The 53,968-nt window shown below is 63.0% G+C and carries 61 protein-coding genes, 1 tRNA gene and 1 pseudogene (1 of these 63 cut by a window edge); 38 read left to right on the plus strand and 25 right to left on the minus strand.

The features are described 5' to 3' along the window. The 3 genes from IVA98_RS33090 to IVA98_RS33100 form a co-directional block, all read right to left on the minus strand. Nucleotides 1-295: hypothetical protein (locus IVA98_RS33090; RefSeq protein WP_247356455.1), on the minus strand; the 295-nt coding region annotated here is incomplete at its 3' end. Between the two features lie 150 nt (nucleotides 296-445). Further along, a complete protein-coding gene (locus IVA98_RS33095; protein WP_247356464.1) occupies nucleotides 446-1,585 on the minus strand; it encodes a DJ-1/PfpI family protein in 1,140 nt (379 codons plus the stop codon). 146 nt (nucleotides 1,586-1,731) lie between these two features. Next, the gene (locus tag IVA98_RS33100) at nucleotides 1,732-2,286 is read right to left on the minus strand and encodes a PAS domain-containing protein (protein WP_247280046.1); all 555 of its coding nucleotides are present in this window, start codon (nucleotides 2,284-2,286) and stop codon (nucleotides 1,732-1,734) included. 453 nt (nucleotides 2,287-2,739) lie between these two features. Here IVA98_RS33100 and IVA98_RS33105 point away from each other — a divergent pair, with 453 nt between their 5' ends. Continuing rightward, the gene (locus IVA98_RS33105; protein ID WP_247356465.1) at nucleotides 2,740-3,558 is read left to right on the plus strand and encodes a rhomboid family intramembrane serine protease; all 819 of its coding nucleotides are present in this window, start codon (nucleotides 2,740-2,742) and stop codon (nucleotides 3,556-3,558) included. A gap of 247 nt (nucleotides 3,559-3,805) precedes the next feature. Then, on the plus strand, nucleotides 3,806-4,234 hold the full coding sequence (locus tag IVA98_RS33110) for a CBS domain-containing protein (protein WP_247298407.1): 429 nt from the start codon (nucleotides 3,806-3,808) through the stop codon (nucleotides 4,232-4,234). Between the two features lie 6 nt (nucleotides 4,235-4,240). Here the strand turns inward: IVA98_RS33110 and IVA98_RS33115 are convergent, their stop codons facing one another. Beyond that, on the minus strand, nucleotides 4,241-5,272 hold the full coding sequence (locus IVA98_RS33115) for a patatin-like phospholipase family protein (RefSeq protein ID WP_247280043.1): 1,032 nt from the start codon (nucleotides 5,270-5,272) through the stop codon (nucleotides 4,241-4,243). A gap of 241 nt (nucleotides 5,273-5,513) precedes the next feature. Between IVA98_RS33115 and IVA98_RS33120 the strand changes: the two genes are divergently transcribed. The 3 genes and pseudogenes from IVA98_RS33120 to IVA98_RS33130 all read left to right on the plus strand — a co-directional run bounded on the left by IVA98_RS33120 (nucleotide 5,514) and on the right by IVA98_RS33130 (nucleotide 10,189). After that, complete coding sequence (locus IVA98_RS33120) at nucleotides 5,514-6,602, plus strand: RgsD C-terminal domain-containing protein (RefSeq protein WP_247298410.1); 1,089 nt, start codon at nucleotides 5,514-5,516, stop codon at nucleotides 6,600-6,602. Nucleotides 6,603-6,739: 137 nt separating this feature from the next. Further along, nucleotides 6,740-7,177: a hypothetical protein gene (locus tag IVA98_RS33125; RefSeq protein ID WP_247298413.1), complete on the plus strand. Its 438-nt coding sequence runs from the start codon at nucleotides 6,740-6,742 to the stop codon at nucleotides 7,175-7,177. A 548-nt stretch (nucleotides 7,178-7,725) separates the two neighbouring features. Next, nucleotides 7,726-10,189, plus strand: a pseudogene (locus tag IVA98_RS33130) (putative bifunctional diguanylate cyclase/phosphodiesterase). On the opposite strand, the gene IVA98_RS33135 reads toward IVA98_RS33130, so the two are convergent. The 3 genes from IVA98_RS33135 to thrS all read right to left on the minus strand — a co-directional run bounded on the left by IVA98_RS33135 (nucleotide 10,175) and on the right by thrS (nucleotide 14,205). Continuing rightward, nucleotides 10,175-11,443 carry a serine hydrolase domain-containing protein gene (locus tag IVA98_RS33135; RefSeq protein WP_247356467.1) on the minus strand — a complete coding sequence of 423 codons (1,269 nt, stop codon included), beginning with the start codon at nucleotides 11,441-11,443 and terminating at the stop codon, nucleotides 10,175-10,177. The pseudogene IVA98_RS33130 and the gene IVA98_RS33135 overlap by 15 nt on opposite strands. A gap of 63 nt (nucleotides 11,444-11,506) precedes the next feature. Next, nucleotides 11,507-12,070 carry a nitroreductase family protein gene (locus IVA98_RS33140; RefSeq protein ID WP_247333380.1) on the minus strand — a complete coding sequence of 188 codons (564 nt, stop codon included), beginning with the start codon at nucleotides 12,068-12,070 and terminating at the stop codon, nucleotides 11,507-11,509. A gap of 92 nt (nucleotides 12,071-12,162) precedes the next feature. Then, entirely contained in the window at nucleotides 12,163-14,205 is a 2,043-nt protein-coding gene (gene thrS / locus IVA98_RS33145; RefSeq protein ID WP_247356469.1) for a threonine--tRNA ligase, read from the minus strand. 186 nt (nucleotides 14,206-14,391) lie between these two features. Here thrS and IVA98_RS33150 point away from each other — a divergent pair, with 186 nt between their 5' ends. Both IVA98_RS33150 and IVA98_RS33155 read left to right on the plus strand, forming a co-directional pair. Next, on the plus strand, nucleotides 14,392-15,567 hold the full coding sequence (locus tag IVA98_RS33150; protein ID WP_247356475.1) for an MFS transporter: 1,176 nt from the start codon (nucleotides 14,392-14,394) through the stop codon (nucleotides 15,565-15,567). A 91-nt stretch (nucleotides 15,568-15,658) separates the two neighbouring features. Further along, nucleotides 15,659-16,036 carry a hypothetical protein gene (locus IVA98_RS33155; protein ID WP_247356477.1) on the plus strand — a complete coding sequence of 126 codons (378 nt, stop codon included), beginning with the start codon at nucleotides 15,659-15,661 and terminating at the stop codon, nucleotides 16,034-16,036. Nucleotides 16,037-16,077: 41 nt separating this feature from the next. Here the strand turns inward: IVA98_RS33155 and IVA98_RS33160 are convergent, their stop codons facing one another. Next, entirely contained in the window at nucleotides 16,078-17,403 is a 1,326-nt protein-coding gene (locus IVA98_RS33160; RefSeq protein WP_247356539.1) for an alpha/beta hydrolase, read from the minus strand. Between the two features lie 316 nt (nucleotides 17,404-17,719). Between IVA98_RS33160 and IVA98_RS33165 the strand changes: the two genes are divergently transcribed. Next, entirely contained in the window at nucleotides 17,720-19,087 is a 1,368-nt protein-coding gene (locus tag IVA98_RS33165) for an APC family permease (protein WP_247356479.1), read from the plus strand. Nucleotides 19,088-19,089: 2 nt separating this feature from the next. Further along, nucleotides 19,090-20,301 (plus strand): hypothetical protein, encoded by a 1,212-nt coding sequence (locus IVA98_RS33170; protein ID WP_247356488.1) that lies wholly within the window; start codon nucleotides 19,090-19,092, stop codon nucleotides 20,299-20,301. On the opposite strand, the gene IVA98_RS33175 is transcribed toward IVA98_RS33170, so the two are convergent. Together IVA98_RS33175 and yidD are read right to left on the minus strand one after the other, a co-directional pair. Beyond that, a complete protein-coding gene (locus IVA98_RS33175; RefSeq protein WP_247356497.1) occupies nucleotides 20,302-20,511 on the minus strand; it encodes a hypothetical protein in 210 nt (69 codons plus the stop codon). A gap of 80 nt (nucleotides 20,512-20,591) precedes the next feature. Further along, nucleotides 20,592-20,930 (minus strand): membrane protein insertion efficiency factor YidD, encoded by a 339-nt coding sequence (gene yidD / locus IVA98_RS33180; protein WP_247356498.1) that lies wholly within the window; start codon nucleotides 20,928-20,930, stop codon nucleotides 20,592-20,594. 249 nt (nucleotides 20,931-21,179) lie between these two features. On the opposite strand from yidD, the gene IVA98_RS33185 reads away from it, so the two are divergent. Continuing rightward, on the plus strand, nucleotides 21,180-22,091 hold the full coding sequence (locus IVA98_RS33185) for a COG3904 family protein (RefSeq protein ID WP_247356541.1): 912 nt from the start codon (nucleotides 21,180-21,182) through the stop codon (nucleotides 22,089-22,091). A 150-nt stretch (nucleotides 22,092-22,241) separates the two neighbouring features. Here the strand turns inward: IVA98_RS33185 and IVA98_RS33190 are convergent, their stop codons facing one another. Further along, complete coding sequence (locus tag IVA98_RS33190) at nucleotides 22,242-22,697, minus strand: iron-sulfur cluster assembly scaffold protein (protein WP_247356500.1); 456 nt, start codon at nucleotides 22,695-22,697, stop codon at nucleotides 22,242-22,244. A 242-nt stretch (nucleotides 22,698-22,939) separates the two neighbouring features. Between IVA98_RS33190 and folE the strand changes: the two genes are divergently transcribed. The 4 genes from folE (at nucleotide 22,940) to IVA98_RS33210 (ending at nucleotide 26,714) form a co-directional block, all read left to right on the plus strand. Beyond that, a complete protein-coding gene (folE, locus tag IVA98_RS33195) occupies nucleotides 22,940-23,632 on the plus strand; it encodes a GTP cyclohydrolase I FolE (RefSeq protein ID WP_247280881.1) in 693 nt (230 codons plus the stop codon). A 29-nt stretch (nucleotides 23,633-23,661) separates the two neighbouring features. Next, nucleotides 23,662-24,084, plus strand: coding sequence for a phosphoribosyl-AMP cyclohydrolase (hisI, locus tag IVA98_RS33200; protein ID WP_247356502.1), 423 nt, complete (start codon nucleotides 23,662-23,664; stop codon nucleotides 24,082-24,084). A gap of 167 nt (nucleotides 24,085-24,251) precedes the next feature. Further along, nucleotides 24,252-25,334 carry a lytic transglycosylase domain-containing protein gene (locus IVA98_RS33205; protein ID WP_247356503.1) on the plus strand — a complete coding sequence of 361 codons (1,083 nt, stop codon included), beginning with the start codon at nucleotides 24,252-24,254 and terminating at the stop codon, nucleotides 25,332-25,334. A 204-nt stretch (nucleotides 25,335-25,538) separates the two neighbouring features. Beyond that, nucleotides 25,539-26,714: a DUF2336 domain-containing protein gene (locus tag IVA98_RS33210; RefSeq protein WP_247356513.1), complete on the plus strand. Its 1,176-nt coding sequence runs from the start codon at nucleotides 25,539-25,541 to the stop codon at nucleotides 26,712-26,714. A 111-nt stretch (nucleotides 26,715-26,825) separates the two neighbouring features. Here the strand turns inward: IVA98_RS33210 and IVA98_RS33215 are convergent, their stop codons facing one another. The 3 genes from IVA98_RS33215 to IVA98_RS33225 form a co-directional block, all read right to left on the minus strand. Next, on the minus strand, nucleotides 26,826-27,404 hold the full coding sequence (locus IVA98_RS33215) for an Hpt domain-containing protein (protein WP_247280884.1): 579 nt from the start codon (nucleotides 27,402-27,404) through the stop codon (nucleotides 26,826-26,828). Between the two features lie 27 nt (nucleotides 27,405-27,431). Beyond that, nucleotides 27,432-27,977 carry a response regulator gene (locus IVA98_RS33220; protein WP_008549760.1) on the minus strand — a complete coding sequence of 182 codons (546 nt, stop codon included), beginning with the start codon at nucleotides 27,975-27,977 and terminating at the stop codon, nucleotides 27,432-27,434. 96 nt (nucleotides 27,978-28,073) lie between these two features. Next, nucleotides 28,074-28,853: an NAD kinase gene (locus tag IVA98_RS33225; RefSeq protein WP_247280885.1), complete on the minus strand. Its 780-nt coding sequence runs from the start codon at nucleotides 28,851-28,853 to the stop codon at nucleotides 28,074-28,076. A gap of 256 nt (nucleotides 28,854-29,109) precedes the next feature. Between IVA98_RS33225 and IVA98_RS33230 the strand changes: the two genes are divergently transcribed. Continuing rightward, on the plus strand, nucleotides 29,110-30,678 hold the full coding sequence (locus tag IVA98_RS33230; RefSeq protein ID WP_247356523.1) for a S10 family peptidase: 1,569 nt from the start codon (nucleotides 29,110-29,112) through the stop codon (nucleotides 30,676-30,678). On the opposite strand, the gene IVA98_RS33235 is transcribed toward IVA98_RS33230, so the two are convergent. Both IVA98_RS33235 and IVA98_RS33240 read right to left on the minus strand, forming a co-directional pair. Next, nucleotides 30,665-32,053: a serine hydrolase domain-containing protein gene (locus IVA98_RS33235; RefSeq protein ID WP_247333368.1), complete on the minus strand. Its 1,389-nt coding sequence runs from the start codon at nucleotides 32,051-32,053 to the stop codon at nucleotides 30,665-30,667. The genes IVA98_RS33230 and IVA98_RS33235 overlap by 14 nt on opposite strands. Before the next feature lie 101 nt (nucleotides 32,054-32,154). Continuing rightward, nucleotides 32,155-32,697, minus strand: a complete 543-nt coding sequence (locus IVA98_RS33240) for a tetratricopeptide repeat protein (protein ID WP_247356524.1) — start codon at nucleotides 32,695-32,697, stop codon at nucleotides 32,155-32,157. Nucleotides 32,698-32,948: 251 nt separating this feature from the next. Here IVA98_RS33240 and IVA98_RS33245 point away from each other — a divergent pair, with 251 nt between their 5' ends. The 4 genes from IVA98_RS33245 to IVA98_RS37380 all read left to right on the plus strand — a co-directional run bounded on the left by IVA98_RS33245 (nucleotide 32,949) and on the right by IVA98_RS37380 (nucleotide 35,461). Then, nucleotides 32,949-33,317, plus strand: a complete 369-nt coding sequence (locus tag IVA98_RS33245) for a His-rich protein BRANT (RefSeq protein WP_247298465.1) — start codon at nucleotides 32,949-32,951, stop codon at nucleotides 33,315-33,317. Nucleotides 33,318-33,605: 288 nt separating this feature from the next. Continuing rightward, nucleotides 33,606-34,001, plus strand: coding sequence for a hypothetical protein (locus tag IVA98_RS33250; RefSeq protein WP_247356526.1), 396 nt, complete (start codon nucleotides 33,606-33,608; stop codon nucleotides 33,999-34,001). A 258-nt stretch (nucleotides 34,002-34,259) separates the two neighbouring features. Further along, a complete protein-coding gene (locus tag IVA98_RS33255) occupies nucleotides 34,260-34,967 on the plus strand; it encodes an outer membrane protein (RefSeq protein WP_247356528.1) in 708 nt (235 codons plus the stop codon). Between the two features lie 251 nt (nucleotides 34,968-35,218). Continuing rightward, on the plus strand, nucleotides 35,219-35,461 hold the full coding sequence (locus IVA98_RS37380) for a hypothetical protein (protein ID WP_346657752.1): 243 nt from the start codon (nucleotides 35,219-35,221) through the stop codon (nucleotides 35,459-35,461). Nucleotides 35,462-35,476: 15 nt separating this feature from the next. On the opposite strand, the gene IVA98_RS33265 is transcribed toward IVA98_RS37380, so the two are convergent. Both IVA98_RS33265 and IVA98_RS33270 read right to left on the minus strand, forming a co-directional pair. Further along, the gene (locus IVA98_RS33265; protein WP_247298468.1) at nucleotides 35,477-35,731 is read right to left on the minus strand and encodes a hypothetical protein; all 255 of its coding nucleotides are present in this window, start codon (nucleotides 35,729-35,731) and stop codon (nucleotides 35,477-35,479) included. A 302-nt stretch (nucleotides 35,732-36,033) separates the two neighbouring features. After that, nucleotides 36,034-36,396, minus strand: a complete 363-nt coding sequence (locus IVA98_RS33270) for a hypothetical protein (RefSeq protein ID WP_247356530.1) — start codon at nucleotides 36,394-36,396, stop codon at nucleotides 36,034-36,036. Nucleotides 36,397-36,497: 101 nt separating this feature from the next. On the opposite strand from IVA98_RS33270, the gene IVA98_RS33275 reads away from it, so the two are divergent. Continuing rightward, entirely contained in the window at nucleotides 36,498-36,662 is a 165-nt protein-coding gene (locus IVA98_RS33275; RefSeq protein WP_247298474.1) for a hypothetical protein, read from the plus strand. A 3-nt stretch (nucleotides 36,663-36,665) separates the two neighbouring features. Here the strand turns inward: IVA98_RS33275 and IVA98_RS33280 are convergent, their stop codons facing one another. Beyond that, on the minus strand, nucleotides 36,666-36,845 hold the full coding sequence (locus tag IVA98_RS33280) for a hypothetical protein (RefSeq protein ID WP_524536445.1): 180 nt from the start codon (nucleotides 36,843-36,845) through the stop codon (nucleotides 36,666-36,668). 192 nt (nucleotides 36,846-37,037) lie between these two features. On the opposite strand from IVA98_RS33280, the gene IVA98_RS33285 reads away from it, so the two are divergent. Then, nucleotides 37,038-37,718: a class I SAM-dependent methyltransferase gene (locus IVA98_RS33285; protein WP_247333359.1), complete on the plus strand. Its 681-nt coding sequence runs from the start codon at nucleotides 37,038-37,040 to the stop codon at nucleotides 37,716-37,718. Nucleotides 37,719-37,749: 31 nt separating this feature from the next. After that, entirely contained in the window at nucleotides 37,750-38,163 is a 414-nt protein-coding gene (locus IVA98_RS33290; protein ID WP_247298479.1) for a GFA family protein, read from the plus strand. Between the two features lie 18 nt (nucleotides 38,164-38,181). Here the strand turns inward: IVA98_RS33290 and IVA98_RS33295 are convergent. The 3 genes from IVA98_RS33295 to IVA98_RS33305 form a co-directional block, all read right to left on the minus strand. Further along, nucleotides 38,182-38,256: transfer RNA gene (locus IVA98_RS33295), tRNA-Thr, on the minus strand. Nucleotides 38,257-38,318: 62 nt separating this feature from the next. Further along, on the minus strand, nucleotides 38,319-39,494 hold the full coding sequence (locus IVA98_RS33300; protein WP_247298137.1) for a tyrosine-type recombinase/integrase: 1,176 nt from the start codon (nucleotides 39,492-39,494) through the stop codon (nucleotides 38,319-38,321). After that, nucleotides 39,491-40,030 (minus strand): hypothetical protein, encoded by a 540-nt coding sequence (locus IVA98_RS33305; RefSeq protein ID WP_247298139.1) that lies wholly within the window; start codon nucleotides 40,028-40,030, stop codon nucleotides 39,491-39,493. Before IVA98_RS33305 ends, IVA98_RS33300 begins: the two co-directional genes overlap by 4 nt. 108 nt (nucleotides 40,031-40,138) lie before the next feature. Here IVA98_RS33305 and IVA98_RS33310 point away from each other — a divergent pair, with 108 nt between their 5' ends. The 13 genes from IVA98_RS33310 (at nucleotide 40,139) to IVA98_RS33370 (ending at nucleotide 49,127) form a co-directional block, all read left to right on the plus strand. After that, nucleotides 40,139-40,411 carry a helix-turn-helix domain-containing protein gene (locus IVA98_RS33310; protein ID WP_247298141.1) on the plus strand — a complete coding sequence of 91 codons (273 nt, stop codon included), beginning with the start codon at nucleotides 40,139-40,141 and terminating at the stop codon, nucleotides 40,409-40,411. Nucleotides 40,412-40,557: 146 nt separating this feature from the next. After that, on the plus strand, nucleotides 40,558-41,298 hold the full coding sequence (locus IVA98_RS33315; protein WP_247298143.1) for a toprim domain-containing protein: 741 nt from the start codon (nucleotides 40,558-40,560) through the stop codon (nucleotides 41,296-41,298). After that, complete coding sequence (locus tag IVA98_RS33320; RefSeq protein WP_247298144.1) at nucleotides 41,295-42,422, plus strand: AAA family ATPase; 1,128 nt, start codon at nucleotides 41,295-41,297, stop codon at nucleotides 42,420-42,422. The genes IVA98_RS33315 and IVA98_RS33320 overlap by 4 nt, the downstream gene beginning before the upstream one ends. 527 nt (nucleotides 42,423-42,949) lie before the next feature. Further along, nucleotides 42,950-43,237: a helix-turn-helix domain-containing protein gene (locus tag IVA98_RS33325; protein ID WP_247298146.1), complete on the plus strand. Its 288-nt coding sequence runs from the start codon at nucleotides 42,950-42,952 to the stop codon at nucleotides 43,235-43,237. After that, complete coding sequence (locus IVA98_RS33330; protein WP_247298148.1) at nucleotides 43,234-43,395, plus strand: ribbon-helix-helix domain-containing protein; 162 nt, start codon at nucleotides 43,234-43,236, stop codon at nucleotides 43,393-43,395. Before IVA98_RS33325 ends, IVA98_RS33330 begins: the two co-directional genes overlap by 4 nt. Nucleotides 43,396-43,493: 98 nt before the next feature. Beyond that, nucleotides 43,494-43,913, plus strand: a complete 420-nt coding sequence (locus IVA98_RS33335) for a hypothetical protein (protein ID WP_247298150.1) — start codon at nucleotides 43,494-43,496, stop codon at nucleotides 43,911-43,913. Then, nucleotides 43,910-44,467, plus strand: coding sequence for a hypothetical protein (locus IVA98_RS33340; protein WP_247298152.1), 558 nt, complete (start codon nucleotides 43,910-43,912; stop codon nucleotides 44,465-44,467). Before IVA98_RS33335 ends, IVA98_RS33340 begins: the two co-directional genes overlap by 4 nt. 262 nt (nucleotides 44,468-44,729) lie before the next feature. Then, on the plus strand, nucleotides 44,730-45,158 hold the full coding sequence (locus IVA98_RS33345) for a hypothetical protein (protein ID WP_247356532.1): 429 nt from the start codon (nucleotides 44,730-44,732) through the stop codon (nucleotides 45,156-45,158). Continuing rightward, nucleotides 45,158-45,487 carry a hypothetical protein gene (locus IVA98_RS33350; RefSeq protein ID WP_247356534.1) on the plus strand — a complete coding sequence of 110 codons (330 nt, stop codon included), beginning with the start codon at nucleotides 45,158-45,160 and terminating at the stop codon, nucleotides 45,485-45,487. Before IVA98_RS33345 ends, IVA98_RS33350 begins: the two co-directional genes overlap by 1 nt. Nucleotides 45,488-45,503: 16 nt before the next feature. Continuing rightward, on the plus strand, nucleotides 45,504-45,725 hold the full coding sequence (locus IVA98_RS33355; protein WP_247298156.1) for a hypothetical protein: 222 nt from the start codon (nucleotides 45,504-45,506) through the stop codon (nucleotides 45,723-45,725). A gap of 82 nt (nucleotides 45,726-45,807) precedes the next feature. Then, on the plus strand, nucleotides 45,808-45,996 hold the full coding sequence (locus tag IVA98_RS33360; protein WP_247298159.1) for a hypothetical protein: 189 nt from the start codon (nucleotides 45,808-45,810) through the stop codon (nucleotides 45,994-45,996). Between the two features lie 121 nt (nucleotides 45,997-46,117). After that, nucleotides 46,118-48,286 (plus strand): hypothetical protein, encoded by a 2,169-nt coding sequence (locus tag IVA98_RS33365; protein ID WP_247298162.1) that lies wholly within the window; start codon nucleotides 46,118-46,120, stop codon nucleotides 48,284-48,286. A gap of 133 nt (nucleotides 48,287-48,419) precedes the next feature. After that, nucleotides 48,420-49,127: a hypothetical protein gene (locus IVA98_RS33370; RefSeq protein ID WP_247298165.1), complete on the plus strand. Its 708-nt coding sequence runs from the start codon at nucleotides 48,420-48,422 to the stop codon at nucleotides 49,125-49,127. 715 nt (nucleotides 49,128-49,842) lie between these two features. Here IVA98_RS33370 and IVA98_RS33375 read toward each other — a convergent pair. Beyond that, nucleotides 49,843-50,250 (minus strand): hypothetical protein, encoded by a 408-nt coding sequence (locus IVA98_RS33375; protein ID WP_247298167.1) that lies wholly within the window; start codon nucleotides 50,248-50,250, stop codon nucleotides 49,843-49,845. A 209-nt stretch (nucleotides 50,251-50,459) separates the two neighbouring features. On the opposite strand from IVA98_RS33375, the gene IVA98_RS33380 reads away from it, so the two are divergent. The 3 genes from IVA98_RS33380 to IVA98_RS33390 all read left to right on the plus strand — a co-directional run bounded on the left by IVA98_RS33380 (nucleotide 50,460) and on the right by IVA98_RS33390 (nucleotide 52,351). Beyond that, nucleotides 50,460-51,377 carry a hypothetical protein gene (locus IVA98_RS33380; protein WP_247298171.1) on the plus strand — a complete coding sequence of 306 codons (918 nt, stop codon included), beginning with the start codon at nucleotides 50,460-50,462 and terminating at the stop codon, nucleotides 51,375-51,377. Between the two features lie 408 nt (nucleotides 51,378-51,785). Continuing rightward, nucleotides 51,786-52,097, plus strand: coding sequence for a hypothetical protein (locus tag IVA98_RS33385; protein WP_247298173.1), 312 nt, complete (start codon nucleotides 51,786-51,788; stop codon nucleotides 52,095-52,097). Next, nucleotides 52,094-52,351, plus strand: coding sequence for a hypothetical protein (locus IVA98_RS33390; RefSeq protein WP_247298175.1), 258 nt, complete (start codon nucleotides 52,094-52,096; stop codon nucleotides 52,349-52,351). The genes IVA98_RS33385 and IVA98_RS33390 overlap by 4 nt, the downstream gene beginning before the upstream one ends. A gap of 737 nt (nucleotides 52,352-53,088) precedes the next feature. On the opposite strand, the gene IVA98_RS37385 is transcribed toward IVA98_RS33390, so the two are convergent. Continuing rightward, complete coding sequence (locus IVA98_RS37385; RefSeq protein ID WP_346657753.1) at nucleotides 53,089-53,463, minus strand: hypothetical protein; 375 nt, start codon at nucleotides 53,461-53,463, stop codon at nucleotides 53,089-53,091. Between the two features lie 486 nt (nucleotides 53,464-53,949). Then, nucleotides 53,950-53,968 carry the 3' end of a hypothetical protein gene (locus IVA98_RS33400; protein ID WP_247298178.1) on the minus strand. It continues 242 nt past the right edge of the window, so only the last 19 of its 261 coding nucleotides appear in the window; its start codon lies off the right edge, out of view — the gene reads right to left on this strand; the stop codon is at nucleotides 53,950-53,952.

Raw genomic sequence — 53,968 nt, forward strand, 5'->3', positions numbered from 1 at the left:
TGCGCTGGAGGCGCCCGTGCTCGATCCCACCGCCGCCGCCGCCACCGCCACCGGCATCACGCATCGCGGAGCTATAGCGAGGATCGCTCTGCTTCATGTAAGTCGGCGAGGTGTCGCGATGGGTGACGACGCGTCGTCCGCCCTGGTTCGGCATCTCGATCAGGCTGCCACAGCCCTCGAACAAGGCGAACTCGCAGCCGTATGTGCGGTACTGCGCGGCGTTGGCGCTGGTCGCGGTGAACGCGGTCGCCGCAACGAAGGCAATCAAAGCAACTTTCGGCAATGTGAGTTTCATGGAAATTCTCCAGCCTCGGTTCGGCGAGACCAGAACGGCCCGCACGGTTCTTCGACGGAGGCTGGTTGAAACCGGTTCGAGCGGGTGGGTTCACGCCCGCGTGAGCCGCGAGCGGGGAGGACGTCACGTTGCAGCGAGATCGCGCTGGGATCAATCCAGCTTCGGATATTCCAGCTGCATCGCCACGAAGTCGGCGGTGCGCGATCCGTAGCGTGCATCGATCGCACGCAGCGTTTCATCCAGCGCCTGTGCCGGCGGCGAGGTGCCGGCTGCCGGCAGCGTCTGCTGCGCAGGCCAATCGTCCGCGATCCGGTCCGGCAGGATGCCAAGGCCTCCGCGGCTCGTGCGCGCCTCTGCCGTGGCGGCGAAGGTGAGGGCGCGTGAGCGATAGGTCCGCGACCATGCATCGGCGACCAGTGCGAGCGAGACCTCGTCGACACCTGGCGTCAGTGCGATACCGAGCTGCTCGCGCTTCCAGAAGGCGAGCGTGTTCGCGATCGACGTCAGTGCGAACGGGCGCGTGAAGCTGAACGCGTCGCTGCGGTGGCGCGCATCCCAGGCCGCAAGGCCGATGTCGCGGGCGACCGCCTCGGCCTTGGCGCGACCGGCAATGGCCTCGATCAAGGTGAGGGCCATCGGCATGGATGCGGTGATGCCGGTGGTCGTTGCGACGCCCCGGTCGACGACCAGCCTGCGGTCCGCCGTATAGCGGATCGTCGAATGCTTCTGCAGATCGCGCACCGAATACCAATGCGTCGTGGCTCTCTTGCCGTCGAGCAGCCCGGTGTTGGCAACGACCGTGGCGCCGACGCAGACCCCGATCACGATCGCGCCCTTGCCGGCCTGGCTCCTGATCCACTGCAGGACGACTGTGTCGTCGTCGCGGCTCATCGCGGGCACGATGACGTAATCGGCGCCGTCGGGATGCGCGGCGTCGAACTCGGCGATGGTCGCATGGGGCTGCACCCTGAGTGCGGGATAGAGCGTGACCGGTCTCGGCTGCGTCGCCAGGGTGAGGACGTCGGCGATGTCCGCCCGCGCGAGGATGCCGTAGGGCATCAGATAGTCGGTGGTCTCGCTCATGTCGTTGATGCCGACGATGGCGATCAGGGGGCGCTGTCGCTTCGGCGGTTTCAGCGCGGCCAGCGTCGCCTCGGCTTCGTCTTTGGAGATCGCAGGCGCGGTTCCCGATGCCGGCGCGCCTGGCAGCAGGAGCAGCCACGTTCCGCCGATCGCCACCAGCAATGCCACGCTGCCAAGGAGGGTCCATGCCAGAATGCGCCAGCTCATGATGATGTCACCCGCTCGTCATCTCACGCGGCGCGGAAACTATCCGGTCGGGACGACTTCGGGAATGACGCAAATCCGGCAAAAACGGTCATGCCGCGCGCGACGATCCATCGCGCGATCGGCACCTGCGCAGGAGCTTTCGAAGTCTACCGCAGCCCCTCATACACCATCAGCCCGCGAGCGATCTGCAATTTGCGGATCGCGCGCGGCAGCAGTTTCTCCGGCTGATGCAGATAGCGCCAGGAGGTGAGGGTGAAGGCACCGAGCACGCCGCATTCATCGTCGAACGGTGCGAGCACGCCGGTCACGCTGACAGGCGTATGCGGGCGGGCATTGAAGGGCAGCAGCAGCAGCTCGAGATGCGCCTTGCTGCCGTTTTCGCGTTGAGCCGTGACACCGGCAATCGCACCCAACGTCTCGTCGGCGACGATCGTGGTGATCTCCTCGATCTCGCCGCGGCTGGCTTGCGTGAACAGCGCCGCAAAGCTCCGGTCCTTGAGATCGCCCCCGGCGAGCGCACAGACGCGCGTGCCGGCGACGCGGAACGGGAAGCCGAGCTTCTGCTCGCAGGACAGCACGAAGATGTCGCCGAGCAGGTCGCGGACGGCGGCCGGATCGATGTCGGCCCGATCGGGGGCCCGTGCTGCGCCGCGCTTGTTGTCCCAATACGCGAAGAACTCGCGGCTCGACGGATGTTTCATGACTGACGCTTATCCGGGGCGCAACCTCCCGGGACAAACCTGTCCCGCTTCAGTGCACCCGCGATCCCTTTCGTTGTTGTGCAGGAGGGGATCTGCAGCGTCCATGCCGCGGCGGTGTTTTCAGCTCCTCGGCGGCAGTCTTTGCGTTGTTAACGTTAAATTAACTATGCGCTTTCCACCGCCAGCCTGCCTGCTAAGGTGATCGCGGTCGCAAGCCTCGCCGCTTTCTCCAGGTTCTCGGCGAGGCTTGTACACAGGGCGTCAAACAGTTTGGTCGCGGGCCGCCGGGAGGGGTGGGGACACACCTTATTCCCGGAAGGTACCGGAAGGCCGACAGCACGGACAGGGAGGGCTTTCCCAGGGCCCTCCCATTTCCTTTTGTGCACTTGCGCAAGGCCGGCAAAGGCGACTATCTCCAAGCACCGCTCCGATCGCGCTGAAAGCGAAGCTGCCTTGGATTCCCCGCAAGATTTTCCGCAAGGTTCTCAACCGAACGTGCCGGCCGCCGTTGAGGAGGCTTCGCGCGAGCCGATCCTGACGCTGCCCGCGGCGCTGACCGGCTATATCGCCCTGCTGGCGCTGATCCATCTGCGGGTGCTGCTGCCGCCGGAGATCGAAAACTGGACCATCGACGTCTTCGGCTTCATCCCGAAGCGCTACGATTCCTCGCTGCTCAATCTGCAGATTCCGGGCGGGGCGGGTGCGAAGGTCTGGACCTTCGTCACCTATTCGCTGCTGCACGCCAATTTGACCCATCTCGGCTTCAACGTGCTGTGGCTGCTGCCGTTCGGCAGCGCGCTGGCGCGGCGCTTTGGCGCCATCAGGTTCTTCGTGTTCATGGCAGTGACGGCGGCGGCCGGCGCGCTCGCCCATCTCGTCACCCATGAGCATGCGGTGGCGCCGATGATCGGCGCGTCGGCCTCGGTGTCGGGGGCGATGGCGGCGGCGATCCGCTTCGCGTTCGCCCGCGGCAGTTTCCTGTCGTTCAGCCGTTCGGACGCCGATACCGCCGCAAAGGTTCCGGCGCTGCCGCTGTCGCGCGCGTTGCGCGACGGACGGGTGGTCGGTTTCCTCAGCGTTTGGTTCGGCGTCAACATCATCTTCGGCGTTGGCGCAATTGGCATCGATGCCGAGACCACGAGCGTGGCCTGGCAGGCCCATATCGGCGGTTTCTTCGCGGGACTGCTGCTGTTTGCGCTGTTCGATCCGGTGCCGCGCATGCGAAGCGATGCTGCGGATGCGTCATCACGGGACGTCTCAGACCGTATTTGAAGCGGCGCTTGCGGCGCGGCCCGAATTCATCCATCATTCCCGAGAAGAATGTTCCGAAGCTGCAAGCTGATCGAGCATGATCCGGAAAAGCGTTAGCGGTTTCCGGCGAGATCATGCTCAGACGGTAATAAGGCAATGCTTCGCAAGGCGCCCGAGCGTGAAACCGGAGCTGAAACTGTTAGTTGAAGACTCGCGAACAAGTTCCGGATCGCCAAAGGGCGGACGGCTCCGATTCAGGGAGGCGACAATGACGGTACGTTCCATTCTCAATACCAAGGGCCACCAGATCGTGAGCGTCGAGCCCGACGCCAAGCTGTCGGCCGCGATCAAGCTGCTCGGTGAGAAGAAGATCGGCGCGGTGCTGGTGATGAACCAGAGCCGGCTCGAAGGCATCCTGTCCGAGCGCGACATCGTGCGCGTGCTCGGCGAACGCGGCGCCGGCGTGCTGGATGAGCCGGTCGCTCAGGTCATGACCCGCAAGGTGGTCACCTGCAAGGAGACCGACACAGTCGCCGAACTCATGGAGATAATGACCACAGGCAAGTTCCGCCATCTGCCCGTGATCGACAATGGCAAGGTGGTGGGCCTGATCTCGATCGGCGACATCGTCAAGCGCCGCGTCCAGGAATACGAGGCCGAGCAAGAAGCCCTGCGCGACTACATCAAGACGGCTTGAGCGGCTTTACTCGCTGATCTTGGGCGCCGCGCCTTCGGGCGGCGGCGCCAGCACGTGGATCGCTTCCTGAATGGAGTCCAACGCACGCTCGGCGGCGCGGGTGCCCAAGGCGATGAGGTCATCGGCACGGTGGAAGTCGAACCAGCCGAAATGGCCGACCCGCGGCGTGATCAGCATATCAGGTGGATCGCCGGCGAGGCGGGCGCGGGTGATGCGGTCCTGCATGATGTTGAAGGCGTCGACCATCACCGACGAAAGGCCGGGGCGGCTGCTGCTTGCGCCGAAAAACTCGCGCTTCACCGTTTTCTCAGGCGAGAAGAATCGCGGGAAGCGCCGTTTTGACGTTGTCTCCTCAGGCACGGGCACGACCGGTTCGGGCATCGCGCCGTGGGAATAGACCGTCGTCGAATAGGTGAAGATATCGCTGGAAAGATTTGCCGCGATAACGATTTCGGCGCCGAGCGCCCGTGCCGCCGAGACCGGTACCGGATTCACCAGCGCGCCGTCGACCAGCCAGCGGTCGCCGATCAGGACGGGAGAGAAGATGCCGGGCAGCGCATAGGAGGCGCGCATCGCGTCGACCACGCGGCCGCGCGTCAGCCAGATCTCGTGGCCGGTGCGGACCTCGGTGGCGACCGCCGCGAACTTGATCGGGAGATCCTCGATCAGGGTCCGACCGCACGCTTCCTCGAGCCGGGTCGCCAGCTTCTCGCCGCCGATCAGGCCTGAGCCGTTGAGGCGGATGTCGAGATAGCCGAGGATGTTGCGCATGCCTTGCAGGCTGCGGCCCCATTCTTCCAGCGTATCGAGCTGGCCGGCCGCATAGAGGCCACCGACCACCGCGCCGATCGAGGTGCCGACCACGACGTCAGGCGCGATGCCGTTGGCGAGCAGAGTCCGGATGATGCCGATATGGGCGAAGCCGCGCGCCGCGCCGCCGCCGAGGGCAAGGCCGATGACCGGCCGGCGGATGCTGCCCAAGCCGACTTTCTCGCTATTCGAGCCGTTCGCACCCCGGCCCTTCAAGATGTCCAGCACTGAAAAACTCCCCTACGCCGGGGCCAGGCCCGTATCACTAGACTAAGCACCGCACTGGCGCTCCGCCAGAACCGGGGCAGAGCATGGTTTATGCCGCTTTGGGAAGGGCACAGGGCAGGAGTATGGCGAGGGACGGTTGCTGCGAGACTAATCACGCAGGCGTCAACCGGGTTCCAAATGACCGTATTCCAGCGGGTTCCTGAGGCTTGAATTTGCCGCGTTTTCAGTGAAAAGCAGGGGCATGACACGCGGGGGTGACGGCATCATCAGATGGCGGCGCAGCGATCGGCTGCTGCCGGCGCTGACCCTTGCGGCGTGCCTTGCGTCCTTCGGCCCGGTCTCGCTTGGCCAAAACGCGGCGCAAGCGCAGCTTTTTTCCGATCGTCCGCCGCCGGTGCCCCCTGCGTCGGTGCCGGACCCCGGCGGCGCCATCAATCTGGCACCGCCCTCGGGGGCAGGCGCCGGGCCGCTGAGCCTGCCGCCGACCCTGATGCAGCCGGCTTCGCCCAGCATGCCGCCGCCCGCGGTCACGACCGTGCCGCCGGCGGCGCCGCTGAATGCCGCCGTGCCCGGCCAGGGCGTGCTGTCGCTGACCGCGAAATACGGCAAGGATGCTCCTCCGATCACCAGCGGCCTGGTCTGGCGCGTATTTGCCGACCGTCCCGACGAGAACGGCACCTTCAAGCTGATCCGCGAGGACCGCAACGCCACGCCCAACATCGTGCTGCCGCCGGGCAATTACGTCGTGCACGTCGCCTTCGGCCTCGTCAGTGCGGTGCGCACCGTCAGCCTGAAAGCGGAGACCGACCGTGAATCCTTCGTGCTGCCGGCCGGGGGCTTGCGCATCGAGGGCCGCGTCGGCACCAGCCGCATTCCGCAGAACCAGATCTCGTTCGCGATCTACAAGGGCAGCCAGTTCGAATCCGGCGAGCGGGCCTCCCTGGTGCCGAACGTCGCCGCCGGCGACGTCGTGCTGATACCGGAGGGCACCTACTACATCGTCTCCAACTATGGCGATGCCAACTCTGTGGTGCGCTCCGACATCCGCGTCCAGGCCGGCAAGCTCACCGACGTCACCATCACCCACCGCGCTGCCGTGATCACGCTCAAGCTCGTCAGCGACAGGGGCGGGGAAGCGCTGGCCAACACCGCCTGGTCGGTGCTGACCCCGGGCGGCGACGTCATCAAGGAATCGATCGGCGCCTTCCCGCGCGTCGTGCTCTCCGAAGGCGAATACCGCGCCATCGCCAAGAACGAGGGCAAGGTCTACGAGCGCGGCTTCAACGTCGTGAACGGCGTCGACGGCGAAGTCGAGGTCGTCGCGCGGTGATGCTGGCGGCGATGCCCCGCCGGTGGTGGTCTGGTCCGGATGCTGGGCTTCGCGCCTCGAAGATCCTCCGCTTCTCACATGGCGCACAAGCGCACCATCTTCCGTTACCTCTGCGATAGGTGAGCAGACGCTCACTGTTGCCGCTCCTGTGTTTTGAATCCATGGGCCTGCGCGGCCAAGCAGCGTCTCGAGGCGCGAAGCAACACCGCCATCAGCGCCTTATTCCCGAAGCGCGAGTTCACCGCACCGGTGGACGATGCTCAATTCCGATCATCAATTTTTATTCTCTTTCCATCCTGCTGGGTTATATGTCGCAGTCGGATGCGCAGATCATCGACGCCTGCGCCATCGGTAATGAGCAGGGGGCCCGGCCCGTCGGCATGTTCGAAGTGGTCCTAACAAGGCGCAAGCGGTTTGGCTGGCGATGGCAAGTGTGCGACCAGTCCGGCAAGATATTTGCGGACGGGTTCGAGCGCACGCGCCCGTCCGCCAAATATCAAGGCGAACGCGCGCTGTTCTTCCTGCTGTCGCAGGCCCATTTGAACGACCGCTCCGCCGCCTCGAGCGAGGACTAGCGGCACACCTGCGCTTTGCACTGAATTCGTAACCGGGTGAGCGGCTTGTCCGCACTAGCTCGGCGAGCGAAGTCGGAAGCGACACTCGGGATGCACGGCAAGATTCCCGGATCTCGCTTCGCTCATTCGGATTACGAGACCTTGCGTTGCCCGCCGGGCGAAACGCCAAGCCGTGGGTCAACGTGCGCCATCCAAAATATGGCGGTCCGTGGGAGCCAACCGGCTCCCGGTCTTCCCTGCGCCCTCTTTCATGAGAGGGCAAGGCATCGAAGCAGAGCTCGGGCGAACAAGCCGCGAGGATGCGAAGGTGTGTCTGCGATTGAGCTGGGCGTTAGAGGTCGCAATGCCGACGTTGATGCAGTTGCGCGACGCCGCGTCCACGTCTCAGCATGCGTAGAAGCGCAACCGTCATAGTCTCTAACGCCCACTAACCAACACCTGACTTAAAACTGTCATAATCACCGAACGGAACCTGCGCCTGTGCGCTCTTTACACGCCGTTAAGCGCACCTGCATTGGATGCGCCCGGATAGTGCGTTGGGGACTGCCATGAGTGCCGCAAAGAAAGTGCCGGGAAAACCGGCCGTCGAAATGTTCGATGACATCCCGGTGCTTCAACGCAAATGGCGTGCCGCGTTGAAGCCGGGCGAACGGCTGCCGCGTTACGAGGACGTGATGCTCGGCAGCCTCGGACGACTCGCCGACCATATCGCGCTGCTGAAAGGTGACGGCGCGCTCGAACTGTCGCGCAGCGGACGTTACGTGCAGAAATGGCTCTGCGAGGAGCGCTGGGGCATTCCCGTCGCGGAGCTGTCGCCCGACTGCGCCACGGCGCTGACGGAAGCGGCCGCGATCGCGCTCGCAACGGGGCGGCCGCATCACGCGAGCGCGCATTGCGTGCGCGACGGCATGGTCAGGACCTACGATCTACTGGCGCTGCCGACCGCCTCGCGCTGGAGCGCGACGCTGGTCGGCACCTACATCAACGAGCGCGGGAGGGCAATATAATCTCCTCGACGCAATTTTTTCCGCGACCGATGACGCGGTCGTCTCGCTGACGACGCTGCGCGACGCAAGCGGCAAGCCGTTCGATCTCCAGATCGTGCACCACAACAAGAGTGCGAGCGCGCTGCTGAAGGCCGCGACCGGAAGCCTGCTATGGGGGCGGGTCAGTGAGGCAGGCACGCTGCTGGCCGCGCCCGAGATTATGGACTTCCTGCTCAAGGCCGTCTCGGGCGGCCGCTGCGAGCAGCTCGAGATCGAGAGCGACGGACGACACCTGCGCCTCGGCACCACCGCCTTCGCCGACGTGGTCTCGTTGACGATCTCCGACGTCACCGCGTTGAAGCGGCGCGACGTCTCGTTCCGACTGCTGTTCGACAACAACCCGATGCCGATGTGGGTGTTCGACGCAAAGACTAAGCAATTCCTTGGCGTCAATGACGCCGCGGTCCAGCATTACGGTTACAGCCGCGCCACCTTCCTGCGCATGAAGCTGCACGAGATCTGGCCCGAGGACGAGTGGAAGAGCCACGCCGAGGCGCTCGAGCGCGTCGGCGATGCCTATCATTCCTCGCGCAACTGGCGGCACTTACGCGCCGACGGCAGCGAGATCGAGGTGCTCACCTTCGGCCGGCGCGTCGCCTTCGACGATCGCGACGGCTATCTGGTCGCGGTGGTCGACATCACCGAACGGCGCAAGGCCGAGGCGCGGATCGCCCACATGGCCCATCACGACGGGCTCACGGACCTGCCGAACCGCGAATATTTCCAGGAGCGGCTGAAGCAGGCGCTCGACCAGGCCGGCGGAAAGCGGGTCGGCGTGCTCTACATCGATCTCGACCTGTTCAAGAACATCAACGATTCCTTCGGGCATCCGGCGGGCGACCGCCTGCTCAAGCAAGTTGCCGAACGCCTGACCAATGCGGTTCGCGGTGCCAATCTCGCGGCGAGGCTCGGTGGTGACGAGTTCGCCGTCATCCTGGCGGCCGACGTCTCGCCGAACGAGGCCAGCGCCTGCGCGACCCTGCTGATCGACATGTTGAAGGCGCCCTATGAGATCGACGGCCAGGAGATGGTGATCGGCGCCAGCATCGGGATCGCGCTGTCACCGGGGGATGGCACGACGTCCGAGGAATTGATGCGCAACGCCGACATGGCCCTGTACCGGGCGAAGTCGGACGGCGGCGGCGTGCACCATTTCTTCGAGCGGGAGATGGACCTTCAGGCGCAGAAGCGCCGCGACATGGAGCTCGACCTGCGCCGCGCCTTTGCCAATGGCGAGTTCGAGCTGCACTACCAGCCGTTGGTGTCGATCGCGTCGGACCGCATCTCCGGTTTCGAGTCGCTGTTGCGCTGGCGGCACCCGGACAAGGGCATGATCTCGCCCGCCGAGTTCATTCCGGTCGCCGAGGACATCGGCCTGATCACCCAGCTTGGCGAATGGGTGTTGCGCGAGGCCTGCGCCGAAGCCGTCAAATGGCCTGGCGACGTCAAAGTCGCGGTCAATCTGTCGCCGGCGCAATTCCGCAGCCGCAACCTGGTTCAGGTCGTGATCTCTGCTCTGGCGCAGTCCGGCCTGTCGCCGAGGCGGCTCGAGCTCGAGATCACCGAGTCGATCTTCCTGGCGGAGACCGAAGCCAACCTCGTCACGCTGCATCAATTGCGCGAGCTCGGCGTCGGCATCTCCATGGACGATTTCGGCACCCGCTATTCCAGCCTCAGCTATCTCCGCAGCTTCCCCTTCGACAAGATCAAGATCGACCGTTCCTTCATCAAGGATCTGGCGCAGCGGCCCGATTGCGGCGCGATCGTGCGCGCGATCTCCGGTCTCGGCCGTAGCCTCAACATCACCACCACGGCGGAAGGCGTCGAGACCGAGGATCAGCTCGACTGGCTGCGCGCCGAGGGCTGCAACGAGGTGCAGGGCTTCCTGTTCAGCGCGGCGCGGCCCGCCGCCGAGATCGCAAAGCTGCTCGCCGATTTCGGCCAGCGCGCCTCACGGGCGGCGTAGATCCGGAGGATAGCAATCGTAGACCAGTACCTTGAAGGCGGGTGTGATGCGGCTGCGCTCGTTCTGGGTCTGCTGCATCATGAGGTAGGCCATGTCGAGCTTGGGATCGACGCCGAAATAGGTGCCGCTGCCACTGTCCCATTTCAACTCGCCGATCGAGCCCGGCGGCGGCGGTTTCGCGTTGCCGGGATCGGTGCGCACCGCAAGACCGTAGCCATAGCCGAAGCCGTCGCCCGGAAAATAGAAATAGTCGCGTCCGACGCCGGACCCTGGTCCGATGTGGTCGGTCGTCATGGCCTTGAACGCAGCCGGGCTCAGATAACGCTTGCCCTCGAACTGGCCGCCGTTGAGCAGCATCTGCGCGAAGCGCTGATAATCGGTGATGGTCGAGAGCAGCCCGCCGCCGCCGGACTGCCATTCGGGATGGTCGAGGCGCTCGCGCTCGGCGGCGAGCAGGATGAAATCGTTCGGCAGTGGCCGCGCCATCCGCGCCAGCTCGTCCTCCGTCGCCAGCGCAAATTTGGTGCTGCTCATGCCGAGCGGATCGAAGATGCGTGCTTTCAGGAATTCGTACAGCGTCTGGCCCGAGATGATCTCGATGACGGCGCCGAGCACGTCGGTGGAATGACCGTAGCGCCACAACGTTCCCGGCTGCCGCGCCAGCGGCAGCTTCGCGATCCGGTCGGCGAATTCCCTGTTGTTGAACTGACCTTCGAAGATATTGGCGGCCTTGTAGGCCTGCTCGACCCATTTGCCGCCAATATAATCGTAGCTGATGCCCGAGGTGTGCCGCAGCAGGTCCTCGATGTTGACGGGACGGACCGGCTGCACGAGATCGAGCTCCAGCTTGCCGTCGGGCTTGGTAATCTCGAGGCCCACCTTGGTATCGGCGAAGAGCGGGACGTATTTCGACACGGGGTCGGTGAGCGCGAGCTTGCCCTCATCGATCAGCATCATCGCGCCGAGGCACGTGATCGGCTTGGTCATCGAGTGGATGGCGAAGATCGTGTCCGGCGTCATGGCAAGGCCGGTCCGGACGTCGCGCACGCCGAACGTCTTGAAATAGACCGGCTTGCCGTGCTGCTGGACCAGGATGACGGCGCCCGGCAGCCGGCCGCTCGTTACCTCGTTGTTGAAATATGCGGTGATGCGATCGAGCCCGTCGGGCGACGGGGAAGGGATGTCGGCGGCGCGACCTCGCGCCATCGAGCCGGCGAGCACCGCGGCTCCGACCAGAAACTCACGCCGTCTCATCCGGGCTTCCTCCCTCGGCGGGATCAAAGCCGCAAGACGCCAAGGGCGTCAACAAGACATCGATTAAAAACGCGTCACGATTTCCGAAAGGAACGGTCGCGGACGGTCTTCGCTCGGCTTGGTCGGCGTGCCGATATGGACGAAGCCGGCGAGCTTTTCGTCCGGCTTGAGGCCGAGGCCGTCCAGCACGTCGCGATCGAAGGCGAACCAGCCGGTCAGCCAGCAGGCGCCGTAGCCGAGGGCGGTTGCGGCCGTGACGATGTTCATGGCGCTGGCGCCCGCCGACAATTCCTGCTCGAAGGCCGGCACCTTCGGATGCGGCTTGGTGAAGCTGACGACGCCGATCACCAGCGGCGCGTCGGTGAGGCGCTTGCGCTCGATCTCGATGTCGGCGGTGGGCGCGCCTGGATTCTTCCGGGCAAAGACTTTTGCGATCACCTCGCCGGCGCGCTGGCGGGCATCGCCCTCGAAAATGATGAAGCGCCAGGGCGCCAGCTTGCCATGATCAGGCACGCGCGCGCCGATGGTGAGGATGGTCTCGAGCTCGGCTGCGGAGGGGCCGGGCTCGGTCATCTCGCGCGGCTTGACCGAGCGGCGGGTCTTCAGGAGTTCGATGGCATCGGGCACTGCGATATCCTCTTCAGCTGGTCGGCGGACGTGCACACCGAGATAGGCATGCACGCCCGCAACCGGAAGCGAATTTAGATCGATTTCAGGGATCAGACGGCGCCACGCGCCCGCTGGACGTCCGGCGGGGTTGCCTCGTGGACCAGTGCGGCGATCGCCTCCTGCGTCGTCATCACGTTCTGGCCGTCGCTGCCGAGCCGGCGGACCGAGACCGAATGCGTCTCGGCTTCCTTCTTGCCGACCACGAGCAGCGCCGGGATCTTGGCCAGCGAGTGCTCGCGGACCTTGTAGTTGATCTTTTCGTTCCGCAGGTCGATCTCGACCCGAAGGCCTGCGCGCCGCGCCTGCTCGACGACCTGCTTGGCATATTCGTCGGCTTCCGAGGTGATGGTGGTGACCACCACTTGGACCGGCGAGAGCCAGAGCGGGAAGCTGCCGGCATAGTGCTCGATCAGGATGCCGATATAGCGTTCCATCGAGCCGCAAATCGCGCGGTGCACCATCACCGGCGGTTTCTTGCCGCCGTCATGGTCGATGTAGAACGCGCCGAACCGCTCGGGCAGGTTGAAGTCGACCTGGGTGGTGCCGCACTGCCAGTCGCGACCGATGGCGTCGCGCAGCACATATTCGAACTTCGGGCCGTAGAAGGCGCCTTCGCCCGGATTGATCTCGGTCTTGATGTGGTTGTTCTGCGACTGGATCTCGCGCAGCACCGTCGCCATCACACGCTCGGCGTGATCCCACATCGCGTCGGTGCCGACGCGTTTCTCCGGCCGGGTCGAGAGCTTCACGGTGAGATCGCCGGTGAAGCCGAAGTCGGCGTAGGTCGACAGGATCAGGTCGTTGATCTTCAGGCATTCCTCGGCGAGCTGGTCCTCGGTGCAGAAGATGTGCGCATCGTCCTGGGTGAAGCCGCGCACGCGCATCAAGCCGTGCATGGCACCGGAGGGCTCATAGCGATGCACCACGCCGAACTCGGCAAGGCGCAAAGGCAGGTCGCGATAGCTTTTCAGGCCGTGCTTGAAGATCTGCACGTGACCGGGGCAGTTCATGGGCTTGAGCGCAAACCAGCGCTTGTCCTCGGCCTCGTCGCCGGCCGACTGCGCCGCGAACATGTTCTCGCGATACCAGCCCCAATGGCCCGAGGTCTCCCACAGCACCTTGTCGAGGATCTGCGGCGCGTTGACCTCGCTGTAGTCGCCGGTCAGGCGTCGCCGCATATAGGCGATGAGCTGCTGGAAGATGGTCCAGCCCTTCGGGTGCCAGAACACGACGCCCGGACCTTCCTCCTGGAAATGGAAAAGGTCGAGCTCGCGTCCGAGCTTGCGATGGTCGCGCTTCTCGGCCTCCTCGATCTGCTTGAGATAGGCGTCGAGGTCCTCCTGCTTGGCGAAAGCGGTGCCGTAAATGCGGGTCAGCATCGGGTTATTGCTGTCGCCGCGCCAATAGGCGCCGGCGACCTTCATCAGCTTGAAGGCATTGCCGACCTTGCCGGTCGAGGTCATATGCGGGCCGCGGCAGAGATCGAACCAGTCGCCCTGGTAGTAGATCTTGATCGGCTCGTTGCCGGGAATGGCGTCGACCAGATCGACCTTGAAGGCTTCGCCCTTGTCGCGGAACACCTGTTTGGTCTTTTCGCGATCCCAAACCTCCTTGGTGAAAGGTTTGTCGCGCGCGATGATCTCGCGCATCTTCTTTTCGATCGCGGCAAAATCTTCCGGGGTGAACGGCTCGTTGCGGAAGAAGTCGTAGTAGAAACCGTTCTCGATCACCGGGCCGATCGTGACCTGGGTGCCCGGCCACAGCGATTGCACGGCTTCCGCCAGCACGTGCGCGCAGTCGTGGCGGATCAATTCGAGCGCGCGGGGATCATCGCGATTGACGAACTCGATCCGGGCGTCGGCCTCAATCGGGTCGTTGAGGTCGGCGAGCGTGCCGTCGAGTGCCATCGCCACAGTGCGCTTGGCCAGCGACGGCGAAATGCCCTTGGCGATATCGAGGCCGGTGATGCCCTTGTCGAACTGACGCTGGGCGCCGTCGGGGAAGATGAGGGTGACTCTGGGGGCGGGGGTCGCGGGCTTCAAATTGGAGAGGCTGTACTGGAAGCCGGACTCGGATTTGGGATGGTCGGTCATTGCTTTACTCCTGAGGCTCACTCCTGCGAACGAGCGCAGGTAAGCGGGAACGAGCGATATATCAGCCGATTCGGCCTGCGCAATCCGGCAATTCCAAGAAAGTGGCGCGCAAAAGCCGGGACGGTGCACCAACTATTTCAGACCATGCCCTTTAACAGACCGCAGCTCTGCTCTACATGCACTTGCATGGAAAGATCGCCTGCTGTCCGCCGCTTCGCGCCAACCGCTCTGATGCTCGGCAACATCGTCACCGGCTGCTCGGTGCTTGCGCCGGCGGGCATGCTGCCGGAATTGGCGACCGGGCTCGACGTCAGCATCCATGCGGCCGGGCTCCTGATCACCTTTGGCGCCATCACGCTGTGCATTGGTTCGCCGCTGACGGCCTGGCTCACCAGTCGCATCGAACGGCGGACGCTGCTCACGACGACGCTGGCCGTGCTTGCCCTCGGCAATCTTGCCTCGGCCTTTGCGCCTGATTATGCGAGCCTCCTTGCGATCCGCTTGGTGATGCTTGCGATCGGCGCTCTCTATACGCCGCAGGCTGCCGGCACGGCGGCGCTGATCGTGCCGGTGGAGCGACGCGGCAGCACCATCGCCTACATCTTCCTCGGCTGGTCGCTCGCTGCCGCCGTCGGCCTGCCGCTGATCACCTTCATCGCCAGCCGCTATGGCTGGCGCGCCGCCTATGGCGAGATCGGCGCTCTCGGCTGCATCAGCTTCCTGTTGCTGCTGCTGCGCCTACCGGCGGGCCTGAAGGGCGCGCCGGTGGACATCAAGACCTGGGCCGAGGTCGCCCGCAGCAGGGCCATCCTGCTCCTGCTCGCGATCACCATGCTGCAAATGTCCGGGCAGTTCGTGGTGTTCACCTTCATGGGCCCGCTGCTCAAGAAGCTCACCGGCGCCGGACCCGATGCCATCGGCATCGTGTTTGCCCTGTACGGGGTCTGCGGCTTCCTCGGCGTCGCCATCGCGACCCGCATCGTCGATACCTGGGGGCCTTATCGCACTTCGCTACTGTTCACCTGCCTGCTGCTTGCGGGGGTCACGGGCTGGGCGCTCGGCGCCGGCACGCTTGTCTTGATGGCGGGCGCGGTCGCAGTCTGGGGCCTTGGCTTTGCCTCCACCAATTCGATGCAGCAGGTGCGGCTGGTCGCGGCCGCGCCATCACTGGCATCGGCGACCGTCGCCCTCAACACGTCCGTCCTCTATATCGGTCAGGCGGTCGGCTCGGCCATCGGCGGATTACTGTTCGCCCGCGAGCTCCTGCACACGCTCGGCTTCGTCGCGGTCGGTTTCGTGGTGCTGGCGCTGCTGCTGGTGGTCCTGACCAGGCCCCGGCCGGCTGCCGCCGCAACAGCCTGAATCTCGCAGCTTCCTGTGTGCAAGGTGCTTGGCAAACCGAGCATGAGGGCGCTAGAACGCCATGCATGGGGACCAAAGAGAGTTGACTGAAATGAGGATGATTCTGGCGGTTGCCGCGGTGCTCTATTCAGCCTCCGCATTTGCGCAAGCCGACAAGCCACCGATGGTGGGGGACAAGCCGCTGATGCAGGTCAAGCCCAAAGGGACCAAAGAGGCTGCGGCCAAACCAGCTGCGGCGGCGAAGGGTAAGCCGCAATCGATCGCGAGCCGGCTCCAGGCCTGCCTCGAGATCGACGACGGCACCAAGGACCGCCTCAACTGCTACGACGCCGTGATCCCGCCGGCGCCGAAGCCGAAGCCGGCGAAGGCCAAGGGCTACGCAGACTGCCGTTTCTTCAAGGAAGAGGACGAGCGGCTGGCCTGCTTCAACGGCTTTGCCGAGAGCATTCCGAAGCTGCCGAAAACCTGACCGAGAGACCGGGCCCCTCGGCGCCTTAGAGTCACGTCCGTTTAGCGGCTCGATGCGGGTGGATTGGTAGAGGCCACGCGCGTGAGCGCGAGCGCGGGCGTCGCCGACATCTTCACCAGCACGTCCTTGAGCGGATCCCGCGTCCAGGCCCTCGTCACGTAGTCGCGATGGGTGATGCCCTCGCCAGTCTCGACGAACACCACGCTGCCGGGCCGCAATGGCCCGTCCATGTCCTCGGAGACGCTGATGCCCTTCTGCCGCAGCAGGCTCATCAGCTCGCGGTCGCGGCGCGCGGTGTAGCGGGTGTAGGCGCTGACGAAGAAGCCGGAGCGGTGGCTCTCGATCCAGGACGCGAACTTGTCCATTTCGCCATAAACGGCATCGAGCAGCACGACGCCGCGCACGCGGTCGCTGATGCCGCCGACCTCCAGACTCCAGGCCGTCGGCAGGAAGCCGCCGCTATAGCCGACGATCACGATCGGCATGTTGGCGAAGGCCCGCGCGCTGTTGGGATCGCCGGTCAGGCGGGCGAGGTGGTTGGCCGATTCCTCCATGAAGCGCTTGAAGCCGCCTGCCTGCCAGAATTTGCCGGCGCTGGAATCGGCGGCATCGACCGCCATCTGCGGCGCAAGCAGGACGGCATTGGCGCCGGAATCGGTGATCTGCTTCGGCACCAGCTGCCGGTCGCGCACATCGCGCTCGAGCGTGGCGCCATTGCCGTGGAAGAACACCACGATCACGCCCGGCTTGCGGACGTCGAAATGCTCAGGGACGTGCACCAGCACGCGGCTGTCGCTGTAGGTTTCGTCCTGCCAGTAGACGCGCCCCGAATAGCTGCGGTGGCCGCGGCGGTCGCCCTTGGAGATGTTGAGGAAGGGTGCGTCGGAGGCGGGGTTGTTGCCGAAATAGGGAAAAGCTGACGACTTCATGCTGACGAGCGTCGTCAGGTCCTCACGGGGCGGGCGCTTGTAGGGGAGTTGCGGCTCGAGCGAAGCGACCTTGTAGGGCGCCTGCTCAGCCTGCGGCTGCTGCTGGACGGCGCGCTTGGGCGAGAAGTCCGACATCTGCCGTTGCAGCAAGCTCTCGCTCGCCGAGGGGAAACGCTCCTTGAACTGCGGGGCCGGGAAGCGATCCTCGAACGTGTCGCCGCTTGCCACCTGCGCATGTGTCTTTGCGACCACCTGCACGTTAGCCTGCGAGTTCGCTGCGAGCGCCGCCGGATTGGGGGCCTTGCCGCATTGAACCAGCGTCAGCCACAGCGGCACCAGGGCTGAAAACAGGCCGACCCGGAGCACACGACCGCGCGCGCCGGACGTCGTCCGATCGGCAGGCGCGTTAGCTCTCAGTTTCGGAACGGCCCCGACCATCCACCCATGACCCCAAGTCACGTCCATCGGCAATTTCAAATCAATTCAGCCGACTGGCGTTTAGGTGACGTTAAGCGTCCAGAGAAATTTCCCCACATCCGGAACCGTCAAAGGGACCATGCAATCGTGTCGTGATTGTGGGGAAGGGAAAAGGGATTCTCGGGGGATGTGCAGCTTTATCGCCCAAGACCGGACGTGAAAGGTGTCAACATACCCGTCACGTCTGCCTCATTTAACCCTTGTTAACCCTGCTTGAATTGACTGGATTCAATCTGCACGATGCCTCCCGATGAGGCGTGACGCCTTGAGAACCCCGATGACGGCATCAGATGCGGGTACCGCGCCCTGGACTGGCCGGCTGACCGAAAGCGGGTCGGGGGTCTCTGTTCTGGTCGCAACCGCCATCGTCATTGCCGACATGATTGGGGTCGGCGTCTTCACCAGCCTCGGCTTTCAGGTCAAGGATATCCCGTCCGGCTTCTCGATCCTGCTGCTCTGGACGGTCGGCGGCATCGTCGCGCTGTGCGGGGTGTTCTCCTACAGCGAATTGGGCGCGATGTTTCCGCGCTCGAGCGGGGAGTACAATTTCCTCGGTCGCGCCTACCATCCCGCCTTCGGCTTTCTCGCCGGCTGGGTCTCGGCGACGGTGGGCTTTGCGGCACCAGTCGCGCTCGCCGCGATGGCGTTCGGTGAATATGCCAAATCGGTCGCGGACGATCTGCCGCCGATTCCACTCGCCATCGGCGTGGTGTGGCTGGTCTCGCTCGTGCAACTGACCGGCGTCAGGCACTCCTCGACGTTCCAATTGATCTCGACGATTTTGAAGGTCGTGCTGATCGTCGCTTTCCTGGTGGCCGGCCTCGTCATCGGCGTGCCGCAGCAGATCGCCTTCACGCCGCAGCCGGGCGATCTCGCCCACATCGTTAGCGCGCCCTTCGCGATCGGGCTCGTCTTCGTGATGTACTCGTTCTCGGGCTGGAATGCCGCGACCTACATCATCGGCGAGATGACCACGCCGCAGCGGAGCCTGCCGCGCGCACTGCTCGTGGGCACGCTGATCGTGCTCGTCCTCTACGTCGCGCTGAACGCGGTGTTCCTCTACTCGACGCCGGTCAGCGCGCTGGCAGGCCAGCTCGACGTTGCCAGCGTAGCCGGCAGCGCCATCTTCGGCGGCCTCGGCGGCCGGATCGTCGGCGCGATGATCTGTGCCGGTCTGATCTCCTCGATCAGCGCGATGATGTGGATCGGCCCGCGGGTGATGATGACGATGGGCGAGGACATTCCGGCGCTGCGCGTGTTCTCGCAGCGATCGGCGAACGGTGCGCCGGCCTATGCCATCCTGTTTCAGCTCGCCGTCGCGACCCTGCTGCTGTTCACGCGCAGCTTCGAGGCGGTGCTCGACTTCATCCAGTTCGCGATGCTGTTCTGCTCGTTCTTCACCGTCGCCGGCGTCATCAAGCTCCGCATCACTGACCCCGATTTGCCGCGGCCCTATCGCGCCTGGGGATACCCGCTCACGCCGCTCGTTTTCCTGCTCGTGACCGCGTTCATGATGTACTACCTCTTGACCGAGCGGCCGGTGCAGTCGCTGTCGGGGATGCTCGTCATGCTCTCGGGTCTGTTGATTTATGTCGTCTTCCGCAGGCGGCCGGTGGCCGCTGCCGCTTCACCACATCGCGAATAGACATGATCCGACCCCTGAGAATTGCGGCCGTCGTTCTTGCCTTGCTGGCTGCGGCCGTCTCGTCCGCACGCGCCGCCGACGTCACCTTCGACGACACTGCGCGCTTCCTTGCGGGCATGCAGCCTTCGGCGGACTCGCCGCTGGTGCCGCTCACGAAGGATCCAGGCTGGCAGCGTCATGCAAAATTCTTTGACGGCGCTTTCGCCCAGCTCGAGCAGCGGCAGCTCTCGAAGATCCGCAATTGGGCCGACGTCAATCTCGCCGCGCCGCGGCCAACCATGTTCTACATGTTCAGCGGCCCGGACTTCCTCTACGCCAATGCCTTCTATGCCAAGGCCAGCACCTACGTGCTTGGCGCGCTGGAGCCGGTGGGAGCGGTGCCCGACCTGACGCGGCTGCCGCGTAGTTCGATCGGCGCTGCGCTCTACAACGTCGAGCGATCGCTCGGCTCGATCCTGAGTTTTTCCTTCTTCATTACCAAGCAGATGAAGGTCGACCTGCACGCCAATCAGGTCAACGGTACGCTGCCGATCCTCTATGTTTTCCTCGCGCGCTCCGGCAAGACCATCCGCAATGTCGAGATGATCGCGCTCGACAACAAGGGCGGGATTCACACGGCCGGCGACAATCCGGGACCCAACGCGACGCATGGCGTTCGCATCACCTTCGCCGGCAGCGACGGGGAAGCGCGCACGCTGTATTATTTCTCGACTGATCTTTCCAATTCCGGTGCGCGCGCGGCCGGCTTCCTGAAATTCTGCGAGACGCTGGGCCCCGGCAACAGCCTGCTCAAGAGCGCGTCCTATCTGCTGCATTCCGGCAATTTCACCCTCGTGCGCGACTGGCTCCTCGCCAACAGCGCCACCATCATCCAGGACGATTCCGGCATTCCGCTCGCGAACTACAATGCACGGCAATGGCGGTTCTTTCCGTTCGGCCGCTATCTCGGTCCGATCGATGAATTCGCAAGCCGCTACCAGGAGCGCTACGCCGAATTGTTCACGCGCGCCCAGCCGATCGATTTCGGCGTGGGCTATCGCTGGCGGACGCACGAGTCGAACTTGCTGCTGTCGGTGAAGGTGCCGGGCGGCGAGATCGCGCCGGCGGAGACCACCTCGTCCGCCGAGCCGTCGTCAAAGCTGCCGAGACCCAAGCGCCTACGCCCGCCGGAGTCGATCCCGCCGCAGTCCGGACGTTTCTTCTGGTTCCGCTAGCTACCAGTGCACATTCTGGCTCGGCACGATGAACGCTGTCGTGCTTGGCGGCGTGGCGAAGCTCGTCGCCAGATACCAGCCGGAGCCGAGCACGAACACCAGTAGGGCGACGATCGCGAGCAGATCGATGATTCTGGGATCGTGATGGCCTCCCCGGCCAGAATTCAGGCCAAGCCCGAAGGGAAAATGACGGCTGATTTTCCAGCGCATTGTTGTTTCCTCCCGATGGGGAGCATCACATCAACGCGAGGCGAGAGTTCGGGTTCCGAGCGGGCACAGCACCGCAGCACTCAGGATGCGTTGACCCCGCGCCAGCGGCCGTAGCGCCAGGGCAAATACCAGCGCGCGTCTTGCGGTGCGGTAAGCGGTACGTTGTCGATGCCCGAGGTGCCGAAAGGATTGCAGCGCAATAGGCGCGCGAGTGTCATCCAGCCGCCGGCCCAGAGTCCGAACCTTTCGATCGCTTCGTCGCCATAGACGGAGCAGGTCGGCAGGTGCCGGCAATTGTAGCCGACCAGGGGCGACAGCGTGTGCCGGTACAGCCAGATCAGCGCGCGGCCGAATCGGCGCGGGAGCCGGAGCGCGCCCGCCCCCGGGCTGGAACAGTGCTCGCAGGCTGAATGCTTCATGTGCGCTTTGCTGTAACGTTAAGCGAAGTATTGCTCAGTTCCGCAGCAGGGAACTGTAAGCTGTTGTTTGCGCGCCATATTTTGCCTGCTTTTTGGGAGCAGTGCAGCAAGTATCTGTGGACGATCTGTATTCGCCCGGATACCATTTTTATGACGCCCGTGTGTAGAAACATACGCCTGTATGATGGACTCAGCGGGCGCTACCGGGGATTGTTTGGGGACCTTTTAGGGCTTGGGGAAGGAACCAGATTGAGACTTCTGAACTCCCTTAATCTTCGCGGCTGGTTGCTGGTGGGAACCGCCGTGTGTGGAGTCGCGCTGGCTGGCGCCGTCGCGACCCTTGGAACGTCAGCGCGAGCCGGTGCTGCGCTCGAAGAGCGCAAGCTGCCGATGAAGTTCAGCTGGGTGGCCTGCGAGCCGAACTGCCGCGGCTGGGTCAGCGCGGTCGGAATCATCACCGCCGATACGCCTAAGGCTTTTGAGGAGTTTTCTCGCGGGCGCCAGCTGGGCGGCGCCACGGTGGTGCTCGATTCCAGCGGCGGTTCGGTCAACGACGCCATCACGCTCGGCCGACGCTTCCGCAACCTCGGACTTCTGACCACGGTCGGCATCAGCGTTCAGAACCGCGGCGGGCAAAGCGCCCGTCCGGCGGTCGCGCCGGGGGCCTATTGCGAATCCATGTGCGTGTTCCTGCTGCTCGCCGGCAAGAAGCGCTATGTGCCGGAAGCTGCCCATGTCCGGGTCCACCAGATCTGGATGGGCGACCGCGCCGACGATGCCAAGGCTGCGAGCTACAGCGCCCAGGACTTGATGATCGTGGAGCGCGACATCGGCCGGCTGGCCAAATACACATTCGACATGGGCGGTGCCGGCGATCTGCTGTCGCTCGCACTCAGCGTGCCGCCGTGGGAAGATTTGCACGAACTCGACGCCGGAGAGCTTAAGCTCACCAATCTCGTGACCACCGATCTCGTGGCCGACGTGTTGCCGCATGTGGATATCTCCGCACCGGCGATGGCGGAGCTTACACCGAAGACGCAGGCCAGGTACGGCGCGGAACCGGAGCAGCCGCAGCAATCTGCTAAGTCGACCAAGACCGCGGAAGCCCTGGTGCCGACGGCCGGCGGCGTGGCGACACCAGCGGCGGCGGCGCAGAAGTAAACGATTTGCTTTGATGGGTCATTCCGTGGCGTGCGTGAGCGCGAGCCCGGAAGATCGGCAATCTCTGGATCCGGGTTCGATGCGGAGCCTGTCGTCGGGCCGGCCAATAGGCCCGGTCCGGTGGCATCGCCCCGGAATGACGGAGAGCAGTCAGCCCTGCGCCGCCGCCGGCTGCTTCGCCTTGGCCTCGATCTGGCCGATGGCATCGACCACCGCATCGAAGGTGAGAAGGGTCGAGGCATGCCGCGCCTTGTAGTCGCGGACCGGCTCGAGGAACTTGATCTCTTCCCATTTTCCTTCAGGAGGCGCACCGTTCTCCTTCAGCATCTTGCGAACGGTTTCGCGCAACTCACGGAGTTCGCTCGCAGTCGACCCCACGATCCGACTTGCCATGATGGATGAAGAGGCCTGTCCCAAGGCGCAGGCCTTCACGTCATGGGCGAAGTCGATGACGGTGTCCCCGTTCATCTTGAGGTCGACCTTCACGGTCGAGCCGCACAGCTTGGAGTGGGCAGTGGCGGAGCCATCGGGGTCCGACAGCCGCCCGAGCCGCGGAATATTCCCGGCCAGTTCGATGATCCGCTTGTTGTAGATGTCGTTCAGCATGTGATGGAGTCCAGCACTTCCGCACCCGATCGGCCTTGGCGGGCGGCGTCCAGGGTCCTATATAGGGTCGGAACTCGCGGAAAAACAGTCCAGCGGCCGACCGGCGGTGATCCACAATGGGGCGGCCGGCGTGGCTACGAGCGGACCTTTTTCGCCGAGACTGTTCTGTTCAGGCGTCCGGCGGCTTGCCGCCCCGTCTGCCGGTGACACTCCGGCCCGCAAGGCCGTCGAACGGAGTCGATATGGACGCTGCAATCAAATCCATCCGCCCCAACAAGCCCTCGGACCGGCAGCCCGAGAGCCGCCCGGCCGAGCTTGATCCCGCTGAATTTCTCGCAGCCGCCGTGCGCGCCGACCAGCCGCGCCCTGCGCGCGCCGAGGCGGAAGCAGCGGTAAAGACACTGCTCGCCTATATCGGCGAGGATACCGAGCGCGAAGGCCTGCTCGACACGCCGCGCCGCGTGGTCGAGGCCTTCGACGAGCTCTATCAGGGCTACCATCAATGCCCGGCGGAGGTCCTGGACCGCACCTTCGGCGAGACGGCGGGCTATGACGATTTCGTCCTGGTGCGGGATATCGAGTTCACCTCGCAATGCGAGCATCACATGATGCCGTTCTACGGCAAGGCGCACATCGCCTATACGCCGGTGGAGCGCGTCGTCGGCCTGTCCAAGCTCGCGCGCCTGACCGATATCTTCGCCCGCCGGCTCCAGACCCAGGAACATCTGACGGCGCAGATCGCGGCCGCCATCGACGAGGTCCTCAAGCCGCGCGGCGTGGCCGTGCTGATCGAGGCCGAGCATACCTGCATGTCCGTGCGCGGTGTCGCCAAGCATGGCGCTTCCACCTTCACCAGCCGCTTCACCGGCATGTTCCGCGATAATCCGGCGGAGCAGGCCCGTTTCCTGTCCCTTGTGCGAGGCCTGCAGCGCTGACCTCGCCAACGTTCTAAGCGAGGACGCTCGTGTCCGCCCACTCCCACGAAGTCGAGGAAGGTCTCGCCTTCCTGCCGAAGTTCGACGCCGCGGGCCTTGTGACCTGCGTGGCAACCGACGTCGTCAATGGCCACGTTCTCATGGTCGCGCACATGAATGACGAGGCGCTGCGCAGGACGATCGCGACCGGCGAAGCCTGGTACTTCAGCCGCTCGCGCAATGCCTTGTGGCGAAAAGGTGAGACATCGGGTCAGACCCAGCGCGTGGTCGAGATCCGCACCGATTGCGACCAGGACGCGGTCTGGATCCGCGTCGAGCAGATCGGCGCGGCCTGCCACACCGGGCGACGTTCGTGCTTCTACCGCAAGGTCGAGGCCGAGGGCGGCGGCGCTAGGCTCGTCTTCGTCGATGCCGAGCGGCTGTTCGATCCGGGCGAGGTCTACAAGAAGTAGCCATCCATCATTCCGGGGCATGCGAAGCACGAGCCCGGAATCGATCGTGCGACATCATGTGCGGTGGAAATGGATTCCGGGGCTCGCAGCTTCGGTGCGCCCCCGAATGACTCGGTTCGGCGGGGCGCGAGCCAAATTTACCCCGCATTAACCATACCTGTTCCACGATGAGACGACAGGGTGCCGAATTGCCGGCGCCGCTCAATGCCGCGCGGGGCGGGCACTTCATCATGTCGGTCGACAAGTTCAGTGCGACGCAGACGGCCGGTCTCGATCCGTCGCGGGCGCGCATCGCCGGCGCGATCAAGCAGGCCTCCAATATCTCCGGCGTCAGCTTCCAGTACATGTTGACCACCGCCAAGATGGAATCGGATTTCAATCCGACGGCGGGTGCCACCACCTCGTCCGCGCACGGGCTCTATCAGTTCATCGATCAGACCTGGCTTGGCACAGTGAAGGAGGCCGGCACTCAACTCGGCTATGGCAGCTATGCCGACGCCATCACGAAGACCGCGTCGGGCAGCTACATCGTCGATGATCCCGTGATGAAGCGGTCGATCATGAAGCTGCGCGACGATCCCGAGGCCGCGTCCAGCATGGCGGCGGCGCTGACGCAGTCGAACAGTTTCAAGCTCACCGGCCTGCTCGGGCGCAGGCCGAGTGACAGCGAACTCTACATGGCGCATTTCATGGGTGTCGGCGGCGCCGCGAAACTGATCGCCAATGCCGAGGACAATCCGCAGGCCGTCGGCGCGCGGCTCTTTCCCAACGCGGCCGCCGCCAACCGCTCGATCTTCTACGCCAATGACGGCCGCGCCCGCAGCGTCTCCGAAGTCTACTCGGTGCTGGACGCGCGCTTTGCCAGTGCGGCGAATTCCAAGATCACCCGCAGTGCGATGGCGATGTATGGCGGCGCGCCCGCGACGACGCAGGTGGCGAGCGCCAACGGCGTACAGCCGGCAGCGCCGGTGATCGACAACGCCGCTTATCTCCAGACCTTCCCCAATACCCGCGCCGTGACGCCCGTCGGTGTGACGTCACCTACGACGCTCGCGGACAATGCGCCGACCACGCCGGCGTTTCGTTCGATCTATCAGCCCGACGACGCCACGCAGCCGGTCTCGACCGCTGTGCAGAAATTGTGGGGCAACAACGCCTCCCTCACCTCGGTGGCCTCAGCAACGCCGGACCTGCGTCCGCCGCAGCCGCTCGATCTCTTCAGCGATCGCAGCGGCACGTTCTCGAGCTAGCATCTGCTCTCCTGCCCGGACGCAGCACTCGCGCGCCGCACCGTGTGCGGGATACAAGAAAAGAGCGGCTTTGTTCCCTTAACAAAACGTCAATAATACCAGCCAGTTATGGTGAACGCTTTGTTAAGCGTCGTGGTTTATTTTGTGTTGCAGGTGACAAGCCGTCACCATTTTTCGTTTTCGTTGCGTAAGCCGGAAGCACCAATGATTGTTCGGCAGTTCATCAATTGGATCAGGACGGCGTCCGCCGGCGAGCGGGCCGAGGCGACGAGGGCGTTGGCCCGGGCCTGGCTGATTTCAGACCTTTCTCATGATGACCGCGTCGCGGCCGAAGGCGCGCTTTTGATGTTGCTCGACGATCCCTCGCCGCTGGTGCGGCAGGCGATGGCCGAGGCCTTTGCGCGCAGCAACGAGGTGCCGGCTGCAATCGTGCAGGCGCTGTCGACGGATCAGCCGACGGTTGCGCTGCCCGTGCTCGAACACTCTCCGCTGCTGATCGATGCCGATCTCGTCGACATCGTCGCCACCGGCAATGACGAGGTGCAGTGCGCGGTCGCCCGGCGTATCGCGCTGCCGGTCTCGGTCTGCGCCGCCATCGCCGAGGTCGGTTGCGCGGCGGCCGCGCTGGAGCTGATCGAAAATCCGCATGCCGAGCTCGCGCCGTTCTCGTGGAATCGTATGGTAGAGCGCCACGGCCACCTCGCCGCGATCCGCGAAGCGATGCTGGTGCTGGAGGATCTGCCGGCCGCAACGCGCGCGGCGCTGGTGGCCAAGCTTTCCGAGACCCTTGCGCAATTCGTCGTGGCCCGGAACTGGCTAAGTGCCGATCGTGCCGAACGCATCACGATCGAGGCGCGCGACCGCTCCACCATCAACATCGCGGCGCGCTCGCGCGGTGAGGACATGCAGGGCCTGGTGCGGCACCTGCGCATCACCGGCCAGCTCACGGCGGGTCTGATCTTGCGCGCGCTGCTGTCGAGCAATCTCGACCTGTTCGACTCGGCGCTCGCCGAACTCGCGGATCTGCCGCTGGCGCGCGTCTCGGCGCTGCTGCACGACCGCGGCGGCAACACCCTGCACGCGCTGCTCCGCCGTGCCGGGCTGCCCGAGGCGACATTTGCGGCATTCCAGGTCGCGCTCGACGCCTGCCACGAGCAGGGTTTTGTCGACACCGATGACAGCGCGGTACGGCTGCGCCGTCGCATGGTGGAGCGCGTGCTAACCCATTGTGAGACCGACCGCGGCGCTACCGAACCGCTGATGGTCCTGCTCCGCCGCTTCGCCACGGAGTCCGCGCGCGAAGAGGCGCGGCTGTTCTGCGACGAGCTCGTCGCCGAGGACGCGGTCGATCCGCTCTATGACGATCTGATCGCGGCGTAGCAGCGAATTCCGTCATTGCGAGCGCAGCGAAGCAAATCCAGAGTCTCACCGCGGAGACAGTTCTGGATTTGCTTCGCTGCGCCCGCAACGACGAGAGGGAAGAGCTGGGCCTTATTCCGCCGGGGCAATGCTTGGCGCCAGGATTACCTCGAGATGTTCGGGGCGATCACGGTTGACGTGGGCGAGATATTCGTCGGCGACCTTGCGCAGGCGCCGGCTGAGCTCGGCGGAGACGCTGATGCTGTCGAGCCTGGTGTTCTCGTGCGCGATGGCGAGGATTGCGTTGATGTGGTGCGTGAACAGCTCGGCCGGCACCTTCGAAAGATCCGGCGCATGCTCGATGATGCGGCACAGGCTCTCGGCGATTCCCGCTGCCGAAGGAAAGCCGAAAGTCGCCGCATCGCCTTTGATGTCGTGTGCGGCGTGGAACAGCTCGTCGCGCAGCTTCCTGGTGAAACCATCCTGCTGCACCTCGGTCCAGGCGGCGGACAGTCTCTCGACCTCGATCCTCATCCAGTCCTTGAATTGGCCGGACAGGCCCGCCAGCGCCTGCTCGGCGCGGGCGACCGGATCGTCCATGTCTTTTGCTTCGACCCGGCGCAGCACTTTTCGCAAGGGATTGGGCTGCGTGATGACGTGATGCGTGGCGAAGGCCTTGACCTCGATGTCCTTTGCGCTGTTCTTCGCCATGATGCCTGCCTCGTGTGAGAAGCTGCGTTAGATGGAGGAGCGGGCCTTGTCGAGCAGCGAGGGCTGCTGGAGCACCTCATGCTTTTCGCCGACGCGACGCTCCGGGCCCATATAGGCAGAGTTGGTGTTACGGCGCCGGTCGGGGCCGAAATAGGTCTTGGTCTTGATGAAGGGGCGGGGATTGGCAACCACGTTGAGGATGCGCTGATAGAGTCCCTTGGCCGAGATCGGCTTGGCCAGGAATTCGGTGACGCCGGCATCGCGCGCGACCGTGACGCGGCGCTTCTCGGAATGGCCGGTCAGCATGATGATCGGCGCGTAGGGGTTGCCCTTGGATTCAGGCTGCCGGATCATCTGCGCGAGCTCGAGCCCGTCGAAGATCGGCATCGCCCAATCGGTGATGACGATGTCGGGCACGTAATGGCTGTACATTTCCAGCGCCGTGGCGCCGTCCTCGGCCTCGTAGACTTCGCGTGCGCCGAACGAATGCAGCAGCGTCCGCAGGATGCGGCGCATGTGCGGATTGTCGTCGCAGACGAGGAAGCGCAGCTTGTTGAAGTCGATACGGAACATGACGCCCGGGCCAAAGCGGTCAACCTTCGTTAACCATATCGTGGCGGGGGTTAACGAAGGGTTGCGATCGGCCTTTTGAGAGGGGCGGCCGGCGGCTCAGTAGCCGAACTGTTCGCGCAGGATCCGCTCTTCCAGGCTGTGGCCGGGGTCGAACAGCATGCGCATCGAGATGGTCTTGTCGGAGAGGACCTCGACACGGCGGACGTCGCGCACCTCGTCATGATCGGCGACCGCCGCCACGGGGCGCTTGTCGCCCTCGAGCACCTCGATCACGACATAGGCCGTGTTGGGCAGCAGCGCGCCGCGCCACCGGCGCGGGCGGAAGGCGCTGATCGGCGTCAGCGCCAGCAGCGCGGCGTTGATCGGCAGGATCGGCCCTTGGGCGGAGAGGTTGTAGGCGGTAGAGCCGGCCGGCGTCGCCACCATGATGCCGTCGGCGATCAGCTCGGCCATGCGCTCGCGCTCGTCGATCAGGATTCTTAAGCGTGCGGCCTGGTAGGTTTGCCGGAACAGTGCGACCTCGTTGATGGCGTGGTGCAGGTGGACGCGGTCGTTGACGTCGGTCGCGCGCATCAAGAGCGGATGGATTTCGGATTCATGCGCCGCCTCGAGCCGCGTGCGCAGATCGTGCGTCGAGTATTCGTTCATCAGGAAGCCGACCGTGCCGCGGTGCATGCCGTAGATCGGCTTTCCTGTGTGCATGTTCCGGTGCAGCGTCTGGAGCATCAAGCCGTCGCCGCCGAGCGCGACGACGACATCGGCTTCCCTGGGGTCGTAATTGCCATAATCCCGGGTGAGCTGGCCGAAGGCGGCCTGCGCCTCGCTGCTCGGGCTGGCGACGAAGGCGATCCGGTCGTATCGCGAGGGCTTGGTCATGGCTTCCCGGGCAGGTGCCGCTGGCTCGAGTAAGTTCCGCCGGGCTCGTCTATACGACCTGGGCCTCGATTGTCGAGGAGGACCGCCTTTCAAGGCAAACGGGCGATTGCCCCATCCCGATTCAGGGCGAAACGGGGGCGCTTTGGGTCCGAACGACCTCTCCAGGCGCCGCCAAACCCATGATCCCCCAAACCGTCGCAATTCCTGGCTATGATCGGTGCGCACCGGCCTTCAGAGCCGGGCACGGAGAACGACCATGGTATTGAGTTTGCCGGCGCTCCGCCACGCGATGCTGGTGATGGCGGTGTCGGCTTTCGCCTTCGCAGGATGGGCGCGCGCGGAAGATCCGCCGCAGCCGCGCTCCGAGACGAGCTCGCCGGCCGGACAGAAAGGCGGGCGTGGCGGTGGCGCGCAAAGCCCTACGCCTGGTTCGCCGGCGGCGGCCGAGCTGCATCGTCTGCCGCCGGATTCCACCACGAAGCAGACGCTCGATCTGCCTGGCCGCACCCTCAACTTCGCCGCGACCGCCGGCTCGATCCGCGTGTTCGACGGCAAGGGCGACCCGCTGGCCGACATCGCCGTCACCTCCTATGAGCTCGACGGTGCCGATCGCGCGACGCGCCCTGTGACGTTCCTGTTCAACGGTGGGCCCGGCGCATCTTCGGCATGGCTCCAGTTTGGCGCCGCGGGGCCATGGCGGCTGCCGCTCGATGGCGAAGCCCTGTCGCCGTCCGCCTCGCCCGAGGTGAAGCCGAACGCGGAGACCTGGCTCGACTTCACCGATCTCGTCTTCATCGATCCCGTCAGCACCGGGTACAGCCGCTTCGTCGCGAGCGGCGAGGACGCGCGCAAGTCTTTCTATTCCGTCGACGGCGACGCCAATTCGATCGCGCTGGTGATCCGCCGCTGGCTCGAGAAGCACGACCGGCTGATCTCGCCGAAATACGTGGCGGGCGAAAGCTATGGCGGGATTCGCGGACCGAAGGTGGTGCGCCAGTTGCAGCTGCAGCATGGAGTCGGCGTCAGGGGATTGATCCTGGTCTCGCCGCTGTTCGACTTCCGCGAGTTCGCCGGCACGAGCTTGCTGCAATATGTCGCGACGCTGCCGAGCTATGTCGCGGTGGCGCGCGAAGCCAAGGCACCGGTCACGCGCGCCGATCTCGCCGACGTCGAGGCCTACGCGCGCGGCGAATTCCTGGCTGACCTCGTCAAGGGCGAGGCGGACAAGGAGGCCACCAACCGGCTGGCCGACAAAGTCGCCGAGCTCACCGGCATCGACCAGGCGGTGAGCCGCAGGCTCGCCGGCCGGCTCGACGTCGGTGAATTCCGCCGCGAGTTTGATCGCAAGAACGGCAAAGTGACGGGACGCTACGACGGCTCCGTGCGCGGCTTTGATCCCTACCCGGATTCCAGCAGCTCGCGCTTCGGCGACCCCTCGGGCGACGCACTCCAGGCGCCGCTGACGAGCGCCGCGGTCGACGTGTTGACACGCAAGCTCAACTGGCGGCCGGACGGCTCCTATGAAGTCCTGAACGGCAGCATCGAGGGACACTGGGATTTCGGCCGCGGCCTCAACCCGCCGCAATCGGTATCGGAGCTGCGCCAGATTCTCGCCACCGATGCAAAGCTGAACGTGCTGGTTGCGCACGGCCTGTTCGATCTCGCCACACCCTATTTCGGATCGAAGCGCGTGCTCGACCAGTTACCGGCCTTCGTCACGCAACGCGTGAAATTCGTCGTCTATCCCGGCGGCCACATGTTCTATTCGCGCGATGATTCGCGGCAATCGATGCGCAGCGAGGTAGAGGCGCTTATCCGGGAGTAGGCCGCCGCTTGCGTGGCGGATACCGGCGCGCGATCTCGCGCGCCACGGCGCTTGCAGGCTTGACGTTGGCACCGGCGATCCAGATGTCGCTCACCTTGCCGCGCTTGTCCCGGACGCGGCGGACCGGCTCGCCATGGCTGGAGTAACCGGCGGCCCAGGCGAGCTTGCCGCTGTCGCGGCCGGTGACCTCGATCTCGGCGGCATCCATGAATGGGTTGTTGAACTGCGGGTTGGCGACGAGCACGCGGTTGCCCGCGGGCACGAGATCTGTGGCTCCCCAGATCGTCCACCAGCGGCCGGTCCAGTCGCGCACGCGCCGGTCGGGCGCGCCGCGTGTCTTGAACGCGCGCAGGATTTGCATCGCGCCGTCCATCCAGAATGGCGCCGCGCCGTCAATGGAATTGCTGAGGATGCTGATCGCGAGCTCGCAAGCGGGGATGGAGCAGGTCCGGGAGATGTAACCCTGGAAGCCGCCGCCATGGCCGAACCAGTCCCAGCCGTCGGTCTTGCCGGCGTTGACGCCTAACCCGTAATAGCCCTCGAAGCTCTGCGGGATGCGCCAATGGTGTCGCGTCATCTCGCGGCGGCTCGCGACCGAGAGAACGCTCTTCTTCGCATTGGGCGCAAGCTGCGCGAAGAAGCGGGCGGTATCGCCGGCGGTCGCGACAAAGCCCGCCGCGGACGCCATGGCGTGCGCGGGATTGTCGCCGGGGATTACGCAGCGCTCGCCGAGCGGCAGCTTTCGGGTATGGCCGCGCGCGAACGGCGTGCCCTTGGCAAGCGGCGCGTCCGGCTCGGTCGCACGCAAGCCCACGGGTTCGACGATTTCGCGCTTGATCCAGATAGGGTAGGGCTCCTTCGTCACGGCTTCGATGACGAGGCCGATCAGGCCAAAGCCATGATTGGAATATTTGAAGCGGGTGCCGGGCTCGATTGCGGCCGGCAGCTTCAATTCCGCGAGCAGCTCGTTCGCGTCGAGATAGGGCCGGCTATCGATGAACTGACCTGAATCGGCGCCGTCACGCGTCAGTCCCGCGCTGTGCGAGAGCACCTGCGCGATCGTCGTCTCTGCCACGCGCGGATGCAGGCCGCCGACGTATTGACCGATCGGATCGTCGAGTCGGAGCTTGCGCTGCTCGCGCAGCTTCATGATGCCGGTGGAGGTGAAGCTCTTCGAGTGCGAGGCAATGCGGAAGCGGTGCCGCGGAGTGAGCTTCTCGCCGGTGTCGAGATTGGCAAGGCCGAATGCGCGCTCGGCGACGACCTCGCCGCGATGGGCAAAGGCGATGATGACGCCGGGCTGTTGGAATGTCCTCTGTTGGAATTCGATCCAGGAGCCGATGTAGTTGATCGCGGATCGCAGCCACGTATCCATTGCACACCAATTGCGAGGGATGGTGCGCGAGGCTAGCCGAGAAAGTGGAACGGGCACAACCCCGAGGTTGTGCGCGCTCGCTTCATTCAAATAGTGATGTCTCAGTAGACCAGCGTCGCGCCGGTAGGCCTGTCGAGCGCGGCGGCGAGCGAGCGATATTCGGAGCTGTCGGTGCCGGCGAGCGAGGCGATCTTGTCCAGGTGGTACTGCGCTTGTTCGCGGTTCCCCTGCTCGAGCTGCCAGAGGCCGTAATACTGCCAGGTGCGGACGTGGTTCGGATCGTCCTTCAGCGCCAGCTCGTAATAGGCCTTTGACGACTGGTAATCGCCGAGCTTGCGATAGGAGTAGCCGATCAGGTTGGCGACATCAGCGACCTCGTCGCGCTTGAGCGACTTCAGCTGGTCGATTGCGCCGGTGTAGTCGTGACGGTCGTAGATCGCAGCGTAGGCGGCGCGATAGGCCGCCACGAATTTGGGATCGCTGACGGATGAGCTCTTCTTCTTGCCCTTCTTGGTCGAAGTGTCCGACTTCGGCTGCGGCGAAGGTTCATCGCTGCCGGCGGCATAGGCGCTGGTCAGCATCGGCCCGGCCGCCAGCGCCATCGAGACCAGTCCCGGCACCAGAAGCGTTGAGAGTCTGCGCATTGATGTTCTCCCGTATGAAACGTGGCGATCCTACACGATTGCCTGAAGACCGGAACACCCATGGGGCAAAAACATTCCCGCTTCGCACGATCTATTCGTCCCGGCGCAGATGACAAACTTGTCATTGAGATGAACGGGAGCCCGCCATGGGCTTCAGACTGGGTTCAGTGGCTGCTCTCTAGGCTCGGACTTACGATCGAAGGGGTGACGAGAGGGCGCCGCCTCGAGATCCTTCCCAGAGGAGACCAACCATGTTGAAGACCATTTCCGCAGCCTTGCTCGCAGCCTCCGTGATCGCAGCCCCGGCTTTCGCCGCCGAGGCCGGCAAGACCACCACGACCGCGCCGGTGATCAAGGCGGACCAGAGCCAGACCAAGGCGGCGAATACTGCCGTGAAATCGGATGCGGGCGTCAAGCCCGACACGAAGGCTTCCGACGTCAAGGCGAATGCCAAGGTGGACACCAAGTCGAACGCGATGAACGCCAACGCCGCCGCCACGCCCGACGAGCACAAGTCCGTGCGCAAGCATCGCCATCACCACAAGCAGGTCACGGCCAAGGAATCGCTGAAGGCGCAGCCGGACGTGACCAAGCCGGCGACATCGGACAAGCGCAACTGACCACTGATCCCGCGCGGCGGCATCCCTGGCATTGCCCCGCCGCCGCGTGCGGAGTTCAGGCCCGGTCCGTTCGCCATGCCTCGTGCGAAAGCCCGAGGTGTCGGCGGCGGGCCGGCGCGCCGTTTGCGCCGTTGCAAGCGAATCCCTTCGTGCAGCCCTGCAGGTTTAGATCATGCAGGCTGAGATCATGCAGGCTTGGGTTCGTGGAAGCTTGGGGCTAGAACATCTCCGAGTCTGATCGAGCGGAGAGCGGGGCCTGTGGGGCGATTGGCGAGATATGCAGTGATCATGGCGTTGCCGTTGACGCTTGCGGCATGCTTCGGCAGTGACGGTGACCGTCCAACGCTGATAGGCGGGACCCAGGCCGGAGGGCCGCAGCCGTTTCCCGACAATTTCCGCAGCGACACGCTGGCCTTGATGCGCAGCTATCTGAACAACCCGGTCGGGGTGCACGACGCCAGCATGGCCGATCCGGTGCTGCGCGAAGTTGGCGGGCGCCAGTTCTACGTGAGCTGCCTGCATTTCACCCCGCGCGAGACCGATGGCAGCTACAAGGGCATGCGCGAGCGCGCCGTGATATTCGTCAACGGGCGGAGCGACCGCGTCATCGATGATCGGACGAGCGAGCTCTGTGCCGGTGCGGTTTACGCACCCTTTCCGGAACTGGAAAAGATGACGCGGTAGCGCAAAGCCCGCCTTCATCGCCTTGTGGTAGGACAGACCGCGCCGGAGCCGCTGATCACATCTTGGCGAGCTTTGAACGGGCGGTTTCGTCTCGCGACAAATCGTTACGGCTGGCCCTGCGCCGACGACGAGAACGGCCGGCGCAAGGCGACGTAACGGAACAAAATCGCGTTGTTAACGTTCCGGCACCGCCGCGAAGCAACCAAATTCACGCCACGTTGTTTGCTGAGGGTCGAATTTGAGAGAACGGGGATGATCATGAAGACGATTTTGCTCGGTGCAGTCGCGCTGCTGGCGCTGGCCGCGCCGGCCGCTGCAGCCGACATGCAGCCGCGCCCTTACACCAAGGCACCGGCCTATACGCCGCCACAGGTGATCTACAACTGGACAGGTTTCTACATCGGCGGCCATGTCGGCGGCGCCTTTGCCGGTGACAATGGCTTCCAGTCGAGCGATGCCCGCTTCCTCGGCGGCGTGCAGGGCGGCTTCGACTACCAGTTCGCGCCCAATTGGGTGGTGGGTATCGAGGCCCAGTATTCCTGGCTGCCGACCAACAACAACGGCGTCACTTTCCCGCTGGGCACGCAGGTGACGTCCAACACCGACCAACTTGGGTCGGTGACCGGTCGCATCGGCTACACCTGGGGACCGACGCTGCTCTACGCCAAGGGCGGTTATGCCTGGCGCAGTAACGGCCTTGGCGTGAACATCGCCGGGGTGCCGCAGACCTTCACCACCACCGGCAACAGCAAGGACGGCTACACCGTCGGCGCCGGCCTCGAATACATGTTCGCGCCGAGCTGGTCCGCCAAGGCCGAGTATCAGTATTACAACTTTGGCAGCACCACCTTCACCTCCGGCCCAGCCGATATCGTCGGCGTCCGCGGCCGGGAGGATGAACATACCGTCAAGGTCGGCGTGAACTACCGGTTCGGCTGGGGCGGCCCGTCGGCCTCGCGCTACTGACCTCTGCCAACGACCGCGATCTGACAAAGGCCGGCTTTCCCGCCGGCCTTTCGTTTGCCCGCCTGTTGCTCGCCGGCCTGTTGTTTGCTTTGAGTCAACCATCTGGCGCATCGTTGCAAGCAAACATTCCGGCGCGCGTCTTCTCACGCGCGTCATGGCCCGGGGGTAAAGCAAAAATAATTTTTGCCGCTTACGGAACTCGCGCTCCGGAACGCGTTATATGAGAATTACGGGCTGGTGAGACGACGGACATGCGTATCTTGGTGTCGGCAGGGGTGCTCTCGTGCGTCATCTGCTTGCCGTGCTCTGCACAGACAATCCTCAAATCCGAGCCTCTGATGCTGGCCCCTTATGAGGTGGCCTTCGTCAAGGACGCTTCCTGTCCGTCGGGCAAGGTGCTGAAGGTCACCGGCGCGATCCGCGGGCTGCATCGCCGGAAGGCCTGCGTGGCCCTGGCCGGCGAGCAGGCGTCTCTCGCGACCGCGACGCCCTGAGCCTCGCTCCGGACCTCAAGTGTTCAGCTCGAGCTCCATCTTCGACTGCTGCTCGGCCTCAGCTTTGTTTTTGGCGGGGTCCTCGCCCTGGGCAGCCTGGCAGGGCGCGATCTCGTAGTCATTGTCGAGCACCCGGCGCGGTCCCGGCTGCTCGTCGTCCGCGATCACGTCCACAACGAGACCACTTCGCTGCGCGAGTTTCCAGACGTCGGACTCGCTCGGATAGGCCTTGCTGATCTGGGCGTCGTTGCAGAACAGGGCGTAGGGCATTCTTCCCGCTCCAGGAAAGCCCGTTAACGAATTTGCGCGGAAGGGGTTCCGTCGGCTGGTCGATCACGGCGCCGTGATCGGGCAGTCGTATCCTGAGTCGTAAACGAGTCCTGAATCCCTAAAAAAAGAATCCCTGGGACTCTCCGGCTGGAATCAGCAGATGTTTTCGGCCATGACGAGCGACCTGAAAACCTCCTGCGGGCACATGCTCCTGCCCCTGACGTTGGCGCTGTTTGGCGCCTGCGCGGCCAATCTCTGGCTGGTGTGGTCCTGGCTGTAAGCCCCCGATTGGAGCGCCGGCCCTACTTTTCGGCCGGTGGACGGGGCGAGGCGTCGCTCATGGCGGCGCGCAATTTGCTCAGGGTGGCCGCGCAATACTCCTCGCGCTCGCGCGCGAACCGCTCCTGATGCTTGCGGAAATTGGCGATCCGGGCCTGCATCTCGCTGCGGAAATCGCCGCTTGTCCGTGCCGGCGGGAGCTTGACGAACTGAGCCTGCGGAGCGGGCTGGCGCGGCCCGATCTCGATCGGGGCAGTCTCGATGGTCGCCGCCGGCGAATCCGACAGCGCGGCCGGCTGAAGGAAATCAACCTTTTTGCCCGTCACCGATTGAACGAAGGCCAGTGTCTGCGCGATCAGTGCGTCGCGTTCCCTGATCCACTTCATGATCCACCTCTGCCGCGTCCCATTCCAGCAAAGCGGCCGCGCCGAATCAAGGTGGTTTGAAAGGGATTGCATATTTTTCCCGATCGCCCGACATTGGTCGGATGAATGACGAAGACGAACGGGTGGACGAAGCGGAGGGCTTGAGGCTCGTCCGCGCGTTCCTGTCGCTGCCGCCCGACAAGCGGGCGGAGGTGATCGCGTTGGTCGAGGAATTGGCGCGTGCCCATCGCCGGCCCGAGAAGGGCACGGAGGCGTCGCCGGGGTGATGGCTATCGCTGGCGCGGATTGACGTTGGGCTCGAACGGTGCGCCGACCACCCGAACCGGTATCTGAGCGGTGGCGTCGATCGCCATCCGCTCGGCCACCTGCTTTGCCGGAGTCGGTGCGGGCGCCGGTTCGAACAGCGCAACTGTGCCGGCCACGACGCCACAGCACAGCGTCACCGTCACCAGCAAAAATATGTTTCGGTTTTCTTCCCTGATCCGCATGGGGCGAGAACGAGCGACGCATGGCTTTGGTTCCGGTCCGGGCGGATCAGGCGTCTCCGACTCTGCCCAACGCTGACGATCAGATCGGATGACGCTTCCGGAGGCTCGAATCGCTTGTACACTGGGCTTCCGACTTGGCTAGAGGCTCGCCCGATGACCGCCAATCGTCCTCCCGTGCTCGCCCACCAACGTTTCCACGCCGAACGCGAGAAGTTCGAGGGCCTCGATCTCGCTGCTCGGTTCGAGCGCATCGAGCGGACCAACCTTTGGGGCGCGCCAACTTCCGTCTCCGGCCTCGGCTCTGAGGACCCCGCGACCGCCGCGATCCGGGAGGGGCTTCCTCCACTGCTGCAACGCCTCGGTGCCCGCTCGCTGCTCGATGCGCCCTGCGGCGATGCCGGCTGGATCGGCCGCATGACGCTCGATGTCGATTACACCGGCATCGACATCGTGCCGTCGCTGATCGAGGCCAACCGCCGGTCGTCGGGCCGGTTTCTCGTTGCCGACATCACGCGCGATGCACTGCCGCGTGCGGATGTCATTCTGTGCCGGGACTGTCTGGTGCATCTGAGCTTTGCGAATATCGATCGCGCCCTCGCTCAATTTCAGATGAGCGGCGCGCGCTTCCTGCTCGCCACCACCTTTCCGGAATGGGATGCAAATCGCGATTGCGAGGATGGCGACTGGCGGGCGCTGAACATGGAGAAGCCGCCGTTCGACTGGCCGGCGCCGCACGCGCTGATCAACGAGCGTTGCGAGGAGGGCGGTGGCGGCTGGCGCGACAAGAGCCTCGGTCTCTGGCGGCTGGATGAGGTGTTCGGCGGTGGCCGCTGAGAAAGGTGTGACAGATCGGACGAGTGTTCCGTTGATCGATGCCAGATGCAGTTGCGGCGCGCTTGCGCTCTCTCTTCCAGGGCCATCGAGTCTCGTCGTTGCCTGTCACTGCACCGATTGCCAGCGCCGAACAGGAGCCCCGTTCGGCGTCGGTACCTTCTATCCAGCTGATGCCGTCACGTTCTCAGGGACGCCGAAGGAGTTCGTCCGCGCCGCCGCAAGCGGTGGCAAGGTCCGCAGCTATTTCTGTGCCGACTGCGGTTCGACGGTCTATTGGAAGGCCGACAATCTACCCGCGATGATCGCCGTTGCCGTCGGTGCGATCGCGGATCCGAACTACCCGGCTCCGGTCAGATCAGTGTTCGAGCAGTCGAAGCATATGTGGGTGAAGATCGCTGACGCCGAGCACTTCCAGCAAAGCAGCGCGCCGAACAATTCGAGCTGAAAGCCACATGTTCAAAGCTGGTGCCGGCTGAGGGGATTGAACCCCCGACCTTCGGTTTACAAAACCGCTGCTCTACCGCTGAGCTAAGCCGGCATTTGGCTTTATTTTCAGGACGTTGCCGTCGATGCCTTGCGAACATCCAGCGAACGTTGGCCCTATTTTGGCCCTTTCGAAGATAGCGCCCGAGTGAGCTGACCGATTGTGTCGGCCGCCGCTTCATCGCCCTTCTGAGTCCTTTTAGCGTAGACCTTCAGCAAAACGCTAGGGTCATGGCCCAGTCTTTTCGCGACGACGTGCACCGGTGTTCCCTGGTCGAGCAACCACGTTCCATGCGAGACGCGTAGATCGTGCAGGCGGATTGAGAAGCCAAGGATTTTCTCTGCGCGGTTCACAAACTGCTTCGTGACGCTGTCAGGATGCCGCGGCGCGTGCATATCGCCGTCGGGAGCAGGGTAGATCAGCCAGTCGGTGGGAATACGGATCAGGCTGAGGTCGACATTTTCCCCGTCGGGCACGCCGGCGGCGACCTGAAGAGCAACCTTGCGCATCTCGAGCAGGTGCTCGACGAGCCCATCGTCGAGCTTGATCGTTCGTTTGCCACGCTCGCTCTTCGGCGGCTTGAACTGCAGCCCATGCGCCTTGGTGTATTCTAGGGCGCGCTCGATGCGGAGTGTCTTTGCGTCAGGATCAAAGTCGGACCAACGAAGCGCCAGTGCTTCGCCACGTCGCACACCCGTGAAGGACATGACGAAGACGAGATCGAACAGCGTCGAACCTCGAAAGCCCTCGACTAAGGTAACGATCTTGTCCTGCTCGAGCGCCTGTCCGATATCAGAATCGGCCGCTACCGGCTTCTTGATTGCCGCTGCCGGATTGATCTGGACAAGCTTAAGGTCCACCGCCGCCTGAAGACAGGCCTTCAAAACGGTTGCAACGTGATGCCGAGTGCGCGGTGCGAGATCCGGCATCCCGGTAGCGTAGAATTTCTTGATTTCGATCGCCTCGATCTGCTGGATAGGGCGATCACCCAAAATCGGGAAGACATGCTTTTTCAGGAGATCTTCGTAACGAGCAACCGTCTTATGCTGGCGCTCGGCGGCCTTCAGCGCGATCCAATCGGCCACCCATTCCCGCAGCGTGGTTTTGGCAGGCGCCACATGTGTGCGCTTCTTGACTGTTTCGAGAATGCTGCGAAGGCGGTCAACAGCCTGCGTTTTCGTACCCCTGAACGTGACCGCCTGGCGCTTGCGCTCCGCGTCATAGTAGCGAAGGCGCCACGAGTTTTCGCCGCGCTTCTGTATGCTGCCGTTGCCGTACGATCGCTTGCTCATTTTTTGCCACCCTCTTTGTCGATGTCCTTCCGGGCCTTGTTCATCATTCGCGTGAGTTTGCGCTGGGACGTTTCAACATCTTTGAGGGCAGCGGCGTGAGCCTCTTGCATTGCGGCGTGCTGGTCCGCCCTTTGTTTCTTTTTCTGCTTGAATGCTGTAACAGCCGCCATCCCCAACGTGCGGGGGTCGAATAGATCGTCAGCCGCGGCTGAGGGATGGTGATCGGCCGGACGCGTCGCCTCGAGCCACTCGTTAATCGCGACCCTCAAGGCATCGTGGACGTGGCGATCATCTTTCCATGCGCCACGTTCTTTGGGTTTCCACCAACAGAGGTCGAGCAACTGCTCGACGATCTCGGAAATATCCCTTGCGAGCGCAGTGATGCCGGGATCGCGATTGCTGCCGTCCTCGCGAAACGAACGATCGAGGCGAACACGGATTTCTTCCGCCGCTGAACGACCTGACTCGTGGGCCGCAGCGTCGATCGTGCCTCGCAAGGCATCATCGAGCGAAATCTTGAATTGCTTTTGCTTCATGTTAGGCCCTGTTGCGTAGCCCCTTAAAATCAGTAATACTGCCTTCTAAGGGCTACAAGCGTAACCCTACGACTTGGGTGCCTTTATGTCAACAGGGCGATACAGGACATGATCAAACAGAATGAAACGACGCTATTGACCTCCGCTTCCAGGCAACCCCGGCCACCGGGACGCGCGGCTCGGAAGATCCGGAGCCCCATCTTTGACCCCAAGTGGGACGGCCGATCGACATTTTCTGTGGAAGAAGCGGGGTGCGAGATCCTTGGTCTCTCCAAGGTCAGCGCCTACGCCGCAGCCAACCGCGGCGACATCCCGACAGTTCGTATTGGCCGGCGTTTGCTTGTTCCGCGTCTTGCGCTGGAGAAACTGCTCGGCGAGTAGCCCTCGTGCAGCCGGCGCTGTCTCTTTCGGAACTAACCAATTTGGTTGACGGCAGGATTGGCCGTCACGACGTCGCATGTCCGTTGTGTAGTCCTCTCTGTCGCGCTCCCGTCAACCGACGGCGCCGCGTTCTGCGCGTCTGGTTTTTGGAGCCTGAGTTCGCGACATTCAGATGCGCGCGTTGCGAGGCGGGCGGATATTCCGTCGGTCGAAACAGCGAGCGCGCCGATCCGGAAATCCTGGAGAAGGCTAGGGCTAAGTCGCGCGAGCTCCAACTTGAAGAGGCGATCAAGAGCCGGCGCAAGGCGCAATGGCTGTGGTCCCAGCGCGAACCAATCATAGGATCAATTGCAGAGACCTACCTACGACGGTGCCGCGGCTACCAGGGCGATCTTCACGCCACCCTCGGCTTCCTGCCGTCTCGGGGAGATCACCCACCGGCAATGATTGCTGCATTTGGGGCGGCCGTCGAAACGTTGCCCGGTGAACTTGCGATCTACGATCTCGCAATCCGCGGCGTCCACGTGACCAAGCTAAAAGCTGACGGAACGGGCAAGGCCGGCACTGAGGCTGACAAGCTCACGATCGGGGTCGGCAACACGCTGCCGATATGGCTTGCGCCCGTGAACGACGGCGGCGGCCTTGCGATCTGCGAGGGCATCGAGGACGCGCTCAGCGTGCATGCAGCAACAGGCTTGGGTGCGTGGGCTGCTGGCACCGCAGGACGACTGCCAGCGATGGCCGAACATGTCCCCGCCTATGTCGAGGCGGTGACCATCTTTGTAGATGCCGATCCCGTCGGGGAGAAAAACAGTATCGAGCTGGCCGCCCGGCTCGAGGCGAAGGGCTTTGAAGCAAGGCTCGTCCGACCGGGAGCACACGGATGAAGTCGGACGCCAATTCCATCCATCTAAACGGCGGCGCAGCTGCCCTACGTGCCGTGGCCGACGGGGGCGTGCGGCCAAAACGTCAGCAATCCGCAGCCAAACCGGGGATCACATTCACCAGATTCCGCGAGATCATTCTCTCGACAGCTCAACGCTACCTGGTGAAAGGCCTCATTCCAAACATGGGGCTTGTAGTAGTTTGGGGTCCGCCGAAATGCGGCAAAAGCTTCTGGGTGTTCGATCTCGTCTGCCACATCGCCGCCGACTGGGAATACCGCGGCAGGCGAGTGAAGCAGCGCGACGTTGTCTACTTCGCCTTTGAAGGGCAGGAGGGTTTTGGCGCCCGTGTGGAGGCCTTCCGGAAACAGCATGATGTGGATGACATCCCGTTCTATTTGTCCGGCAATCGCGTGGTGCTACCCCAGGACGGAGCAGCCGTGCTCAAGGCGATCGAGGATGAATTTCCCGAGGTGCACCCAGGCGTGGTGGTGCTCGACACGCTGAACCGGTCCATCGCCGGCAGCGAGAATACTCCGGAGGATATGACGGCCTACATCCGGACCGCCGACATGATCCGCGATCGCTTCCAGTGCGTCGTGATCGTGATCCATCACTGCGGGGTCGACGGTGACCGCCCTCGCGGCCACACCTCCCTTACCGGTGCAGCAGACGCCCAGATCTCGGTCAAACGGGACGCCGCAAAAAACATAGTTGCCAAGGTCGAGTTCATGAAGGACGGACCGGAAGGTGACGAGATCATCAGCTCACTGGAAGCGGTGACCGTGGGCCGGGACGATACCGGCGACGACATCACGTCGTGTGTCGTGGTCACAGCCGACAGCACCGCGCCGGCGAGCAAGGGCGCCGTCTATGGCCAGGCAGGCATCGCTTTGCGTCTCCTGCAAGACGCTCTCGCGAGCGGCGGCGAGATCTCCAGCCATCCCGCCATTCCCACGGGAGTCCGGACAATTCGGGAAGAAGCGTGGCGTGCCGACTGCTACGCCAGAATGTTCTCTCAGGACGCTAGCCAGACATCCAAACAGAAGGCCTTTGTCCGGGCTGCCAAGACGCTCCACGAAAGACAACTCATTGGAAAACATGGGGATCACGTGTGGTTGGTCTAAGCCCGGACAAGCCCGGACATTGCCCGGACATGATGACATTGTCCGGCGACATCCAACCCGGACAGACACGGACATATCCCTATAGGGATGTCCGTTTGTCCGGTGTCCGGTCCGGATGTGTACGGAGAGGGGGGATTGAGCTCGTTCATCCCTCTGCAAACTTCAGTTCTCAAAATCGCGATAATTCACCATTGCCTATCGCGCCCGACCTCGACGCCTTGAGCAGCGTCATTCGGACTGAAGCCAGCCAGGTGATTGGGCCAAGGTCTGGGCCAGCGCCTGGTCGACGTGCCAGCCATGCGAGTCTTATCAATGGCTTGCCGAGCATTGCGAGGAGCAGGTCAACGGATAGCCTAACCGCTGCCATGCCTCGACAGGTCAAATACCCATGGTTTCCCTCGATGAAATCTAGGATCGAGGGGGGTGGGGCAGGGAAAGTCCCCGCGTGCAATAATTTACGTGCTGGTTCTTTTTCGCGGCCTTGGGCCACCACACTCCGTGTCACATCGTGTCATCGCGAGTGATGTATGGCTGAGCCGATCCACACCGTGGCCGGCCTCGTTCATCTGTTCGTCGAGCGCGCTCGATCTCTAGGTCTGAGCCATCGAGAGGTCGATGAGCGCGCACATCTGGGGGAGGGCTACTTTTCCAAATTGGCTTGCGGAGATCGCCGACCGACGGCGGTGACGATCGAGAAACTTTGCGGAGCGCTTCAACTCGCTTTCCTGCCGTGTGAGGCCGTTGCCGCCCAAATGGGCGTTTGTGAAAACGACAAACACGACGATCATCCGTCAAACGAAAGGATGACGCGATGAGCGACGTGCACTCAATTCCGGTCCGTGTGCCTGAGGATCTTCGCCGCAAGCTGGAAGCAGAAGCGAAGGCGACCGACCGTTCGTTGTCGAGCCTGGTGCGAGTGATGTTGCAGGAAAGCTTCGCCAAGCGCGCCGGTGAACAGCGGAGCGCTGCGTGAGCATTCCCCCGAAAATTCCACCCCGTGCGCCGGCCATTCTCGCGCAAATCAAGCAAATCGAGGCGACGCTCTCAGGGCTTGAGGCGAAAACGCCAGGATTGGCGCTCGCGCTCGCCGAAAGGCAGCCAGGCGCCGCGAAGGTGTATGCCGAGCATGAAGCGGCTCTTGCGGCCGCGAAATCTGACCTCGTGGTGAAGTCGGCCGCGGCCAAGCAGGCGAGCGAGCTCGACCAAAAGGTGGCGAGGGAGCGGGTCGAGATGCTGCGAAACGCGGATCCTGATGACCTGATGATAGGGCTCAGTGCCCTCGACTGCTGCGATGGATGCAGCGAGACCGAATGCATGATCGCGCCCGGCGTTGGCCGCTGTGCGCACCCGCGCAAAGGGGGGCTGCCGCTCGCCTACCATAACGATCGGGTGCTCCACCAGCTTCAAGGCATCGCGCGAGAAGAAATCGCAGCGCTCGAGCGTGGCGACTACGATGATGACGACGCCGACGAGCAAGGAGAAGCGGCATGAGCCAATGGGGCGAAGGTTCACTTACTTTGGGTGACATGATCGTCGCCAACGCGACGCCGGCACCTCCAGCTGCTCCTGCGCCGCCGCCGGCTCCGGTCATCCCGGAAACTGAGGCAGCCGCTCTGGCGCGGAAAGCCCAACTGACGGCTGATCCCAAGTGGCGCGATGAATACCTCTCTGGCAGCCCGCGGCACGCGAAGGAGCTGAGCGATCTAGAGGCGGTCATCCAGAAGGGCAATGCAGACCCGCAGACGGAAATGGCCATTGCCGGCGAGCTCTTCGACGGCATTCAGCCCAGCGGCCATCTCGCTGCAGTTGGTGCCGCCGAGATGCTTCGGGAGGCCGGTGTCCGGGACACCGCGGTGATCCGACAGGTTCTCACTGGCGAAGCTGTCAGTGCTGAGGAACATGCTGCCGCGACTGAAACGAAGGCCAGACTTATGGCAAATCACGATTTCGCAAAACGCTATGTTAGCGGAGATGGTGAGGCTCGGCGTGAGATGACGTTATTGAACGTCATACTTTCGAGCCCGATCAAAGGTGCCGCGGCATGAACGGAGTATTTGCTAGCTTGTCTTCGGCTGGACGATCACTGGGTGGTCTCACCGGGGATTTTGGCGGCGGCGTGCTTCAACAGCAGGCTTCTGAGCAGACAGAAGAAACTCGCCGCAAGCGACAACGGGAGGCCCAGGCGGCAAACTATTCGCCGGCTGGTGTCGCGCTGAGTGGAATGGGAATTCTCGGGTGACACAGTCGACCAGCGACATTCAGATCGGCCCAGCGTTCTCCGCACTTACGGAGAAGCAGCGTCGGTTTGTGCTTGCGCTGTTCGATGCGCCGAGGTCGCACGGAAGCCTGACATTCGCGGCGAAGGCTGCCGGTTATCAGGCGAGCTCTCAAGCCAGCCTACACTCGATTGCCCATCAGCTTGGATCCGATCCGAAGGTCGAAGCCGCGGTCGCCGAGATCTCCCGTCAATACCTGGTTACGCTGGGGCCCCGCGCCGTCCGCGCTATGCGCAAGGTACTCGATAACGACAAGCACAAGGACTTTGGCCGCGTCCTTGGCCTCATCATGGACCGCGTTTCACCAGTTCAATCGACTGCGCTTGTGAAAGTGGAAGGCGAGGTGACGGTCTCGTCAGCCGATACCGCCCGCGTCATGGAGCGGATCGAGGAACTGTCGACAAGGTTTATGGTCGCGCTGCCGTCGCCGAAGGTCATCGAGCATGAGGCGGCTGAGTGATGTCGTACGGTCATCGCTACACGCTGGTTATGGCGAGCCTCACGAAGCGCTGCTTACAGGGGAAGTTGCCGGCTGAGATGCGGCTCGAATTCCTGCAGCATCTGGAGAAGATGACCGACACATGGCTGACCCCTGAGGTAATCGCCATCGTGGAGCCAATGGAGGCCAAGGGGATCGAACTGTCCGAAGAGGCGCGGAAGCTTGGTTGGAAAGGGCGACCGAACGCACTCGACGTCTTTGCACAGAAATTCGATGTGTTCGCTGCGCTCAATCCCAGTTTGCAGCGGGCGTATGACGCTGCGTTCGCAAAGTATGAGAGACCGTTCTAACGGATAGGAGAGGCAATTGGCCGACCATTTCATCGCTTTGAACCGCGGCGTGACGGGCTTCAAGCAGAACGACTTCATCACCGGCACGGCATCGAGCGCGGGCGCCGGCATCGAGCTTCGCATCCTCGACGGCGCGGGCTGGACGAAAAAGGACGCGCTGAACGCGCTCAATGCCTTTCGTCTCTTCATCGAGACCGCACCGTGGGTCGCGACCGCCGGGGTCGACGTGAAGCTTTAGAGCTCCAAGGGGTCCGGATGCCCTTTCATCCGCGGCGGCCGGGACGCGGGGAGATCCCCGGCCAACAATTCGCAAGGCGTCAATGAGCGAGCAAGAAAGCGCAATTATCGGACTGAAGCGCGAGATCAAGACGGTGCGCGCAACGGCCCGGCGTCTGAGAGATCAGAACGAGCGCTGGCGCAAGGTGTGCGCCACGCTCCGCAGCCTTGCTGGTCTTGATGACGGGCAGTTTCAAAATCTGCTCAAGGCCGAGTCACTTCCCGTCGAGTAGGTAGCGCGCACCGGAAGCCGCGTTTCGGATTGAGCTGTCTCCGTAAACAGCTCCGACTTGGACACGTCGCTAACGACCTTCGGCGCTCGAACGGATCGAGCCACGCCTCAAGGTTGGTCCGATGTTCTCTCGCCAGGTCCGCAGTCTCGCGCTCGCCGTTGCTTTCATCGCAAGTCTTTCCTCCGCCTCTGCCCAGACCTATCCGACTGTGCCAAACAACAGCGTGATCGGCCGCATCGGGGTCGGCACCGGCACCGGACCGGCGCAAGCCATCCCGTTCACCTCGCTGCCGTGGACGATCAACTCGACGCCTATCAACGGCGGCGCGAACGGGCAGATCCTCTACGACAACAACGGAAAGGTGGGTGAATATTCGGCATCAGCCGCGCGGACCTATCTCGGTCTGGCTGGCGTCTATTCCGTCGCATGCTCTTCAAACCAATGGATCTCGGCGATCGTAGCCGGGGTGCCTGGCTGCACGCAGCCGTCGTTCTCGAGCCTCACCGGCAACATCTCTGTCTCGCAGATGGGCAGCGGCACAGGCGCAACCGCGAATACAGTTTTCAGCGGTGGCGCAGTATGGGCAGAGCCGCAAGAATTTCGCTTCACGCCAATCAACGCTTCGCCGTCTGTACAATCTATTAAAACGCAGCTCCGAAAAATCCCGGTCTCTTGCGAGGATTACTCGGGCGGGTGCACCACCACCAACATCACCCAAGCAATCAATGATGCGATTTTCAGCGGGAGATGCTTTCAATTCAACGGCACATACACGACCACTAGCACGATCACCATCGACGGCACTGGTCTCGGTGGGGCTAGCAACCTCTGCATCGTCGGACGTGGTGGTTTGGTAGGGCCGTCTTCTGGAACGTTTAACGCGGTCCTGGAACTCAAAAATTTGACGGGCACTACAGTAGACGGCAACGTCACCATTAGCTGTAACAGCAATGCATACATTGGTGCCGGTCTTAAGATATGGTCTTCTGGTGTAGGATTGTCTGCACAATTTCAGAACATCGGGTTTTCACAATTTGCTAACTGTCGTAGGGCAATCCAGATCGGCGACCCAACGCAGTCGACGTTACCCATTTCCGAGATCAATATCTCGAAAGGGTTCTTCTACAATGTCGCTCAAGGCATCAGGGTATATTCCTCCAACGCGGTGGTGAACGCTTCGAATTTCACCAACATCGTTGATCCTCATTCGTCAGGCAACTGGGCGCTTACGGGCACCGGCACCTGCACGACCAACACCATCACGATCTCCAGCCCCGGCGCAAACAGCTACTTTGATCAGTACGACGCTATCTCGGGCACCGGTATCGTCGCCGGTACTTATATCACCGGCCAAACTTCAGGCGCGCTTGGTGGTGCGGGGGTTTATAGCCTATCGACTTCGGGCAACACTTGCTCTGCGGCGGCCATTACAGGTGAGAAGCGTGGGATCAACATCTGGACCTCGGGCGGCACGGTCTCGGTTAGCGGCGGCGAGGTACTCAACACTGTTGTCAATAACGGCTACCTTTGCCTTATCGATATCATGGCTTCACCGAACACCTACGGCAATTGTGGGTTCACCGGAAGTGTTCTTGAGGCTGGCGGCTCATACGCTGCATCCTTCAATCCGACAGCTATTGGCTCTCCAAACGGCGGTGGCCTGTCCTTCACCGGCAACCGCGGTTTCGTCGGCGGCCTGACCACTACCGATCTTATCACCACCGACGCCACCTTCGCCGGTAATATCACCATCTCGGCCAATCGCTTCTTCGGTACCTCATCCCGGACCGGCCGCAACATTGTGGCCAATAACTCGAGCACTAAAGTTTATTTTGATCTTGGCTCGTTCGGCGACAATATGTTGCAAGGCTACGCTGGCGTGTCAGGCGGGACACAGATTTTTGCCACCCCGACGAATTCGACCCTAATGAACTCGCTTGGGACCGACGTCGCTCTGAACAATACGGGGTCATACTTTGTCGGTCCTTCCGTAGCGCAGGGGACCGCAGGAACTTGGTTCGCGAGCGGCACCGTCACGCTTGTGGCTGGATCGGCAGATCAGTTCAATTGCCGTCTGACAGATGGGATCACTGTACTGGCGAGTGCAAATGCAGCGACGGCGGCGGCATCCCCGGCAAGAACGACCATCTCCCTGTCTGCCGTGGCAGTCTCTCCGGCCGGCAATTTGAGAATCGACTGCCAGGATCTGAGCACCACGACGGGAGCCATAAAGTTCAACGCATCAGGTCAGTCCAAAGACAGCACGATAACGGCTGTTAGGCTTCAATAGGGCGGGCAACTTCTGGCGCATCGTGGCGAACAACTGAGGGGGCTGCAGCACCTGCAGTTCCGTGGGTAATCGACTCGGTCCGCCGAGTCGGATAGGAGGGCTGCCTTATCGCAAAAACATCGGTTAGGAATCGATGGCACCCCAGCTATTTAAGTTTCTCAAGTCCGCGCATCTGGACAATATACTTATCCACGGCACGATCAGAATTTCGACTCTATCCTATTTCCGCGCTTGGGAGGGCGGACGCTGGATAGGAGATCCCAACGAGGCAACCACTACTGTAGCGGCCAGCGGCGCGGTGGTTGCGAGCAAACCGGGTGAGACGGTGTCAGACCCTTGGACACCCCCGGGTTTTGGACAGATAGTCAAGGCAAGCGATGGCGGAAAAGTCATTTTTAGTGGAGGAGCGCGAATCAAATTTCGGGGCGCCGACCGCTTCATCTTTTGTGTGTCTCAAGGCGAACGCGATCAGCTGGTTCAAGCTATGTGCAGAGATGCCGAAGAACCATACGATGCGGCTGTCCGCATTCTCCTCCCGCTAGAACTGCTAGCGCATCGGATTTTTTACCGAAGCACCATTGTCGAGTTTGGCGGCGAACCTACGAGATGGTTTTTTGCGTCGGTCAGTTCAGGGTCTGTCGCCTACGATGCCGATGAGCATCATCACTCCGCGGGTTTAGCACCTGCTCCGTCGGCCTTCCGGAAGGATCGGCATTTTGCTGCTCAATCGGAAGCAAGGATCGTTCTGACACCGCACAGGGACCTTGGGCGAGAATGGCTCACCGTGAAGCTGCCTCACCCGGAAAAGCTCTTCGTGGAAGAGTTTAGGATAATACCGTAGGTCCGATCGCCGCGCCGCACCGACGAAATGATTATCCTAGGAGGCCAAGCGTTCCGAAGGTGACTCTGCTTGCTCGAACAGTGACGTGGAGGATCGCGAGAAGATCGTACCTATCGACAGCTGGACGCAGCAGTCTGTCGGTCTCGACGCTTAACTTGATCACAAGCCCGTCATCCTGGAGAAGACAGTATACGGGGCGGCATGGTCCGGGTGTAGTGGAAAAGAAGTCCGCTTGCGCGGGAGGCGGAACGGACAGTGCGTCGAGAAACGTCTTCACGCGATTGTCTATGTCTCCTCCATCACCGATGAGCTGTCCAGGCGCTTGTTGCCGCAAGAATGTGACGTCCAATTCGCATTGCAAGTCGTTGCGCTTTGATATGAGGGGAGCAAATATTGAGGTGCCACGCTGTTCCAAGATCGCGTAGTCACCGGGCTGCGAGCCGGGGTGCCGAAGCCAGTCCTTCTTTTCACGAGCAAGAGGCTCGAAAGTCCAGAGCGCTTCCAGTTGTGGCGCGAGCTTCAGCCGGATGTCATGTATCTCCCGAAGAGTTGCGCGTGGGCGCGGCGGAATTGCGCCTTCGAAAATGAGCCGGAATTTCATAGGTGGCCTTGATGGCGTTGTAGAGCTCTACTGACTTCTTGGCTGAGGGAGAATCGAAGAACTGGCCATCTCGCAATAAGGTCATCCGCGGACCACGAGCGCGATGGACCTTGCCTAGTACGCCGACCAATTGTTGCCGTCCCAAACGAAACTCACCGAGGCGAAAGAACTTTCGATGCGCCAATCTGGAGATCCATCGATCGAACCGCCTTCGGCTTTGATTATGACCGCCCGCTTGTCGGAGTCCCCCTTCTTGTCCTTGATGGAAACAGTTTTTCCCTTGAGAAAACCGGACGGGAGCAAAATGACCGGCGAGACCTCCTCGCTGAGGTTGACTTGGACGAGATCATCCGTCGGCCCAATTCGGTAGGGATTGTCTCTGGTGACCTCCGCAATTCTGACCTGATACGTGCCCTTGCTTTCCTGCGCCAGCTTAAGGCGTTCTTCGAGAGTAGAGATTCGTCCGGTGAAATAGAAATACGCAGCGCCGTATCCGAAAGCCGTTGCGACTGCGGCGACCAAGATCGTCCACTTAACGTGAGCCCGCGAAGTGGGAAATCCATCAATGATGCGGTCTAGCTGATCAGTTGTACCCATAGAATCAAATTCAACCGGAGCGCGCGAGCAAACGCAATGCCCTCGCACACAGATTTTTGGTCTCACGGCCATTGCGCCGCCCCGACTCAGGCGCGCCCTTCCACAGCGCAATAGTGCGTTTTGTGGAGGCGATCATGGCAGGCGTCCAGTTATCTCGCTCCGATCTTCACCGCGCCGCTGAATTGAAGTGGCGCAATATGCCGCCGGGGATGCCCGCCGACTTGGCCGCTGAAATCATGACGAGGCTGAAGGCTGGTAGCACCGTCCGAAAGCTCACGTCGGGAATGAAGGACTTTGGCCCGGCGATCGTGAGCTACGCGCGGTTCAAAAAACATTGCGAGCTTCACCCTGAATGGGGTGCAGAGGCGTGGCGCATTTCGAAGACGAACGCGAGCCTCGGCAAGGGAGCACACAACAGGATCAAGACGCATTGCAAATTCGGTCACCCCTTTGCCCTCTATCAGCGCCTGAACTTCGACAAGGGTAGCGTTATTCGGAAGTGCAACAAGTGTCATTCCCTCCGGTACAAGGAAGGTGGTTTGGTTAAGCCAGAGGTGCTTGTGAAGGTGAAGGCTGAAATCGAGCGAGGAGCGACGATCAGTTCTTTGACAGCAGCCGGCCGGCCAACACGGCTGCTTGCGCACCACGCTCTTAAACGCGCCCGACGCGAAGATCCTGCGTTCGATCGCTTTGTTTACGAAAGGACAAAGGACAATGCCAAACGCGGGCAATTGCTGCGGTGGCAGCGCGTCAGAAACTCGGTCGTGCGCGAGGAGCAGAACGACTACTACAAAATCCGCGCGATGCTGCCGGCGAGTCTCTCGGAAAGAGACGACATTGTGAGCATGATTTTCGAGGATCTGCTGGCCGGTGCCCTAAAGCGCGAGGACGTTAAGAACCGCATTCGCGTTTACATTTCTGCCCACAACCAGGCCTTCGCGACCAAGTACCGCAAGTTCGGTGATAGTCCGCTGCTCTCCCTTGACGAGGCATTGTTCGACGACGGCTCGGGGACGAGAGGCGACACTGTCAGCCGTGGGCTCTGGGACTGAGAGTTGCGCCAGCCCTGGGAAAATTCCCAGGGTACCGGCGCGCCGAAGCGCCCCGAAAGGGGATAGACAAAATTCACCAAATCATGGTGGACTGTCCGATGGGTGTCGAAACCCGGACCGAAGATATCGCCGTCGAAATTCCCTGGCAGGAATTGCCCTGACGCCTGGCAGCGTTGGGCGGCGGCTGAATGAGCCTTGCGGCTCAACGGACGCGCTTGGCGGCGCGGCTCCGAACCCGATCTCTTTGCCTCAGAGCGGCGCTCTTGGCAAGGGCCGGGGGCGGACTGCTCTGTCCAAGGCGCAAGCCTAAAAGCGTCCGACCAGTCTCTTCGGCTGGTTTCGACCCCCCGGCTGCCATGGCTGTCCCATGGCGTAGGCTGTCGAAAGCCTTCTCCGAAGAGCACCATCATGTCCAACGTCATCGACCTGTCCACGCTGCGAGCAGCACGCGCTCTGCCGCTCGAAAACGTTCGCCCTGTCGAGTTCACCGTCACGAAGCGCCAGCGCGGCTGGCGGGGGCGCAATCCGCTCAGGCGCCCCTGCAACAGGATTTCAAACGCCGTCACCGTGGCGGGCAAAATTCGGCGAGGCGAGGCGCTCCGGGTCGATCGCTACCTCGACGAGCGCGCCATCCTTTGGGAAGGCGTGGAGGCCGCTCGGCTCCTCCTGGCGGAGTTGTTCGAGCTCGCCGTGAAGCATGGTGCGGGGGCGGACCAATGAGCAACCTCAGCCAATTCCCGCAAGCTGGCCAACGCGCTCTTTGGGACAAGCACCAAGCAGAGTCATTCCGCGCGATGGAGGGACCTCTGCTCGATTGTGTCCGAATGGCGGGCATTTCCGCGCGGCTCATGTCGGATGTTGCTGACGACACCTTCGACGAGCAATTGGCTTTCGCCGTCTATCACACAAGAGAGATGCTCGAGGCGCTGCTCTCCACCTACCTTGCCGGCTACAAGGAGGGGCGCATCACATGAAACGCCGGCGCCGAACCGAAGCGTGACCGGCAGCGGCTTAGGATGCATCGCCGACGGTGAGGCGGTAGTGACGAGGCCCGCCGGTTCACGCTGGCGGGCCTGTTCTTTGTTGCCAGAACGTTCCGACAGAGGCCGAGGCGCCGGCCTGTTTCCGGCCTCAGCGGCCTAATTTGATTTTGGGGGTGGCCCAATTTGGCGCTTTCCTATAGCCAGGACCGGATTGTAGGCGTACAGGTATTGCATCACCGCGCGATCCCTTAATGGCAGCTATCGGTGGCCGAGAGACATCACAGCGCTCCCGCCTTGGTTCGGAGCGAGAGCTATGTCCCTCCAGTCGGCGCGAAACCTGCCTTCTCCCACAGACAGTCAGATCAAGTGTGACCGCTGTGCAGTCAACCCCCCACTGCTGCAAAAACTCCTGAATCCCCGAACTGGCGGCACCGTGCGCATCTATAGATGCCAGTGTGGCCAGCAGATGTGGCGCGAGACCCATGAGTAAGGCTTCCTCAGTTGGCGGCTCCTAGGCACGCCGGAGAGAATCTGCAAGGGAACGACTCTCCAGCTGAGAGAATTGAATTTTCGGTCTGTGGCGCGATCCTCCAAGTGTCGCGACATCCACCCGGGACGGCCCATCGTCTGACGCGCGTTTGGCGGTGGGTCGGTTCTCGCGGCTCGTTGGCGCTCTCCTCCAGCACGGGAACTCGCGGCAATCGGTCGGATTGGTGCTGTGCTCCGGTTCAAAGCCCCTTGGTGCCGGAGCGTCCAACGGCCCCAGCCGCCGCCTTTAGCTGGAGCCGTTTTTTTGGCCGGCTATCGCGCGTTTCGATAGCCCATGATTGCAAGCCCATGATTGCAAGCTGCGGGTTGCCGCGATCGAAGTCAGGCCGGACGTCGGCGCCGCGGCTGGCGCAACCTGCGCAGACGAAGCGCGGCTCGAGATCAGATAGCCGCACCTCATCGGCCCAGCGATCGGCATCCAGGGCAACGTGACGGCCGCAATGGCAGTAGACCAGGACGCCGCGCACGCCCATGCCACGCATCTGGCCGAAGGTGATCTTGAGCGGTCGACCGTCGGCGTGAGTAGGCGTGTGGCGGCGGGCATGGCGGGGCATCCCACCATCCAAGCGCGGCGCCGGCGAGAGTCAAATGATCAATCCCTTGGGCCTCGGTGCGCGCGCGAGCTACTGCGCGTCGTGGGTGTGTAAAGCAGGCCAACGGCGCCCGGTCATTCGTCCGCTTGCGGCGGGAGCGGATACTTTCTGGCCAGATGGCCAAGCGGCTCACCCGCCTCGACGTCGGTGAGCTCGCGCAAGCCGAGGATCTGTGCTCCAGATCGGCTGCGGTAAACGTCAACTTGATCTCGCCAAATCTGAGGCGTCGGACCGCGGGGGCCGCGAAGCCATACAAACCAGGCCCTACTCAACCTTTCACTCCTGCCAGCGGATCCTAGTGGGGCGCCACGAGCGCAGCCACGCTGAATGCGACCACGCAGGCGGCCGCTAATGACCAGAGTGCTATTGCAATCTCTTTTGGCATGGAGACTAAAACAGGAAGGCCGGGTTCCGGGTTCCTCCGGCTTGATCTCCACGGGTCCGACGTCAATGGTCCTTCTTGGTG

The organism is Bradyrhizobium sp. 160 (assembly GCF_023073735.1).
Lineage (GTDB): Bacteria > Pseudomonadota > Alphaproteobacteria > Rhizobiales > Xanthobacteraceae > Bradyrhizobium.

What these genes read in the sequence shown, in the direction of transcription:
- IVA98_RS33170 (WP_247356488.1), top strand. Translation starts at nt 19,090, where the DNA reads ATGATCCGACCCCTGAGAATTGCGGCCGTCGTTCTTGCCTTGCTGGCT.
- IVA98_RS33175 (WP_247356497.1), bottom strand. Translation starts at nt 20,511, where the DNA reads ATGCGCTGGAAAATCAGCCGTCATTTTCCCTTCGGGCTTGGCCTGAAT.
- IVA98_RS33205 (WP_247356503.1), top strand. Translation starts at nt 24,252, where the DNA reads ATGAGACGACAGGGTGCCGAATTGCCGGCGCCGCTCAATGCCGCGCGG.
- thrS (WP_247356469.1), bottom strand. Translation starts at nt 14,205, where the DNA reads ATGACCGACCATCCCAAATCCGAGTCCGGCTTCCAGTACAGCCTCTCC.
- IVA98_RS33385 (WP_247298173.1), top strand. Translation starts at nt 51,786, where the DNA reads ATGTCCAACGTCATCGACCTGTCCACGCTGCGAGCAGCACGCGCTCTG.
- IVA98_RS37380 (WP_346657752.1), top strand. Translation starts at nt 35,219, where the DNA reads ATGCGTATCTTGGTGTCGGCAGGGGTGCTCTCGTGCGTCATCTGCTTG.
- IVA98_RS33135 (WP_247356467.1), bottom strand. Translation starts at nt 11,443, where the DNA reads ATGAGACGGCGTGAGTTTCTGGTCGGAGCCGCGGTGCTCGCCGGCTCG.
- IVA98_RS33325 (WP_247298146.1), top strand. Translation starts at nt 42,950, where the DNA reads ATGGCTGAGCCGATCCACACCGTGGCCGGCCTCGTTCATCTGTTCGTC.
- IVA98_RS33160 (WP_247356539.1), bottom strand. Translation starts at nt 17,403, where the DNA reads ATGGTCGGGGCCGTTCCGAAACTGAGAGCTAACGCGCCTGCCGATCGG.
- IVA98_RS33095 (WP_247356464.1), bottom strand. Translation starts at nt 1,585, where the DNA reads ATGAGCTGGCGCATTCTGGCATGGACCCTCCTTGGCAGCGTGGCATTG.
- IVA98_RS33165 (WP_247356479.1), top strand. Translation starts at nt 17,720, where the DNA reads ATGACGGCATCAGATGCGGGTACCGCGCCCTGGACTGGCCGGCTGACC.
- IVA98_RS33320 (WP_247298144.1), top strand. Translation starts at nt 41,295, where the DNA reads ATGAAGTCGGACGCCAATTCCATCCATCTAAACGGCGGCGCAGCTGCC.
- IVA98_RS33120 (WP_247298410.1), top strand. Translation starts at nt 5,514, where the DNA reads ATGACACGCGGGGGTGACGGCATCATCAGATGGCGGCGCAGCGATCGG.
- IVA98_RS33250 (WP_247356526.1), top strand. Translation starts at nt 33,606, where the DNA reads ATGGCGTTGCCGTTGACGCTTGCGGCATGCTTCGGCAGTGACGGTGAC.
- IVA98_RS33275 (WP_247298474.1), top strand. Translation starts at nt 36,498, where the DNA reads ATGAATGACGAAGACGAACGGGTGGACGAAGCGGAGGGCTTGAGGCTC.
- IVA98_RS33330 (WP_247298148.1), top strand. Translation starts at nt 43,234, where the DNA reads ATGAGCGACGTGCACTCAATTCCGGTCCGTGTGCCTGAGGATCTTCGC.
- IVA98_RS33225 (WP_247280885.1), bottom strand. Translation starts at nt 28,853, where the DNA reads ATGACCAAGCCCTCGCGATACGACCGGATCGCCTTCGTCGCCAGCCCG.
- yidD (WP_247356498.1), bottom strand. Translation starts at nt 20,930, where the DNA reads ATGAAGCATTCAGCCTGCGAGCACTGTTCCAGCCCGGGGGCGGGCGCG.
- IVA98_RS33390 (WP_247298175.1), top strand. Translation starts at nt 52,094, where the DNA reads ATGAGCAACCTCAGCCAATTCCCGCAAGCTGGCCAACGCGCTCTTTGG.
- IVA98_RS37385 (WP_346657753.1), bottom strand. Translation starts at nt 53,463, where the DNA reads ATGCCCCGCCATGCCCGCCGCCACACGCCTACTCACGCCGACGGTCGA.
- IVA98_RS33270 (WP_247356530.1), bottom strand. Translation starts at nt 36,396, where the DNA reads ATGAAGTGGATCAGGGAACGCGACGCACTGATCGCGCAGACACTGGCC.
- IVA98_RS33265 (WP_247298468.1), bottom strand. Translation starts at nt 35,731, where the DNA reads ATGCCCTACGCCCTGTTCTGCAACGACGCCCAGATCAGCAAGGCCTAT.
- IVA98_RS33215 (WP_247280884.1), bottom strand. Translation starts at nt 27,404, where the DNA reads ATGGCGAAGAACAGCGCAAAGGACATCGAGGTCAAGGCCTTCGCCACG.
- IVA98_RS33100 (WP_247280046.1), bottom strand. Translation starts at nt 2,286, where the DNA reads ATGAAACATCCGTCGAGCCGCGAGTTCTTCGCGTATTGGGACAACAAG.
- IVA98_RS33235 (WP_247333368.1), bottom strand. Translation starts at nt 32,053, where the DNA reads ATGGATACGTGGCTGCGATCCGCGATCAACTACATCGGCTCCTGGATC.
- IVA98_RS33255 (WP_247356528.1), top strand. Translation starts at nt 34,260, where the DNA reads ATGAAGACGATTTTGCTCGGTGCAGTCGCGCTGCTGGCGCTGGCCGCG.
- IVA98_RS33365 (WP_247298162.1), top strand. Translation starts at nt 46,118, where the DNA reads ATGTTCTCTCGCCAGGTCCGCAGTCTCGCGCTCGCCGTTGCTTTCATC.
- IVA98_RS33340 (WP_247298152.1), top strand. Translation starts at nt 43,910, where the DNA reads ATGAGCCAATGGGGCGAAGGTTCACTTACTTTGGGTGACATGATCGTC.
- IVA98_RS33310 (WP_247298141.1), top strand. Translation starts at nt 40,139, where the DNA reads ATGATCAAACAGAATGAAACGACGCTATTGACCTCCGCTTCCAGGCAA.
- folE (WP_247280881.1), top strand. Translation starts at nt 22,940, where the DNA reads ATGGACGCTGCAATCAAATCCATCCGCCCCAACAAGCCCTCGGACCGG.
- IVA98_RS33150 (WP_247356475.1), top strand. Translation starts at nt 14,392, where the DNA reads ATGGAAAGATCGCCTGCTGTCCGCCGCTTCGCGCCAACCGCTCTGATG.
- IVA98_RS33285 (WP_247333359.1), top strand. Translation starts at nt 37,038, where the DNA reads ATGACCGCCAATCGTCCTCCCGTGCTCGCCCACCAACGTTTCCACGCC.
- IVA98_RS33380 (WP_247298171.1), top strand. Translation starts at nt 50,460, where the DNA reads ATGGCAGGCGTCCAGTTATCTCGCTCCGATCTTCACCGCGCCGCTGAA.
- IVA98_RS33360 (WP_247298159.1), top strand. Translation starts at nt 45,808, where the DNA reads ATGAGCGAGCAAGAAAGCGCAATTATCGGACTGAAGCGCGAGATCAAG.
- IVA98_RS33220 (WP_008549760.1), bottom strand. Translation starts at nt 27,977, where the DNA reads ATGTTCCGTATCGACTTCAACAAGCTGCGCTTCCTCGTCTGCGACGAC.
- IVA98_RS33210 (WP_247356513.1), top strand. Translation starts at nt 25,539, where the DNA reads ATGATTGTTCGGCAGTTCATCAATTGGATCAGGACGGCGTCCGCCGGC.
- IVA98_RS33245 (WP_247298465.1), top strand. Translation starts at nt 32,949, where the DNA reads ATGTTGAAGACCATTTCCGCAGCCTTGCTCGCAGCCTCCGTGATCGCA.
- IVA98_RS33370 (WP_247298165.1), top strand. Translation starts at nt 48,420, where the DNA reads ATGGCACCCCAGCTATTTAAGTTTCTCAAGTCCGCGCATCTGGACAAT.
- IVA98_RS33300 (WP_247298137.1), bottom strand. Translation starts at nt 39,494, where the DNA reads ATGAGCAAGCGATCGTACGGCAACGGCAGCATACAGAAGCGCGGCGAA.
- IVA98_RS33305 (WP_247298139.1), bottom strand. Translation starts at nt 40,030, where the DNA reads ATGAAGCAAAAGCAATTCAAGATTTCGCTCGATGATGCCTTGCGAGGC.
- IVA98_RS33155 (WP_247356477.1), top strand. Translation starts at nt 15,659, where the DNA reads ATGAGGATGATTCTGGCGGTTGCCGCGGTGCTCTATTCAGCCTCCGCA.
- IVA98_RS33110 (WP_247298407.1), top strand. Translation starts at nt 3,806, where the DNA reads ATGACGGTACGTTCCATTCTCAATACCAAGGGCCACCAGATCGTGAGC.
- IVA98_RS33190 (WP_247356500.1), bottom strand. Translation starts at nt 22,697, where the DNA reads ATGCTGAACGACATCTACAACAAGCGGATCATCGAACTGGCCGGGAAT.
- IVA98_RS33240 (WP_247356524.1), bottom strand. Translation starts at nt 32,697, where the DNA reads ATGCGCAGACTCTCAACGCTTCTGGTGCCGGGACTGGTCTCGATGGCG.
- IVA98_RS33230 (WP_247356523.1), top strand. Translation starts at nt 29,110, where the DNA reads ATGGTATTGAGTTTGCCGGCGCTCCGCCACGCGATGCTGGTGATGGCG.
- IVA98_RS33350 (WP_247356534.1), top strand. Translation starts at nt 45,158, where the DNA reads ATGTCGTACGGTCATCGCTACACGCTGGTTATGGCGAGCCTCACGAAG.